The sequence below is a fragment of the Sphingobacterium prati genome, assembly GCF_013167215.1.
Lineage (GTDB): Bacteria > Bacteroidota > Bacteroidia > Sphingobacteriales > Sphingobacteriaceae > Sphingobacterium > Sphingobacterium prati.
Genome location: NZ_JABJWY010000018.1, coordinates 57672 through 115342 on the forward strand (window position 1 = coordinate 57672; position 57671 = coordinate 115342).

The following is a 57671-nucleotide window of genomic DNA, read 5'->3' on the forward strand; positions in this document are numbered from 1 at the left end:
AACACGTTTTGTTACACAAAAAGCATTATCCTTAGGTTTGAAGCCTTTGGTTGTAGTCAATAAAGTGGACAAAGAAAACTGCCGCCCTGAAGAGGTGTACGAAAATGTATTTGATCTATTCTTTAGCCTTGATGCTACAGAAGAGCAATTGGCATTTCCGGTATTATATGGTTCTTCCAAACAGGGTTGGATGTCAACAGATTGGAAAGAGAAAAAAGAAGATGTATCTGAATTATTAGATGCAATCATCGATCACTTCCCTCCTTCGCCATTTGTTGAGGGTACATTGCAGATGCAAATCACATCGTTAGATTACTCTACATTCGTAGGGCGTATTGCTATCGGTCGTGTAGCTCGTGGTACGATTAAAGAAGGGCAACCTGTCTCGTTGGTAAAACGTGACGGTAAGATCGTGAAATCACGTGTAAAAGAATTACATACATTTGAAGGTTTAGGCCGTCGCCGCGTGGAAGAAGTTAAATGTGGGGATATTTGTGCTGTAGTTGGTATCGAGGGTTTTGATATCGGTGATACAATCGCAGATTTTGACAATCCAGAACAATTGGAGGTGATTAGCATTGATGAGCCTACAATGAATATGTTGTTCACGATCAACAACTCCCCATTCTTTGGTAAAGAAGGTAAATTAGTGACTTCGAGACACATTCACGATCGTTTACAAAAAGAATTAGAGAAGAACTTAGCATTACGCGTAGTTCCTACTGAATCTCCAGATGCATGGTTGGTCTATGGACGTGGTATCCTCCACTTATCTGTATTAATTGAAACAATGCGTCGCGAAGGTTACGAATTACAAGTAGGCCAGCCTCAAGTAATCTTGAAAGAGATCGACGGTAAGAAATGTGAACCTATCGAAGTATTGGTTGTTGACGTACCTGCTGAAGTTTCTGGTAAAGTGATTGAGTTGGTAACACAACGTAAAGGAGAGCTTTTGGTTATGGAAACAAAAGGCGAAATGCAACATCTTGAGTTCGAAATTCCTTCCCGTGGTATCATCGGTCTACGTAACAACGTATTGACTGCTACTGCCGGAGAAGCTGTAATGGCACACCGTTTGAAAGGATACGAGCCTTGGAGAGGAACAATCCCTGGACGTTTGCATGGTGTATTGATCTCTTTGGACAAAGGTACAACTACTGCTTACTCTATTGATAAGTTACAAGATAGAGGTAAGTTCTTTGTTGATCCAGGTGTGGATATTTATGAAGGACAAATCTTAGGAGAGCACATCCGTGACAATGATTTAACGATCAACATCGTTAAAGGTAAACAATTGACAAATATGCGTGCATCTGGTACAGATGATAACACACGTATTGCACCGGCAATTAAATTCTCTTTAGAAGAATCTATGGAATACATCCAAGCGGACGAATACATTGAGGTTACACCACAATCTATCCGTTTGCGTAAAATCTACCTGACAGAAAATGAGCGTAAAGTAAACGCGAAAAAATTTCAATAGCAGGTAGCTAAGGATTATAAGACAAAAGCCATCGAAATTCTATTTCGATGGCTTTTTTGATAGTAGCCAAGGATATTGAATACGCATACGTCTGACAATAGCTATTTTCCTTATTGACCGAGCTGGCGTGAATGGCAAAATCCCTGGCATATACATCATCGAACTGGAAAAAAGGCAATCGTTCAATCTACAGAAAATATCGAGTATCGGGCTCGATTTTTTCGTATATGCATTTTATTCAGAGGGACTATAATCAGCCAAGATTGCGTAACTTTGTGTGAGATAAGGATTATTATGAGTAACAAAGTGGAGCATACTCCAAAAGAATATATTCAGATAAAAGGGGCTAGAGTCAATAATCTAAAGAATATTGACGTTGACATTCCCAAAAATAAATTAGTTGTCATTACCGGAATGTCGGGTTCGGGAAAATCTTCCCTTGCTTTTGATACCCTATACGCCGAGGGACAGAGAAGATATGTCGAAAGTCTTTCATCCTATGCGCGGCAGTTTATGGGGCGGATGAATAAACCCGAGGTCGATTACATCAAAGGGATCGCACCGGCGATCGCCATTGAGCAGCGTGTGATCACCAGTAACCCGCGTTCTACTGTAGGAACGTCTACCGAAATATACGACTACCTGAAGTTGCTTTATGCCAGGATTGGCAAGACGATTTCCCCTGTATCCGGCAAGGAAGTGACCAAAGATAGCGTGAGTTCAGTGGTAGATTTCACCCTAAAAATTGAATCGGGAGAGTCGATCACACTCTTGGCTCCGTTGGTGCCATCACATGGACGCAAGCTCAAGGAAGAGCTATCACTTTTATTGCAGAAAGGATTTGTTCGTGTCGTCTATCAGGATAAAATGCAAAAAATCGAAAGCATTATTGACGACAAGAACATGGCCAATGCAACGGTTCAGGATGGCACAGTATTGATCGTGGTCGACCGGGTACGTATTGAGCAGGATGATGATACTGTTAACCGGTTGTCCGATTCCATTCAGACTGGATTTTTTGAGGGAAAGGGCGAATTGTATATCGAAGAAAATGGGCACAGACATCATTTCTCGCATAAGTTTGAACTCGATGGAATTACCTTTGAAGAGCCTAGTCCAAATTTTTTCAGTTTCAATAATCCCTATGGCGCCTGTCGGCGTTGCGAAGGTTATGGGAAAATTATCGGTATAGATCCCGATCTGGTTATCCCGGACAAGACCCGTTCTGTATACGATGGAGCAATTGCTCCTTGGCGTGGGGAGAAAATGGGCGAATGGTTGCAGGTGCTGGTCAAAAATTCCTTAAAGTTTGATTTTCCTATACACCGTGCCTTTTCCGATTTGACAGCAGCCCAAAAGGAATTATTATGGACGGGGAATAGCTATTTTACAGGACTTAACCGATTCTTTGAGGAACTGGAGGAGCAGACCTACAAAATTCAATACCGTGTGATGTTATCCCGTTACCGCGGTAAGACGGACTGTCCAGACTGCCGGGGTACCAGGTTGCGCAAGGATGCGACCTATGTGAAGGTGGGGGGTAGGTCAATCACCGACATTGTATTGATGCCCTTGGAGGAAGCCTTGGCATTTTTCACAGAATTACCTTTGACGGGAAACGAGAAAGTAATCGCCAAGCGCTTGTTGGCCGAAATTAATAACCGGCTGCAGTTTTTATGTGATGTGGGTTTAAGTTACCTTACGCTAAACCGTCTATCCAATACCCTATCAGGAGGGGAATCCCAACGCATCAATTTGGCAACTTCACTCGGAAGTTCGCTCGTAGGTTCGATTTACGTATTGGATGAACCAAGCATAGGTTTACATCCGCGTGATACGCAACGTCTGATTTCGGTCCTTAAGTCCCTTCGTGATGTCGGTAATACGGTCGTTGTGGTTGAACATGAGCAGGAAATGATGGAAGCAGCAGATTACCTGATTGACATTGGTCCGGAAGCGGGAATCAATGGCGGTGAGCTAGTTTTTGCTGGAACATATAGCGAGATCCTAAAAGATAGCAGAAGTTTGACAGGGCAATACCTGAGCGGTAAAAGCCAGATAGAAGTGCCCAAGAAAAGACGTAAATGGTCGCATAGTATTACCGTAAAAGGAGCACATGAGAATAATCTTCAGGGGATCGATGTGCAGTTTCCATTAAACACATTTACCGTTGTATCTGGTGTTTCTGGCTCAGGAAAAACCTCCTTGGTAAAACGGATTCTATATCCCGCCCTGCAGAAATCAATTGGTAATTATTCTGGCGAGCAAACCGGGGTGTATGATTCCATCGAGGGGGATATTGCACAGGTGGAACAGATCGAGATGGTCGACCAGAACCCTATCGGTCGTTCTTCGCGTTCCAATCCGGTAACTTATGTGAAAGCTTGGGATGAGATCAGAGCGCTGTATGCTAATCAGGCTGCAGCCAAAGCTGCAGGACTGAAACCTGCTGCATTTTCTTTTAATGTTGAAGGCGGCCGCTGCGACGTCTGTCAGGGCGAGGGAGAAGTGAAGATCGAAATGCAATTTATGGCAGATATTGTGCTGCCCTGTGAGGCCTGCGGGGGCAAACGGTTTAAACAGTTTGTCCTTGATGTGCAATACAAAGGTAAATCCGTGGCAGATGTACTTGAATTAAGTGTGGATGAAGCCATTGTGTTCTTCGGCGATCAGCCTAAGATATTAGCCAAGCTACAACCTTTGCAAGATGTGGGTTTGGGCTATGTTAAGCTCGGCCAATCTTCCAGTACGCTCTCCGGCGGAGAAGCACAGCGGATCAAGCTAGCTTCCTTTTTGATCAAAGGCAATAACAGTAAGAAAACCCTTTTTATCTTTGACGAGCCCACCACCGGCTTACATTTTCAGGATATTAAAAAGCTGTTAAAGTCCTTTGATGCATTGATTAACCTTGGCAATAGTATCTTGGTTATCGAGCATAACATGGATATGATCAAGTCGGCAGACTGGGTGATTGACATTGGACCTGAAGGCGGAAATAAAGGCGGAAAACTGGTTTTTGCGGGACTGCCCGAAGACCTTGTACATTGTAAAGATTCTTATACAGGGCAATTTTTAAAAACACATTTAAAAGATTAAGCCTACTTTAGCATTTGTTATTGGACGCAGCTTGCATGAGGGCTACTGAGTCGAAAACAAAGATTAGTAAATCCAACGATTAATTTAATAAGTAAAAAGGAATATTTAGGTAAGTCCAAGACAGTTTAGGACAAGAGTCTTATCTCTAATAGCTCAATACTCCTATTAAAAAGTGAAAAATGGAAACAGTGTTAAGCCTCAGGCTGGTATAAGATTAAAGAACAGGGGCATAGGCCGTAGGCTTGCACAACCAAATCTCAAATCTAAAAGCTCAATACTAATATCTAACAACAATGATTAAAAGATTTTTTTTAAGTATCGTATTTGGAATAGCTGCACTCTCCACCATGGCACAACAACCAGACAGACCCAAATTGGTCGTCGGTCTGATGGTGGATCAGATGCGCTGGGATTATCTCTATCGTTTTGCGGATCGATATGGCAATGATGGTTTCAAGCGACTTTTGAAAGAAGGCTTCTCCTGTGAGAATACCCTGATCAATTATATTCCGACCTATACAGCCATTGGTCATAGTTCGGTGTACACCGGTTCTGTTCCTTCGATACATGGTATAGCAGGTAATGATTGGATTGAAGAGCTTACAGGTAAGAATATGTACTGCACACAAGATGATAATGTCGTTGGTGTGGGTACGACTGAAAAAGAAGGAAAACAATCTCCCCGCAACTTGTTGGCATCTACTGTGACGGATCAGTTGAAATTGGCTTCAAATTTTAAATCCAAAGTCATTGGTATCGCGATTAAAGATCGCGGTGGTATATTACCTGCAGGACACTTTGCCGATGCGGCCTATTGGTTTGAGGCGAAATCAGGCAATTGGATTACCTCCAATTTTTATATGGATAAACTACCAAAATGGGTGGTGGATTTCAACAAGAAAAAGTTGGCTGAAAAATATCTAAAAGGGGATTGGAAGCCCATGTACGATGTGAGTACTTATGCAGCCAACAGCATTGCTGACGATAATATTTATGAGGGAAAATACCCGGGTGAAGAAAAACCGACCTTGCCGCGTGCGACATCCAAGCTGATGAAAGATGAAGGCCTTGAGTTGATCAAAACAACACCGATGGGCAATCAGTTCACCCTAGATCTAGCCATGGAGGCGATCAAAAATGAGCAAATGGGAAATAATCCAACCAAAAATACCGATTTCCTTTGTGTCAGCCTTTCGGCGACCGATTACGTCGGACATCGCTATTCATTGACAGCGGTTGAAATTGAAGATATTTACCTGCAGTTAGACAAGCAGCTGGCCGATTTCTTCGCTTACTTGGACAATACAGTTGGAAAAGGCAATTATACCTTCTTCCTGACAGCCGACCACGGTGCTTCCTACAACTCCAGATTCTATATGGATATGAAAGGAAATGGCGGTTATTTCTATTCCCGTCAGATTATTTCGGATCTGAACAAAAAATTGAAAGAGAAATTCGGACAGGAAAAAATCGTCAAAAGCCTAATGAATTATCAAGTCCATCTGAACAATCAAATGATTGACTCGCTTCAATTAGACCGTGATAAAATAAAAGAGACCATTATTCGCGAGTTGCGCCAGACTGAAGGTGTCGCTTATGTTGCGGATATGGAAAAAGGTGAAAGTTTAATGATCCCAAAGCCTGTCCGTGAAAAAATGATCAATGGCTATAATTACAAACGGAGTGGCGTTATCCAAATTGTTTGTGAACCGCAATGGTATGACGGAACGCCACGCTCTACAGGTACGACACACGGTACCTGGTCGGGATACGATTCCCATATCCCGTTAGTATTTATGGGCTGGGGCATTAAGCCAGGAGTATCCAATACAGAGGCGCATATTGTCGATATCGCGCCGACCATTTCATCGCTGCTGCACATTAGCGAACCAAATGGAAGTATCGGTAAGCCCATTACAGCAGTTTTGGGCCAATAAACGATTTGATATTAAATAATATTTGCCCTTAGCATAGCTATCCGAGGATTAAACTGTGCTAAGGGTTCTTTTTTACCGGTTAGTTTATAGGTTTTATTCTATTGAATAAAAAACGTAAATTTGCAATTCAACAGGGGGTTAACAAACTATGCTTTCCAAAAAGACAAAATATGCAATTAAGGCACTTATGGTGCTCGGTCGTAACTACGGAAATGAACCTATGCAGATCGTTAAGATTGCACAGGAAGAAAATATTCCAAAAAAGTTTTTGGAACAGATTCTCCTAGAGATGCGAAACGCAGGGATTCTCTATAGCAAAAAAGGTGCAGGTGGTGGCTATAGTTTAAACAAAGCTCCTGAGGATATATTTTTATCGCAGGTGATGCGTCTGATCGATGGGCCTATCGCTTTACTTCCCTGTGTCAGTCTAAATTTCTACCGCTCCTGTGAAGAGTGTACGGAAGAACATGCCTGTGGCATCCGGGATACATTTGTGGAAGTGCGGAATGCGATGTTGCAAATTTTGAATGACACTAGCATCGCGCATTTAATTAGTAAAGAAAAAGAATTGAACCTAAATGTAGATTAGGTCAAATAAATTGAGTCGTCAAAAATAAAAAGGAGATGTAACAGATAAGTTGCATCTCCTTTTTATTTTAATAAAATACTGATAAACAGTATTCTGATTTCTTTGCTAGCCTATTTTTTTATTGTCTGTTATTTGTATTTTTAATTTCTTAGTTATTTAACATTATTTTACGAATTTTCCGTAGTAACATTAATATCTTTATTGCGACAATATATAAACGGAAATTATGAGACTAACCTATTCTTTAGTTTTGTTTCTTTTACTCTCAGCCATCAGCACTATTTCCTACGCCCAACAGCGGCTTATAGGAGTCGTTGTTGATGAGAAAGACCAAGCTAAACTTCATCAGGCCGCTGTTGCGCTACTTAATCCCAAGGATTCTATTTTAATAAAGTTTGACCGCACAAAAGAAAACGGAGCTTTCCAAATTCTTAACCTTGACACGGGCATGTATAAGATGGTCGTATCCTATCCGCAATATGCTGACCTTGTTAAAGATATCCATATTACCTCCCAAGGCCTGGATCTTGGAGCTATACCATTGTCAAAAGCAGCATTGCTTTTGGAAGAGGTACAGGTCAACGGAAGAATTCCCGTGGTGATCAAAGGAGATACGGTGGAATACGATGCGGGTAGTTTTAAAGTGGAGAAAGACGCCAAAGTTGATGATCTGCTCAGGGTACTGCCTGGTATTACGATTGACGGAACAGGTAAGATCACGGCGCAGGGCAAAGAAGTCAAGAAGGTGTTGCTTGATGGGGAGGAATTTTTTGGAGATGACCCCACGTTGATCACCAAAAATATCCGGTCGGATATGGTCAGCAAGGTGCAGGTGTACGAAAAGAAATCGGATCTGGCTGTGCGCACCGGCGTGGATGATGGCGAACGGACACAGACCATTGATATTAAGCTCAAGGAAGATAAAAAGAAAGGAATGTTTGGGCAAGCAATTGCAGGAGGGGGGACAGATAAATATTATGCGGGTAAAGTCATGCTCAATAAATTTAAAGGATCACAGAAAATTGCCGTTTATGGTATCCTGGCCAATGACGGCATGGTGGGATTGGGATTTGAAGACAGCCAAAAGTACGGCGTTGGCGGAAGTGGCAATGTGCAGATGATGGATGGCGGTGGTATGATGATCACCTCCAATGGAGACGAAACTGAAGGTGGATGGGATGGGCGATACCGTGGTGGTGGCGTTCCTAAAGCCTTAAATATGGGGGTAAGTTATTCTGATAAAACCAAAGACGATAAACATAAAATTAACGTCAATTACAAGCGCAGCCAGATCAATGTTGATAACACCAGTACCTATAATGCGCAGAATAACTTGCCCGAGCGAGCACAGATAGACAGCAATATTACTCGTTCGGAAAACGAGAATAAAGCAAATGTCGCCAATCTTAGATACGACTATAAATTGGATTCACTTGCTGATCTGACGGTCAATATGGGGTTCAATAAATCCAATCGGGATAATCTATCCGAGGCCGAGGCCTACCAGAAAACATTGGACGGCCAGCCTATTACCAGTACCAGGTCACGTACAGATCTAAATAGTGATCAGGACAAGTTTAATATAAATGCGATGTTAACACGCCGTTTTAAAAAAGAACGCCGCTCCATCACATTCAATATGAATGCAAATACAGACCAGAACCGTTCCGGGACAACGTATTTTTCGGAAAACTATTTTAACAATGACAGACGCACCGATACGATTGACCAATTTAAAAAAGACAAGTTCAGCAATAACACCTATGGAGGATCGGTCACCTATACCGAACCTTTGTCAAAGCGGATTACAGGTTCACTCGGATACTCCTTTTCCAGCAATCAGTCAGAGACACTCAACCAGGCGTTTAACAAAGATTCAAACAATGAATATACGGTATTAGATCCGCGTGTATTGAATGATTTTAACTTTTCCAGTTTAAAAAATAGCGTCAATACCGCGTTGAATTATAAAACGAATACCCTGACCATCAATCTAAGCAATCGCACCGATTTTGAAGCTGTAAAGCGGACTTATAACAATTTGAATACCGTCTTGCAGCGAGATCAAACGTCAATTAGACCCTCATTAAACGTGAATTATAAGATTTCGAAAACAAAGAGCCTATGGATCAATTATTATGGGCAGACTATCCAACCTTCGCTCACACAGATAGAGCCGCTTAAGCAAAATACGCAACCCCTTGTGGAATATTTGGACAATCCCGACCTGAAGGCTGGCTTTAATAACTCCTATTCCATTAACTATAATTCTTATAAACAGATCAAAGACCAGAGTTTTTACTTTTACATCAGTGCGAATCAGGGAAAACGAAATATTAACAGTAGCGTTCGTTATAATCTGGAAGACGGCACCCGGCAAATTTCTTTTGTAAATATTGATAAGGACAACTGGCGTTTCTATGGAAGTGGATCATACAATTTCATGTTAAAGAAGAAATGGGGTTTAAAAATGAACATGGGCATGAACGCAGAATACAATACCCAATATAGCTATCTATCGCTACTTAACGAAGAACCTAGACTCAACCGTAATAAGACGTGGAATATCGGGCCTGAGATTGGCTTTAATAGGTATAAAGCCAATAAAATGGATTTTTATATTAGCTTAAGCCCAGGTGTCGAACAAATGGATTCGTATCTGCAGCCAGAGTTGAACCAAACCACCTTTAAATTTAATTCATATGCGCAAACCACATACTACTTACCCAAAGACTTTAAAATTTCGTTATCCATGCAACAGAACTACCAAGCTGCGACAAAGACCTTGCAATCCATTAATATGGTGAATATGAATGGCTATATCTCCAAAAAATTCTTGAAAGACAAATCCTTGGAAGCGCAGTTATTTGTCAACGATATTTTAAATAAAAATATTGGGGTACGTCGTTATCAAGATGGAACCGCATTTGTCCAGACCAGTAACGATGTATTGCGTCGCTACGGGATGTTAAAAGTGATCTACAATTTTACAACAATGAAGGGAGGTGATAAATGATGAAGCAATTGATATTTATGCTATGGCTATTATGCTTATCCATTACGACAATACAAGCCCAGAATGCATTTTTCCCAAGCAGTGGTACGGTTACTTTTGAACGAAAATTCCATGTGCAGAATTATCTGAAACGGACCTATCTCAGCAAGCCCGACCTGGATACCTGGGATAAGCTCGGGGTAGAAAATGCGGTCAAAAATGGCCCTGTGGAAATGATTACACACCACACTTTAAAGTTCTACGACGAGGAGACGTTGTTTGAAACCGTACAGGAAGATTATCCGGCGAATTATCGAAATGTTTCCTGGTATAACCCAGCGTTGACGGATTCAAAAACCTATATGAATTTCAAGGATCAGGAGTTCATTAAACTATTGCCTTTTGGCGACGAGCATCTGCTGCTGAAAGACTCCCTCCCGGCGGTAAAATGGAAGTATACGGACGAATATCGCAACATCGCTGGTTATGATTGTCGGCGTGCAAATGGGATCATCCAAGATTCTATCTACGTCGTCGCATTTTTTGCAGGACAGATTCCCATAGCCAGTGGGCCAGAATTGATCCATGGCTTGCCGGGGTTAATCCTTGGGATCTCCGTACCCAGTATGAATCTTAATATGTTCGCAACCAAAATTGAACTTACCAATACCCCGGTTTCTAATGTGCTTACCAAAAAGAAAAAAGTTGTTGCGGAATCGAAAGCAGAAATCATAAAAAAGTTAAAAGATACAGTCTACGATTATATGGACGACAAAGATTTTAAAAAGAGGTTACAGAATGTCTTGTTCTAATCTCGCTTGGTAATAGTATCTGTAGCTAAAGCAAATCAGTAAAAGGGAATAGAAATACCGGGTGGTTTTTAAAAACAAAGAATGCCTGTCTTTTGCGACAGGCATTCTTTGTTTATGCTATATCTGACGTTAACTAGCGTACGGTGCTACCCACTTTGATCGCAGTATCCGGTTTGACGAAATCCAGTCTACCATCAGCATCTTCGGCCATCAGGATCATCCCCTGTGAGGTAATACCTTTGATCTCTCGCGGTTCAAGATTCACTAAAATAGATACCTGGCGTCCGACAATTTCCTCAGGACTAAAGAATTCGGCGATACCAGATACGACCGTGCGGTTGTCAATACCCGTATCGATTGTTAATTTTAGTAATTTCTTTGTTTTCGCAACTTTTTCAGCCGCTAAGATTGTTCCTACGCGGATATCCATTTTAACGAAGTCATCAAAACTGATATTTTCTTTTGCAGGGGCTACCTTCGTATTGTCCGCGCGATTTTTCAATTTCGCCTCAGCGAGCTTGTTCAGTTGAAAGTCAACTTGTTCATCCGTTATCTTGTCAAACAACAATTGGACTTCACCCAGTTGATGACCATCCTGAATGAGCCCTTCGTTGCCTGCATCGTTCCAGTTCCCTTGCGGGAAATTGAGCATTTCAAATAATTTGATTGCTGTTTTTGGTAAAAATGGCTGTGCCAACACGGCAAGGTTAGCAACAATCTGAGACGCTACATTCAGGATCGTTTTTACACGCTCTGTATCAGTTTTAATAATTTTCCAAGGCTCTTCATCTGCTAAGTACTTGTTGCCAAGGCGTGCTACATTCATAAATTCGGACAACGCCTCACGGAAACGAAATTGCTCCAGTGATGATTTGATGGATGCCGGGTAGCTTTTTAACTCATCCAACACCGATTGATCTACGGCTGTCAGTGGAGATCCATTTAGTACTTTACCCTCGAAATATTTATGGGAAAGTACCATCACACGGTTGACAAAGTTACCAAAGATGGCTACCAGCTCGTTGTTGATCCGTGCCTGGAAATCCTTCCAGGTAAATTCAGCATCCGAGGTCTCCGGTAATATCGAGGTCAATACATAACGTAGTTCATCCTGTTTGCCCGGGAATTCCTCTAAGTATTCATGCAACCAGACAGCATGGTTTCTAGAAGTAGATAATTTATCACCTTCCAGGTTAAGGAATTCATTCGCAGGAATATTTTCCGGCAAGATATAATCCCCATGCGCATGTAGAATTGCCGGGAATATAATACAGTGGAATACAATATTATCTTTTCCGATAAAATGGATCAATGTTGCATCATCCGCTGGGTTTTCATGGGTTTTCCAATAATCTTCCCAGTTTTTTCCATGGTCGATTGCCCACTGTTTTGTTGCAGAAATATAACCTATTGGTGCATCCAGCCATACATACAGCTTTTTTCCTTGCGCTTCTGCCAGCGGTACATCCACACCCCAATCCAAATCGCGAGTCATGGATCGGGGCTGCAGACCCGACTTTAGCCACGATTGACATTGGCCAAAAACATTGGATTTAAGCATGTTTTTCTTGCCCTCGATCAGCCATTTTTCCAACCAAGGTTGATATTTGTCCAAAGGCAAGTACCAATGCTTCGTTTCCTTCAATACCGGCGTTTTTCCGCTCAATGTCGAAATAGGGTTGATCAGGTCCGTTGGACTTAGCGAGGTCCCACATTTTTCACACTGGTCGCCATAGGCGCCTTCAGATTTACAGTTTGGACAGGTACCCGTGATGTAGCGGTCCGCCAAAAACTGATGGTATTCCTCATCATAGTATTGCTCCGAAAATTTTTCGACGAATTCACCTTTATTGTATAGGTTCAAGAAAAAATCCTGTGACAATTGGTGGTGGATCGGTTCGGAAGTACGGTGGTAGATATCGAAAGAAATGCCAAACTCCTCAAAGCTCTCTTTGATCTGTTTATTGTATTTATCAATAATCTGCTGTGGCGTAATCCCCTCTTTTTTGGCGCGGATGGTAATGGCTGCACCATGTTCATCCGAACCGCAGACATAGACCACATCCTTTTGATTTAAACGCAGATAGCGAACAAAAATATCCCCTGGAATATAAGCGCCGGCAAGGTGTCCGATATGTAAAGGACCATTGGCATACGGTAATGCCGAAGTAATTGTATAACGTTTTTTATCTAGAATACTCAATGCTTGGAAGTATATTAAAGTTTTTACTTGTTTCTTTCACAAAGATAATTCAATTTGCGGTATTATACTAAGATAAATTTGTTCTCTCCTCATGGGTTGAAAATTTCTATTAGCGGAAATCAGCATGAACTAGAACAAAGATACTTAAGGTTTAAAAGAAATACATTGCGCCGTGGTAACTTCATGGTTATAATGATATAGCTTCATTGCTATAAGAATCAAATTGTTTATCAAATAGAATGAGTATGTCTAAAATACCTGATTTTCTTAAAGGAGGCGACAAAGTCGCCATTGTTTGTCCAGCCAGCTTTATTCGGGGGAATATTGATATTGGCGTTGAAACCTTAAAGAGCTGGGGACTGGAGGTTCTGGTAGGGGAGACAGTAGGGACATCCTACCATCAATTTGCAGGAGATGACCAGTTGCGTGCTGCTGACCTGCAATGGGCCCTGGACGACCCATCCATCAAAGCCGTATTTGCCGCACGGGGAGGCTATGGCTGCGTCCGCATCGTCGATGCAATCGATTTTTCCAAGTTTGAGCAACATCCAAAATGGTTGGTCGGTTTTAGCGATATCACCGTATTGCACAGCCATATCCAACGCAAGTATAAAATAGCGACAATCCACGGGCAGATGCCAAAGTCTTTTGAATCAGCAACGAAAGCTTCACTGGAGACGCTAAAAAATGCACTTTTTGGTGAGTCTGTAGACTTTGCTTATGAGCAATCTGTGTTCCCCAATCGTCCGGGTGAGGCCGAAGGGAAGTTGATCGGCGGCAATTTGGCCATTTTATTATCCCTATTGGCTTCGGACTCAGATGTTAAGTATGCGAATAAGATCCTTTTTATCGAGGATGTGGGTGAGGCCTATTATTCTGTGGATCGGATGCTCTGGGCGTTGAAGCGAGCTGGCAAATTCAAAAAATTGAAAGGCCTTATCGTCGGCGGATTTTCAGCTATGAAAGACAATGATCCGACATTTGGACAGACTGTGGAGGAAATTATCTGGGATAAAGTCAAAGAGTACGATTTTCCCGTTGCCTTTGGCTATCCAGCGGGGCATATCGATGATAACCATGCCCTGGTATTAGGCCGGAAAGTGAAATTAGTAACGAGTGCGAATAAAACTGAACTCATCTATTTATAGCTTTTAGCAATCAAACTGTTTGGTCTCGGATGAAACAGTTTGATTACTTGAGCTCAGGCATCAGCCTGAATGTACAGGAATGACCATCATTGCGGCCTGGCTTTTCCAGGCCATTTTCTGTGCGATACTGGTATTGAAAATCCGGCTGAGCAATCCCTTGTCACGATGGAAGGTAACCATCATATCAATATGATTCTCATTGATATATTGATTAATGCCAACGGCAATATCCGAATGTAAGATATAACTGTATATTGGATGGTAAGCGGCCAGCATATTGGTCATGATATTAATTTCCGTACTTAGCGTCTTGCTGGCAGGGTCTTCCTTGGTAACATGAACGACATACACCTCACTCTTGCTCAGCACTTCTGCTGCATTGATCAATAAGCGGTCTAACTTAAGGCGTACCTCTTTGAGATTGGTTGCGATCAGCATCTTTTTGGGGATTCTGAATTCAGCTTTGGCAGGTACAACTAATAGCGGCGTGTGGCAGTTCTCAATCAATTTTAGCGTATTACTTCCTAAGAGTAGTTTTTTAAAACCGCTTTTGCCCGCTGTTCCCACGATGACAAGATCAATATCTTCTTCTGCGCAGGTTCGGTTGACACCATAGCTCAATTCATATTCCTCCAACACCACTTTCCATGCAATGCCCTGTGGAAAGAGCTGCATTAGATCCTCCTGCCAGACGTTGAGATCCTTTTGTTTTTCTTCCAGGATATCCGAATTACTGATGACAACAGGCTCAGTGCCAACTGTGGGTACGACCTCATAGGTATGGTACAGCACAACTTTTTCTATTCCCCAAAGCGGCGCTAATTTTGCTGCATATTGCGCAGCAGCATATGCATTGTCAGAGAAGTCCGTTAACAAGAGAAGATTCTTCATAGTAATTTATAATCAGGTCTATGTCCTTAAATTACGTATTTTTTGGTTATTTTAGAAATATCAATCAGTAATTAACATTTTAATACATTAATTTTCTATTTATGGCAATTTGGAATTCATTGGGGAAATATAGAGATACAGGCTTGTTGGTCCTTCGTATCGGATTAGGTGTCATGATGATTATGCATGGTTTGCCCAAGCTTCAAGGAGGGCCTGAACTCTGGGGGGGCGTCGGAAAAGCAATGGGCAATATTGGGATCAATTTTATGCCGGCATTTTGGGGTTTTATGGCCGCAGCCACAGAAACGATTGGCGGTCTTTTTTTACTATTAGGTCTCTTCTTCAGACCTTCGGCACTGTTACTTGCCTTTACCATGGTGGTTGCAGGATTGATGCACCTGTCCAAAGGAGATGGTGTCTCAGGAGCCTCACATGCCATCGAATTGTTCTTCGTGTTTTTAGGTCTGGTCTTTGTCGGGCCAGGTAAACATTCCGTAGACAAGAAATAACGGCAAGTATTTAAGCAGGCCAGCATCGCCATATACATAACTGGCGGTACCGCCAGTTATGTATATGGCAAAGGGGACTTCCATGAGCTGGATTCAATCCACGGAAGCCCCCTTGTCCTGTTGTCTACTTTGCCTTATTATTATGATTTATCCATTGGAATGACCAATAAATTGGCCGCACCATTCCATGCCATCTTTTTGGAGATGCTCGTTTTGAATAAGCTTGCCAATAAACCTTGTTTCTTATGGAAGGAGAGGATAAGGTCAATATGTTTCTCTTTCGCATATTCTGCTATCCCCATTGTGATATCGTCATGGCTGATGTAATCATAGATCGGTTTGTATTTGTCAAGGCGTTCATGCAAATGTTTTAATTCCTGGGCCAAATCTGCGGCGGAACTTTCTCTCTTGGCCACGTTCAAAACATAGAGCTGGGCAGAGAAAGCATCGAGCACCTGATCCAGGTTAAACAGACTCAATTTGCGGTCTACTTCTTTCAGGTCAGTTGTCGCTAGCACATGCTTTGGTACTGCCGGATTGACCTTATGAGAGACAATCAACATCGGCTTATTGCAGATATCCATTAAAGTAATGGCATTGCTTCCCACCAATATTTTGGCAAAGCCAGTCTGGCCTGTGATGCCCAGCGCCACCAGATCGATATGCTCAGATTTGCATAAGTCATTTACACCTATCGGAAGATCGACGTCTTCCATCCTATGGGATAAGGCCACTTGTGGTGGAAAGAGCGGTCTGATCAGCGCTAGCCATGCATTTAATTCTTCCTCTTTGGCCTCTTTTACTTCATCATTAACCACAACAATGGGTTCGTTGTTTACAATTGTTACGCTGTTGTACGTATGGTAAACAATCACTTGTTCAGTGTGCCAGGCCGTTGTACAGAGGGCTACTTGTTTTGCAGCTAGAAGTGCATTTTCTGAAAAGTCGGTTAAAAGCAGGATACGTTTCATGCTCATGTCTTTTTAGTTGTTAAATTCGGTTTCTCCGGAATCGCTGGTACAGTGCGTATTGTTGCACGGTCATTACCCTTAGCGTTTGTTTGTATTTCCGTTTTTAATATAACAACTCATCTTACGATAAGTTACAAACAAAAGGTAGAATTCCGATTTAAAGGCTTAAAGCTCCTTTTTCCAATCACTTGTACGAATAATTATTCGCCAATTGCATAATATTTAAATCCGATATCTTCTAGCTCTTTACGATTTAAGAGCTTGCGTCCGTCGAATACGAAAGCGGGCTTTTTCATTTTTTCCTTTATCTTTTGCCACTCATAGGTTTTGAATACATCCCATTCGGTGAGTATTGCGATGGCATGGGCATCATCGCAGGCATCATACGGCGTATCAACAATTTTGACTAAGCGTCTATTTTCATCTGAAGAGCGTGAGTTTAAATAGTCAAGGTCTGCATAAATTCGCTCGGCACTGACTTTTGGGTCGTAAACGGTAATTTCGGCCTGCTCGTTGAGGAGGTAGTCTGCGACATAAATAGCGGCAGATTCGCGTGTGTCGTTGGTATCTTTTTTAAAGGCCCACCCTAAAAAAGCAATTTTTTTACCAGAAACCGTATTATACAATGTTTGAATAATATGGTCTGCGAATCGATGCTTTTGATAGTCATTCATGATGATTACCTGGTCCCAATAATCGGCTACTTCGGTTAGGCCGTAGCTTCTAGCTATATAAACCAGATTGAGAATGTCTTTTTGAAAACAAGATCCACCGAAACCTACCGATGCTTTAAGAAATTTTGAACCAATACGCGTATCCATACCAATTGCTTTAGCTACTTCATCCACGTTAGCCCCGGTCTTTTCACATAATGCTGAAATGGCATTTATTGAAGACACTCGTTGCGCTAAAAATGCATTAGCCGTTAATTTAGAAAGTTCAGAAGACCATAGGTTTGTGGTTAATATCTTGCTCCGGTCTACCCAGTTTGCATAAATATCGACAAGTGCGGCAATGGCGTTTTCATCTTCACCTCCAATTAGCACTCGGTCCGGATTGATCAGATCTGTAATAGCAGTACCTTCTGCCAGAAATTCTGGATTTGATAAAATATGAAAGTCGACTCCATTTCCAGTGTTGTCAAGAATACTTTTTAGAGCTGCAGCTGTACGGACGGGAAGCGTGGATTTTTCAACAACTATTTTGCTGTTTTTGGCCACTGCAGCGATTTGGCGGGCGCACAATTCGATATACTTTAGATCTGCAGCAAGGCCCTTTCCTTTGCCGTAGTTCTTTGTTGGCGTATTAACCGAAATAAAAATCATGTCTGCTTCGTCAATAGCGCTGTCGATATCTGTTGAGAAAAACAAATTTCGGTTACGCGCCTCTGCGACGATTTCACTTAGCCCGGGTTCATACACAGGAAGGTTTTCTAAGTTTTTATCATTCCAGGCATTAATGCGGGCGGCATTTACGTCCACAATTGTCACGTCGATATGGGGACATTGTTTGGCAATTACAGACATGGTAGGGCCTCCCACATAGCCAGCTCCGATGCAGCAGATTTTCTTGATCGTTTTGCTCATTTTGCTTATCTAAATTATAATATAACAATAAATGTAAAGTGTTCAGAACAGTTTTTAGTGTTTAAATGTTGAGTAATTTGATCTAAAAAATTAAATCTTGCAAGCAAGTGTGTTCTTGTGGTTGTAGGTCAGGCGATTTTTATATAAAAAAGCGCTTTTCAAAAGACGACTTTAAGATATAAAAAAAAAGTTAAAAGCCGCAGCTTTTAACTTTTTTTTTAACTTGGAGCAAGTTTTTTCTTTTTTTGGATACTTCTCCTTGATCACTTCTATTTTTTGCCAGCAAAATTGATGATGAAATCCGTCATTACTTTGGCACTTTCATCTTTTACAAAGTCAAGATCCATTTTTGGTTGCGGTTTACCCTCTTCCCATGCTGGTTTGCCCTGTAATTTCAATAAAGCATTGATCCGTTCTCTATTTTTCTTGAGATTGTCATCTTTTTCTTTTTTGAATTTATTCAATTCCAGTGAAATTTTAACATCATCATCTTTTTGAGCCTCTTCGATATCTTCTTTTAAATACTTGTATTCAAGGGAATTTTTGATACGCGTCTCGTGCAGTGTTGCGAGCTTATTGTCCACGCCACTCATATCCGCGACTTTTTTGAAGTTGCTCGATTGAATTTGGTCCCAAGGAAGTGCAGATTTTTCCGAACTTTCACCAAATTTCTCAGCCGAGAATTGAGATGGGAATGTAATATCCGGCGTCACCCCTTTGTGTTGCGTACTGCTACCATTGACACGGTAAAATTTACCCAGGGTAATATTGATCTGTCCATATTGTGGAGCACCTTCGGGAGTATCAGGATCCTTCTCGCCCGAAGCTTTGAGTAATAGGCGGCTGGTCGGGCTGATGACACGTGACATATCGATGGCAGATTGTACAGTTCCCTTACCATAACTCTGTGAGCCTAGGATTACCCCTCTGCCGTAGTCTTGAATTGCACCCGCAAAGATTTCAGAAGCCGAGGCCGAGAAACGGTTGATCATTACCCCCAATGGGCCATCCCAAGCTACCCCTGCATTTTTGTCTTCTTCGACATCGATATTATTTTTTGTATCTCTTACTTGTACCACAGGTCCTTTGTCAATAAACAATCCAGTCAGATCAATAGCTTCCGGAAGTGAGCCCCCGCCATTGAAGCGTAGATCAATGAGTACTGCATCTACTTTGGCCTGTTTGAGCGTATCCAGGATTAACCTTACGTCTCTTGTTGTACTTTTATAGTTAGGGTCACGTCTTCTGTATGCTTCAAAGTCCATGTAAAATTTAGGGATATTGATTACCCCCACCTTATACATTTTTCCATCCGTACCTTTGATGTTCATGATCTCCTTTTTAGCAGACTCTTCTTCCACGACGATTTTTTCACGTACGAGCGATACAATACGTGGATGCGAGTTCATCGGTTGCCCTGCAGGAATGATTTTAAGTCGTACGATTGTTCCTTTGGGCCCTTTAATTTTGGCAACAGCGGCATCCAGTCTCCAGCCGATGATATCTTCAAATTCACCATCTTTGCCTTGTGCGACACCGATGATCTTGTCGTTCACCTGAATGGTCTTGTCCTTAAAGATAGGGCCACCAGGGATGATCTCATTGATGCTCACCGCCTCATTGTCGATCATAAGTCTTGCACCAATACCTTCAAAAGTATTTGCCATGCCTTCGTTAAAGGCCTGTGCATACGATGGGTTGAAATACGAAGTGTGCGGATCTACAGCATCAGTCAGCGACTGCATAATGATCTGGAATGCGTCGTTGGAATTGTATTTTTTTGTTTGCGAGATTAAATTCACATAGCGCTTTTTCAATGTCTCCACCTGTTTGGTTTTAGCGCTGTCCGTAGATTTTCCACTCGCTGTTTCCAAGTTTAACAAGTCATACTTCACACGTTTACGCCATTGGTCATTCGCCTCTGCGTCTGTTTTGAACCAGCTTAATTTTTCGCGGTTGGGTTGATAGAATTCGTCTTTGGTAAAGTCATGTGTTTTGTCTATTTCAGAAAGTGCATATTGCATTCTTTCTAAATATCTTTTTTTGTAGACATTAAAGATATGGAAGGCAGCAGAAAGATCGCCATCTTTCATATCTTGGGCAAGATTACTCTTGTAAGCTTGAAATTCATCGATATCCGACTGGAGCAAATAATTTTTGCTTTGGTCCAAACCTTTGATCAGATTATCGTAGATAATTCCAGATATCGAATCATTCATTTTGACCTTCTTGTAGCTCGCATTTTCCAATAATCCAATCACTTCTTTCGCGATGATCTGATGCTGGGTACTCGGCTTGAGGCCGCCATCATCTGGAAGCGCCACCCGTGGTTTTGATCCACAGGAGACAATAGATACCACAAAAAGTGCAAATATGAGTTTCCTAAACATATTTTCGACAGTTTTAATAATCATTTTATAAAAAAAAATTTTCAGCTCTTATTGATAAGCGTGCTAAATTTAGTGAAATTCATAGCACATTAATATAGATTCTAAAAATTTATTTGAATTAACCTTTAATATTTACAAAAAGCTTAAAATACAATTTATTCCTACTTTCGGTTCCTCGGGTGATATTTTGTATGAAAGTCCTAATTGTACAATTCGTTTTTCAGTTGTGTGTAAGCTTTGTATGTCTGGTCGGCTGAAGGATAATCTTTCAGCACCAGGTATACTTCGCCCAATTTGTCCAATATAGCCAATGAAAGCTGTTTGTTATTCTCGTTAGATGCCAATTCCGCCGCCTGGATAAATTCTTTGATGGCGATCTTGTAATTACCATCCTTTTGTTTGGAGGCAGCAAGGAGATATTCGATCTCTGCCAGTTCGCCGCTCAATTTCTTTGCATTGGCCAGGTCACGTGCCTGTAACAAAAACCACTGCGCTTCTGTGTATTTACGCTGGTTAAAATAAATCTCAGCAAGCATCTCCCAGGCGAATATTTTGCCTTCATAAGCTTTTGCTTTATTGAATAGTGGGATAGCACTACGGATAATGTTGTTCTCAGCGGCCTTAAAATTTCCCTGCCCCGCACGTGCCATCGCAATTAACAGCCAGGCATTCGCCTGTTCGACATAGCTTTTGCTTACTGTCGCATGGCTATGGTATTTTTGGGCACTCTCTTCTGCTTTGACAAAGTCACCATGATACAAAAGAAAATTGCTCAAGTTCAGACTGATCGTAGCAATATCATTGGTATTGTCTGTACGATTTGCCAAAGAGAGGGCATCATAGAGAAATTTTGACGCATTGCTGCTATCGTTATTTTTAATAGCAAATAGCGCGGCTTCATTTGCCAGGGCGTAGCCCGCGATCCAATTTTCCGATTTCTTTTGATTTTCGATGGCATTATCCCATGTTGCGGTATTGGGGGGGACAGGATTCATTAGGTACTGAAAATGCCCGATGTTATTGGTGCTTTTCAGTTGCAGCAATAAGCGTTGGAAGAGCAGCTGCCGCTCGATTTTTCTGCTAAAATCCTTTTTATCGCTATAATTCTCCTCAATAATTTCATTTTCAGTCTTTGGCGGTGGCAGGAAATACACCTCCGGACCTATTCCTCTAAAAGAAGCATCGTATTTTTTTATTGCCCCGGTATAATCCTTTGGGGTTTGCTGTGCCCGTACCTTTCCGCTCATTCCAAGGGTTGTGGTTAGGGCTGCCAAAAGCAAGGTCCAGTATTTCGTCATCCTCATGCATTATTACGTCGTAATTAACGTGTAATACAAATATGACGAAAAATTATGTGAAAAAATGTTAAAGTGTTTTTTTGCGTATTGTGTAATTAGTATTGAGCCCCTGCTGGTACAAGCCTGCAGCTTCTCAGCGATACTTAATCAGGATGACTAAAATATTTAGTTATTGTACTGTTTAATTTTTTAAATTTGCGTTATGGCAACACGTATCCCACTTGCAGAACGACTACGTCCACATCAATTGAACGATTATGTAGGGCAACAGCATATCGTCGGTCCTGATGCAGTACTCTATCATGCGATTCAACAAAAGAATATTCCTTCGATGATCTTGTGGGGCCCTCCGGGGGTGGGAAAAACGAGCTTGGCTTTATTGATTGCGAAGGAGTTGGATAGACCTTTTTTCTCTTTGAGTGCCATACAAGCTGGTGTAAAAGATATCCGGGAGGTGATTGACAAGGCCGAACGGCTGATGAATTTTAATCAGGATCAGCCCATTTTGTTTATCGACGAGATCCATCGTTTTTCCAAGTCCCAGCAGGATTCATTATTGGGGGCGGTCGAACGCGGCTTAGTCACACTGATCGGTGCCACCACCGAAAACCCCTCATTTGAGGTGATATCAGCATTGCTTTCCCGTTGCCAGGTCTATGTGCTCGAACATCTGTCCGAGGAGGATCTTATTGGCCTCGTGCAAAAGGCATTGCACGAAGATGAATATCTCCAAAAGCATGATATCGTCGTTGAAGAATATGAAGCGCTATTGCGCTTGTCCGGTGGTGATGCGCGGAAATTATTGAATGTGCTTGAGCTGGTCGTCAATGCGGCAGTACTCCACAAGGAGCCGATTACCAATGCTTTTGTTCTGCGACAAGTGCAGCAGAATATGGCAATCTATGACAAGGCGGGGGAACAGCATTATGATATTATTTCAGCATTTATAAAGTCTATTCGCGGATCCGACCCCAATGCGGCGGTGTATTGGCTAGCCCGCATGATCGAAGGTGGCGAGGATCCATCTTTTATAGCGCGGCGCTTATTGATCTTAGCTTCCGAAGACATTGGCAATTCCAATCCCAATGCGCTCCTGCTGGCCAATAACTGTTTTCAGGCGGTGAATGTAATCGGATGGCCCGAATCACGTATTATCCTATCGCAGACCGTTATTTATCTAGCCACTTCAGTCAAGAGCAATGCCTCCTACGAAGCCATTAACAAGGCACAGGCCCTGGTGAAGCAGACCGGTGATCTGTCCGTTCCCTTACATATTCGTAATGCGCCAACCAAGTTGATGAAAGATCTTAATTATGGTGCCGAATATAAATATGCACATTCCTTTCCCGGGAACTTTGTGGTACAGGAATTTCTACCCAAGGAAGTCAGTGGTGTCAAGTTATACGAACCGGGGCAAAATCCCCAGGAAGAGAAAATCCGCCAGAGCCTACGCGACAAATGGAAGGAGAAGTACAGGTATTAGATTGGAATATTGAGATTCTGGGATTGCAAGCCCGGGCTTACCAAGGATCTTCTATTTTTGACTTCTAGTTGTACGAGCCTAAGGTTCGTAAAAGCAAAGGCGAGCTGTTATAGCTCGCCTATTACAGATATGAGTAAGAAAAATTTATACTTCTGTAGTAGAATTGTTTTTTAAGGCAAAAGTCCTTTTTGGAGGCGAAGCTTTCTTGATGTCACTATCCGCTTCAGTGGATGTAACTTGTTTAGCGCTACTATTTTCTTTTTTTGCGGATTGCAGCATCTTTCTAAAGATCAACAATCCAATGATTCCTATTGAGAGCCAGAGTAAATCCACCAATAGGATATCGTTTGCTCCTGAACGGTACGAGACCCAGACCCAGTTGCCCGTTTTTACACCATTTACAATTGGTATGGCCAAGGCCAATATCGACCCAAGGAGAAGTGTTTCCCGATTCGTTTTGCCGATATTTCGACGAATAACGTAAAAGATTCCCAAAGCCAGCCAGCTGTAGAAATAAACGTGAAATACAAAAGGTTGATCTACTTTCGTAGCCAGTTTAACAGCGATAAACGCCGCTGCTGTTACCGGAAACATGGTTAGACAGGCAGCCATAAATACATTGGCCGCCCAGAAATTGAAGATGCGCTTGCGCTTGGGGATATTGTTTTTACCCCGGGCCACCAACCAGATCAAAATACCTGAAATAATTACAAAACAGCCCATAATACCCAATACAAAGTAGATGATTTTGATCGGGTAGCCCCCAAAATCGGCTAGATGCAAGCGGTAAATGAATCCTTTCACATAATCCAAGTAGGTGCCATTGTCCGCGGCTGATTTCTCAAATAATATCTTATTGTCTGCTACGCGATAGACAATCCGTCCTGAGCCAGCAAAGTTTTTATCGATATTAGCATCATATAACGCAACCACATGCATGCTCCTGTCACCATAATTTTTGATAAAGATGCGGTTCATATGACTGTTGGGCCATTTTTCTTCCAGTTTATCTAAAAAATTGCCCATCTTAAAGCCTGTTGTGAGGGGCTCGTACAAATAGGTGTATTTTGTATTGTCGTTGTATCCAAGTGCAGCATATACCTCGTCTTCCTTACCATCATAAAGGTATTTGCTGAAGGGAATGATAAGAACAGAATTAACGATGAGAACGATACCTGTCAGCGCATACATAAACTGATATGGAAAACCGATTACACCGAGCGCTGTATGCATATCTGTCCATACCGTTTTCCATTTGTTTCCTGGCCTAAACACAAAGAAATTCGATTTTATTTTGTCCCAGTGGAGCATCAGGCCAGATATCAGTGCAAAGAGAAAGATAAATGAAACCAGTCCTGCCAAGGTATAGCCAAAAGGCCGTCCGATATTGATCCCTATCTGGTTGAGCGGTGCCAGGAAATGGAGACGGTACAAAAATTCGCCCATGGTATAGCCGTCGCCATAATCCGATGGCTTTTTCGTTGCCAGGTCATAGCTAAAATACATGGAATCTTCAGCGCCACGTCGCCCCCGACCACGTTTTTTCTTTTTTTCGCCCTTCGCTTCGCTGTCTTTTGTTATACCTTTGGTCTTTTGGGCAGCAATTAATTTCGCTTTATTCGCAACTATGGTATCCTGGGAGGCTCCGATATTGACATAGCTTGCATGGCCATTATGCTGCATATAGAAGGCGATATCTCTTCCCTTAAGTTCTTTGACCTGGTTTATGGAGTCTAGGAGATGATCAAAAACCAGGTTTCGGTAAGTTCCCCCTTTGTCCGACTCATTTTTCTGCCAGGCATTGATTTCATTTTTAAAAAATGAAAAAGATCCGGCAAAGAAAATTACATACAAAATGGCGCAGATGATTATCCCTGAGATGGTATGCGTATTGAAATAGATATTATAACGTCTTAGATTCATGATAAGGGAGATTAGAGGTAAATAAAGATGCCATAGAACACAGCAATCAAAAACAGATAGATACCCCATATCAGCCAGCCGTTTTTAGAAAGAAAGGCGGCAAGCAATAATATTCCCCAGGCGATAAAACCCGTCACATAAGCTGTGATCAATATGTCCGTTTTATCAAATAGTTTCGTCAGACAGAGGTGCATGTAAAGCATCACAAAATAACCACCAAAGAATCCCGCGGTTATTTTTAGGAAGCGTTGGAATGGACTGCTTAGATATTTTTTATTGGCGGGCATGGTTCAGAAGATGATTGTTTCAAAAAAGAGAGCAATTAGAAAAACAACAGTAATTTGTTTCCACTGGAAATAGCGGTAAGGCCATAAAAGCACGATAAGGCTAAAAAATCCCATCACATAAGCGCCAAAGGCAAGTGTTCCTGAGAGGGTACCTTGTAAATACATGGTCCATAGCCACGAAATACTGAGCAGGACAATAGCTAGTATCCTTGAGCGGCTTTTGTCATTCACCAACGTTAACAGTGCTGATGAACCATGCTGTATCTTGACCTTTTCCGAGGAACCGTACCAGAAAAAGCTGCCAGCAAAAATAGCCAGGAGTAAAAATGTATACATAATGAGGTCTGTTAATTTATACATATACCCAATATGCTATGTATTGGCATATCGGGTATGTAATTGTCCGTATAAAAAAGATTAGTCTAAATGTTCGATTGCGGTAATCGAGCCACCTTCAACTTCTAGGCCTGTTGTAGCGGTAGCTGCTGTTGCATCGATCTTATATACATAGCTCTTACCTGATTTTAGGTTCACCCCGATATAGCCAATTTTGCCATCTTTCTTACTGTAATTGTTCCGTTGAGTAAATGATTTTATTTCACTCGCATTTGGTAATCCGGTGACAGTTTTAAATGTTTTATCTACCACGTTTACTGCTGCGATGGTTGTTTCGGCACTATAACTACCGTCGGATTGTTTCTTTTTGGAGCTCACAATGAAATTGTTTCCGCCGACATAGGTCCAGTTAACGATGTTGTAACCGCCAGAAATCTCAGTGACATTAAAGAAATAGTTTTTGTCAAATTCAGTTGTACCTGATGATATCTTTAAAATAGCCGAGGGATTAGTTGTTGTGATTTCAGATTTTGTAGGGTCATCTTTTCTTTTTGAAGTGGCATTGGCTGCAGAGAATGCATAAATATCACCATTCTCTACGGTTCCCAAACCATTGGTGAAGTATTGGCCGATATAGCTGGTACGCTCATCCGTAAAAACTTTTTCAAGCTTCATATCCGGATAAGAAAATACAGCAACCCAAGCTTTGTTAGGGTATTTTGTTGTAAAAGAAGAACTTTCTATACAGAAGAAAGGCGCATAGACTTTATTACCTACTTGTGTCAACCAGCTGAAATATCCTATTTCACCATTGTTGGCCAATTCGAGTGCATTCATCGAACCTTCCCCTACGATAGAGAGGCTATTGGTATTTACTCGGTACCAAGTATGGGTTGGGGTAGCTAGGTTTCTTGACATTTTGGCCATTAGCACATCATCATTAACGGCTGCAAATGCTGCTACAGTTTCCGACTGAAAATTCGTTAGTTTCTTCAGTTTACCATTTTCGAGGTTGTAGGCTGTCACAGCTCCAGGGTTACCCTGTCCGTATAAAAAGCTAAAAAACTTGTTGTTTGTCGATAAATAGTATCTCCAAGTGCCATCTTGCTCAATACCATTTCCTATGATGGAAACTTTGCCATCATCAAGCGAGTTGGATGTTACTAAATAGTCAGCTACCCCGGTGCTCGCAATAGGTGTCACGGCAACAATATATTTTCCTACACCCGGGGTAGGATCAGGGTCTACTGGATTGGGGTTTTCACTTTTGGAGCAAGATGTTATTAAGATAGCTGCTGCTAAGACTGATAATAATGATTTTGTTTTCATGTTTAAAATATTATGCGTTATTATTTATTGAAAAAGTAGCGTAAGTTAAGATAGAAACCACGGCTTGGTTTCTGTAAACTAAAGTTATCAACCAGACGGTTGTCTGTTAGGTTTTTACCTTCAAAGGCAATATTGTAGCGTCCGTTGGCGATGGAGTAGACGACATTCCCGTCCAGGGCCATTTGCATAGGAATCTGTCTTTTTGCGGACTCCTCATCAGTGCCTCCCAAAAGTGGCCAGTAAAGCCAGAAGCGATGTACATATTGTAGGCTCCCGCCGAACGTTAATTTATTGTCCTTACCACCAAAATCATAGAGAGTGACCGCAGCATTTAGGTTCCCAAAGAGGTACGGAATATTCGGCATTGTTTTTTTGTACAATGGACTTATGCCCGTATAATCGGGTTCATACTTCTGTGTATTGACAACGGACTGATAGGTCATATTAAGCCCCGCTGTAAACCAGTTGCTATGTGAATAGTGCAAGTCCATGTCACCGCCGATGGATCGGACCCCATCTCTATTGTCGGAGATATATTTGGTTTGGTTGTTATTGAGCCTTTGGTAGATAAAATTGTCCGCATTTCGATAAAATGCATTCGCCATTAAGGAAAAACGATTGGCAGCATTCAATGCAAAATCGTAATTTATGCCGAGGTTAAAATTATTGCTGTTTTCAGGTTTTAGCGCAAAATTTCCTTCATAGTTCTCCACGTCGCCAAACAGTTCATCCGGGGTAGGCATCCGCACAGTCAATTCATACGAGCCCTTCAGCTGGAAGGAGGGTGTAAAGTAATAGGCTAGCGCTGTTCCATAGCCCCATTTTGATAAGTTTTTGACAATCTCGTTAGCTCCGTTTACATTATGTTGGTGGTAATTTTTTACGAAAGCATTGACGCTATAGCGATCTCTTACATCGTATTGATAACCGAAAGTCAACACATTTTTTTGGCTAAGTTTTGCCCGCTCCAAAGAAGCATTTTGAGGGTTTACTTCATCGTTTCCCATTCGTTTAAAGCTGTTGAACACATCCGTAATGGACAAGCTATGGTTTTCGGAAAGTTTATAGTTTAAAATAGCATTGGCAACAGCGAGATTATTCTTGTATTTGTACATGGAATAGGAGCTTTCCCCGCCCTTTCCGGGGACATACTTCCGATTGCCATACCAGTCAAACCGCGCATATACGGTATCAATATTCTGTTCGGTACCGACGTTGATATTACCATTTAGTGTCAGGTCCAGACCTTTTACAAATAAATCAGACTTCTTATATTTGACCGTTGGCATTACCGTAGTGCCTCTGCGGTGCCAGCCACCAAATGGAGTTTCCATCCGGGCTCCTGTCTGAATTTCTTTGTAACTTTTACCCAATACAATTCCAAAAAGTAACTTATCCGCGTACGGCTTATTGACCACACCTATATTTGCAATCAGGGATTCGTTGTGATAGGTGTCATGGAATCTTTTTACTTTAACCCCTTCTTTATACTGCTGTGTGTTGAGGTCTGCGACATCTACTGTAACCTTATAATTATTGTCGGAATAGTTTTGAAAAGCATTCAGTTGAAAGAAAAATCCACCTTTTGTGGTATGTGCAGCATTAATTACTGTTCGGTGCGTATTGAAGGAGCCAAAGGAATAGGAGGCATCCACATAACTTTTAAACCGGTCTCCCGTTACAATATTGACGGCACCGCCCAGTGCGTCAGAACCCAGCCATACAGGTACGACACCTTTATAAACCTCTATACGTTCAGCAATATTGATGGGGATATTGTTGATCTGAAAAGCTGAACCAAAATTTTCCATTGGTATACCGTCAATAAAATATCGGACCTGGCTTCCATTGAAACCATTCAGCATTAGGTTGAAGTTGGAGCCCACGCCCCCGGACTCACGTACACGTACACCTGCCACCTGATCAAGTGCGCTTGAGATGTTCAGTGTTGTATTATAAAGCTTGGTTGCATCTACCGCAGTTACATTGAAAGCCTGCCGGTTCACTTCCTGCGCTTTTGTGCGCCCATATACTTCCACCTGATCAATTTCTTTTTGATCCGATACCAGTTCAAAGTCGAAGGTATTTTCGCCTGCTTTTAAGACAATAGTTTTCGTTGTATTTCGATAGCCTACTGCAGAAGCCGTTATTGTAACGTTTTTTTGGCTAATGTTTTTGATTTCATAATACCCTGTTTCATCTGTTGACGAGTATATGTTTCCTATGCGTATGGTTGAAGCCGCAATTCCCTGTTGGGCTGTGGTTTTGACATACCCTTTTAATGATGCTGTAAATTGTTGTGCCTGTACGGTACATGCGATAAGAAGAAGGAAAAAGACACTTTGGTATTTGATGTTTTTCATGTATAAATTGATCGTCTGATCTGATTTGTGAGTTTTAAACGTGTTAATAAATATCAATATTTATTTAGATTTATTATAAACAATGCAAATGTAAGAATAATCTCCAGACAGACAAATGGAATTGTTAAAAAATGTAATCCGAATTCCTCAATTGCACATGCCTATCCCGGAAATTTTGTGAATCAGGAATTTCTGCCCAAAGAAGTTAGTGGCGTATGCCGCTACAAAATCTCGATTCTCAATACTGACTACTCAATACTAATATTTATATTTGTTATACAAATTGCTTCAATATATGAACATAGTGCCTCTACAGCAAGTAGGACGTTGGGCAGCGATAGCGCTGATCGGACTTACTATACTCTCCTGTAAAAAGGATCATCCTGAGCCCGAACCGGAGCCCGAACCGACTGACCGTACCGAAGGTCAGCTTATTAAAGACGATATTTATAAATATTATAAGCTTTATTCTGTATGGGCGGACGGATCTATTCCAGATCATTTAAATAATCCAGCACAGTATACCGATCAATATAACTCGGCCAGTAGCGTGCTCGATGCGCTCAAGAGGCTGACACCAGTCCATGTTGCGGCAGGCTATGCCGGCGTATTCGACCGCTTTTCCTTTATGGAAGGGATCAACGGTTACAATATTGCGGGGGAGGCCAGTACAAAGATGGATAACAATGAGGGGTATGGCATTTCTGTCCAGTGGTTTTCGGTAGATAAAGGACTTACTGCCCAGCCTTATATTTCCTTTGTCGAAGGCGGATCCCCTGCGCAGGTGGCTGGATTTAAGCGAGCCGATATCATTACATCGGTCAATAATGACACGGAAAATTATTCAGTAGAAGTCAGCTGTCCAGACGAAGGCGGGACCTGCGAAGTGAAAGACCCTGCGGCGTATAGCCGATTAAGAGGTAAGATCAATTCAGCATTGGATGGGACAAGTCTTACGCTCCAGGTGAAGCGTGCGGATAATAAGGTTTTTGAAAAACCAATGAGCTATGGTAACTCCTATGTGATCAATCCGATCTACAAGGATACCATATATACCTATAGCGGCAACAACATTGGTTATTTGGCTCTTTCTTCCTTTGAAGAGATTGAAAATAACAATCAGAACCAGAAAAATATCAACGCTGCCTTTGCTGCTTATGAGACCAAACAGATCAAAAGCCTCATCGTTGATCTGCGATACAATGGTGGTGGGTATGTGGATGCTGCTATTTATGTTGCGGATAAGATCGGCGGAGCCAAGACCAAAGGGAAGCTGATGCTGACTTACGAGATGAATAAGTATATGCAATCTGATGCTGCCAAGACCTTAAGAGATCAATTGCATATGTATGACACCTACTTTGAGGGACTCAGTACGCTAAATCTCAATAAAGTTTATTTCTTGGTGAGTGAGGAGACCGCGTCTGCAGCCGAGATGCTGATCAATGTGCTTACACCACACCTTCCCGTACAGATTATCGCCACCGAATCGAGGACCTATGGCAAGCCAGTTGGTTTTTTTGAGCAGAAAGTTCAGAATAAAGTATCCTATTGGCCAGCTTCATTTATTCTGAAAAATTCACGGGGAAATCTTGGCGAAAAATATAACAAGGGTACTGACCGAGACCTGCGTGATTATTGGGACGGCCTCGTTCCGGATCAGTCTGGTATCGGTGATGATGTGTCAGCCGGTGTGGGAGATCCTAAGGAAAGCATGCTGGCAACAGCCCTAGCTGATGCTGCGCCGACAAGCGGAACGCGGGCAGCATTACGAAGTATTTCTTCCCGCACGATCCAAACAGTGGAGCAAGGAAAAATGCATACCAGGCCCGAGCGTGGTATGATCAAGACAAAGAGCAGATAAATTTATCGTTCTTTCTTTTCGTGTCCAAAACATTAAAAAAGGTCAGTAGATAACAATCTACTGACCTTTTTTAATAAAAACGCTTTATACAAACCAAGCTTGCGAGCCCGGGATGATGTTACGCGCTAGCAAATAGGAATGAATGGCACAGCTCAGCTGCGGCAGCATCCGGTAAACATTGTAAATAGCCTACTTGCACTTCGGCAACAATTTTTTCTAGGATAGTATTCATCCCAGCAAAGAGATCTTTATTCCAGCGGATGGCAGTACAGCTCGGGAGCACCGCAATAAAACCCTTGAGGTCAGGCTGCCAAGTAAATGTATTGGCCGGGGCCTGTTGTAGCCTTACAAAAGCTTTGAGGGGCAGTCGTTCATTTTTATAACAAGGTGTTTTGCCGCTCCAAGGCGTTCCATAGATAAATATACCATCACTTGTTACGCGGACAGCCGGATTATCATCATTTAACAGTACCGTGTTGGGAATATGAGTTTGCCAGAGTCTGCTGTGCGTGCTTTTTCCAGTTCCACTTTTACCTAGAAAAGCAACTCCCTTTCCCTGATGGTTGACTACAGAGGCATGGATCATAATGGTATCATGCGAAAGACTGGCCTGACCAAATATCATCATGGACATCCAGGTAATCACAGCGCTCTGTTCATCCGCTGAGCTATCCGGGACATAGATCGTAGATTCGTCAAAGTTGCGGTTGCTGTACTGGTACCATGTCCCATTGCCCTTCTCATTTACAATGGTCGTAATAAATGTATCCCTCTTTTCATAAAAGCGAAACCGATCACCCCAGGCAATAGAGTCATCCGTGCGTAATACACCCATGTCGGCTGTTGCAGGTGCCTCTTCCACACTGATATTAATGACAATGTCAGCTTTATCATCCGTCGTAGGGATCTGAAAATCCCGAAAGGAGAGGAGGATCGTATGGAGCGGGATATTCGTTGGATGGTTAAAATCCAAAATTAAGTCTGCGATACGGTAGCGGGTTTGAGCGAACTCAAGTGATTTCGTTATATTCATGTTCAGTACATATTGATTACTTCGTGAGCCCGCAAGCTCGGTTTGTTGTTTATTATTGATATGGAATATCCAGCTTAACCCTCCTTAATCGAGGTAAATGCGATGCTGGCATTTATCCGCTAAGTTTAAGTCATGCGTTACAAAAAGACATATTTTATGCTTTCCGTATTCCAGCAGGCGTTGTGTTAAGGTATCTGAAGTTGTCCGGTCCAGGGCTGAGGTAACCTCATCAAAAAGCCAGATATCACCATCGTGCATTAATGCACGCGCAATGGCGATACGTTGGGCTTGCCCCTCCGATAGGCCCATTCCCGATTCCCCCACTAACGTGTCCACGCCATCTGGAAAATCATATACAAATTCTGCACAGGCCAGCCAGAGCGCCTTATCTATCCCCATTGGTCCATCATCTTTGACATGAAGCATGAGGTTTTCGCGTATTGTTCCACTGAAGAGCGAATTGCCCTGTGGAATATACGCAAAGTTGATGCGGTGTTTTGCCTCCAATGCCCTTTCGCCATCTTTGTCGACCAGTGTAATATCCCCTTTTTCCGCTTTGAGCAAGGCCAGCAATAGACGGATCAAGGTTGTTTTTCCCTTTCCGCTGGGGCCGATAATTGCTGTTGACTCGCCGGTTTTTAGCGAAAGGTTCAGCTGCTGCAATACCCATTTATCCTCATAGCGAAAGGACAGGTCGCTGATGCGCAGCTCCTCGATGCCATTCAGTCGTTGCTGCGCTACCTGAGGTTCAATTTCACCCTCCTGGAGTTCTAAGAGGCGATCAGCAGAAACCCGAAAGCGGACGAAGCCAGGGATATAGCCGATCAAGGCAAGAATTGGACTCTGAATGCGCGCCACTAATTGCAAAAAAGCCGTCATTGTTCCGAAAGTGATCTGTCCGGATTGTAGCCGATAGACACCCCAGATAAAGGCGACCAAATAACCCGCATTCATGGCCACTTTCATCGCCCCCTGTGTATAAGTCGAAAAATTGATCTGACGCATTTTCAGCATAAGGAGCTGCTGTTGCGTTTCGGTCAACTTTGCACGCCTTTTTGGGAAAATGCCCATGGCACGGATCAGGAGACGGAAGCGGAGATTTTCCTGCAGGACCTTTGAGAAATTACTTTCCTCCTCTTTGACCTCCCTGCTGAGTTTGCGCATTTTACGGAAGTAAATCTTTGAAAAGACAAAGAGGGGCGAGATAGCCAGGATCATCAGGGCGAGCATGGGATCCATGTACCAAAGGAAACCGACGGAAGCCAGTAGTTGAATAATTGTCAATACAAAGGAGATGATCGTACTGGCGATGGTATTGGCCACTTCTTCACAGTCGGTCTGAATGCGGATCTGAATATCCCCCGTATGCCAATTTTTGATCAGCCGCCATATGGATAGCATCTGTGCATCGAGCATATGACGTTGCAACTGCAGTGTCATCATCAACTTGATCCGCTCCATTAGTCGGCCAGAGTAGCCCTTTAGGGCCACATTGAGGGTGATACTGCCTATTATGCCAATCAATAGCCATTTGAGCGGCAGTTCTCCCGCAGAGGTAGCTACGTCAACAGCCTTTTTGGACAGGTATACAAAGACGAGGGAAAGACCGATGCATATCAGCTCCAATACAAAGTAGAGGAGCAATCTGCCGCGATAGCCTTCGCTGATTGACCATGCCCAGCGCGCATGTTGTTTCAGGCTGTTATTGTTCATTCAGATAGATCGTGGAAATGTTATTTTTCCAATAGACCTTGTCTTTCAAAGTCCGCAAGTAAAACCTCGGCATCGGATTGCGCTTGCGCTGCATCGACCTCATAGTTATCACGGAGCAGTTCGACGATTGTTGTGTGATCAAACTCCTTTCCTTTTAATTCTTCCCATAGCCATGCGGCAGTACTATTCAAGGTGTACACAGTGGATAGGTCAATCATATCCTGGCTAGGATCCACAATTAAATGATCTGAACCAATTGTTCTCAATACTAAATCCGATCTCAATTTCATATGTAAATTATCTGTATAAAAGTGTATATCATCGATGGTAAAATTATATCTTGCTTGCTTATCCAGCTGATATGAAGCATTCAATAGTGCCCATGATTGCCCATGGATATAATTTCTACCGCGAAGGCCTCAGAGAGCACATAATCAGTCCAAACTTAACTAAATTGCGCTTTATATGCAAGGATATAGCGATGCCTAAAGAGAACAATTATCCTCTTTGCAAATTCATTTGGATAATTCAGGTTTGGAGAACTTCTGTCAATTTTATGGATTTTTTTAATTTAGTTTTTAGTGCCCTTGCTTAAATGATCGTATGGTTTCACGAAGGCCCTGTTTTGCCGTTTTTGGCAATCTCTGAATGGCTAATGTGAGTTTTATTTTTTTATTGGAAACGACTAGATTACTTGTTAATTTTTTAAGGCGCCAAGTGTTTAAAGGTAATGCGCGGCTGTGATCCCCTAATTTGGAAAGCCAACGGATAATATGCTTAGGTAAGGGGAAACAAGGAACTTTCAGTCCAGTCTCTTGTTTCATGACATTAACAATTTCATTCGAAGATAACGTTTCATCGTCTGCGAGATGATAAATGCCTGTACCCATCTTCTCATGCTGTAAAAGAATCTGTTCGATAAAAAAGCAAAAGTTGTCGATTGAAAGAAAAGAACGCTTATTCTTAAATCGGACCAAAGGATAAGGAATACCTTTACTGACTAATTTATATAATTGGTTTAAGTTTCCTTTATCTCCCGCACCATGCACCATTGGAGGTCGTAAGATAATTAATTTCTTATTTGGAGGTAACTGTTGTTGCATCAACCACTCTTCGGCAGCTTGCTTTGATTTTCCATAGGGAGAAACGGAATTATAATCCGCGTTCTCTGAAAGTGACATAGAAGATTCTACTTCTTCGATTGCCGCTAAGGAGCTAATGTGAATGAAAACATTGGCTTGCGAGGAAACAAATAGTTGGAACGCCTTTTTTGCAAGCTCAAAGTTGGCATAAAAGAAGTCTTCTTCTGCAGCTTTACCCGTAAAATCATGTGCTTTGCCCACTAAGTTGATGACACAATTTGCATTAAAATTGTCATTCATCCAGCTCAAATCCCGCATTGATACAAATTTACATTGAAATGGATCTTTGAGCTTCCGACTTAAATGCCCCCCTATAAAGCCACTGTCGCCTCCTAAAACTAAAACTTTCATGGTATTCCCCTTAATAACCCTTTGCTGCTTTTTTAAGCTAGCTAAAATTCTGTTATGCTCCCCTTGGTTAATGAATGGTTTCTTTTTATTTTATATTATTACTCAAAATAATTGATAATTGAATGTTTATCCTCTTCTGTTATATTCTTCTGAAGAGCTTTAATGCAGATTATCAGAAGAAAAAGACAATTAATTCAATGTGACTAAAATTACTCATAATTGTAGTTAGAATAATTACTGCAAATATACACATATTTGCATATTTTTATTTACCTAACGTTAATTTTACGTAAAACGCTACAGGTTATTATTAATGTTTTTAATGTATTGAATTTTAATAGGTTATGGTTTTATTTTTCTTAACGAAGGGAAAATATGAGATTAAATATTTTTTTTCCTGCCTATTAATGAATATTTAATAGTTTGTATCGAGTGGGTTTTAGCTGTTTTTTGACAGTAAAAGAGATAAATACATCAAACAATCGTTTAATAATATTGTTGTGTCAACCAGATAAAGAATTTCCCTGTTTAGAATATCAATTTCTCAATTTAGCCATTATTCGGCGAAATAAACGGATATGATACCATCCTAGTCCACAAATTCGATTCCACAGGCTATTGATGTTTATGGAGCGAGAAGTATCTTTTGGATAATGAATATGGGCGACAGCAAGGATATCCTTGGTAGTCACATATTCACACAACACAAGGTTACCGTCACCGGCAAGCACGATCTCTCCATTTTTTTTCTTGACATAACGGTGAAAAACATACTTCCCTTGATGTTTTGCCAATAGATTTGCTCCTAGCTGCAATGCCTCCCCTCGGTACGCCAGCAATAATACGCTGTCTCCATCCTGAATAAAAGGACGCATGCTTCCACCTTTGATGCGGATACGAACCTCTTTTCCTTCATCCAGCATCCGTTGTACTTCGGTAAAATAGAGGTCATTGGAAATAATTCGTGTCTTATTGTCTTCCGAATGTTCGGTCATATCCTATTGCTTGGGTTGAACAAAATATTGAATCACTGGTTGCAGGTAAGTGTCTTTCAATATAACCTTCTTGTTTTCATCCAAGAGATATATGGTTGGCGATGCCTTGAGATCGTATAAGTTAAATGATAAGATCTTGCTTTCGCTGTCAAAACCATTGATCCATTTTTCAGACATTTCAGGCATATAATTTTTCCATTTGCTGCGGTCGCCCCAAGGGTCGATCGCCAGTACCTGTACTTCTAATTGGGTGAAAAGTTGCATCAATTCTGGGGTATCACGGAGTTGATGAATGGTTTCTTTGCAATGTGAACAATCCGGGTCGTAAAAGATCAAGAAGGTATATTTAGCTTTTGTCTGCGATAGTTTTTGTTTTGTTCCATTGGCCAGTTCATAATTGAAGTCCTCTGCGGGCTGGCCTACCTTATTACGCATTACTAATTTATATATTGGTCTATAAGCCTCCTTCTCCAGATCCGACAATAGATCCGTTTTGATTAGATAGCGCAACACCGATTCATAGCTGATGTCATTTCGCAAAGGTGAATTGCCGTCATAAAGATAGCGTTCATATAATTTAATGAAATGGTCAAAGCTCGGTCGATTGGATTTAGCTTTGTCCAACATCAGGTCTACAGCCTTGTCGCGCATGGCCGAATCAGCTGTTTGAGACAACAGCCCAATAAAATCAGCAAGTTTTTGTTCACCCATGTCAGGGTTCTTCACTTGTGTCGTATCTTTCATGTCAAACTTATCCCAGAAATGCAGCAAACTACTATCAGCAACACTTAGATTACTTGCTTTTTGCGTTACTGTTTCGTTACTTTCTTTTTTTGATTTATTATTTCCGTTGCATGCCCATAGCAAGACTGCGATCAGGCCCATTGATAGCCAAAAACCAAGAGTTGAACTTTTCATTCTAATTTAATGCTTAACTTTGCTAAGTTAATAAAACTTTCAGGATTCCATTGACAGAATCATGTGCATGATTCGCTTGTTGTCACTTACCTGCCCTTTAGCGTTCTATTAAATCAATGATACCTAATAGAATAAAGAGTAAGACGTAGCAAAGGCACTATCTTTTACGTTAGAAGCCTGGATAGGAAAAGGTTTAAACAAGGGGTAAATAGCTCTTACTTGTCGTTTTTAAAGCCTCAGTGTAAATTTTTTAAACGATTTAATTAAATAGTTTTACTAATTTTGCGGCAAATGCCAATATATCGAATGAAAAAAGTAATTTTATGGTTTTGCATGATCGGATTTGTGGGCTCAGTGTGCGCACAGACCAATCCGGCCAACCTCAAAGTGGATAATCTGACCGATGCTCAAATCGAGCAATATATAAAACAGGCTGCTTTAATGGGCTATGGCGAAAGTCAACTGGATGGCTTTGCCCGTGCACAAGGGGTCTCCGTTGTTGAGGTGCAAAAACTAAAAGATCGTTTGGCGAAAATTAAACGTAAGAAACAACAACCCGATCAATCTCAAGGAAATAGTAATACCGCTACCACAGGTCGGACAATAGGACGTCAGGTTGGTGGAGCAAGCACTACCGATTCCTTACAAAATAAACGCAATAATAATCAAGACTCCGTTCAGCAAGACGATGGGAAATTAAAGATTTTTGGCGCTGACTTGTTTAAAAATAACAGCATTACTTTTGAGCCCAACCTTCGGATGGCGACACCAAGCTCCTATATCATCGGTCCCGATGATGAGATTTTATTGGATATCACCGGTGATAATGAGGCTTCCTACAACTTACCAGTCAGCCCAGATGGAATGATCAAAGTCGAGTATGTCGGTCAGATTAGCGTTGCAGGCTTATCCATTGCTGCGGCAAAAAGTAAAATCGAGCAACGCCTAAGCGGTACCTACCCCGCGATACGTTCGGGGAGGACTAGCGTAAGCGTTACCATCGGTAATATCCGTACGATTCGCGTTACGCTGACTGGAGCTGTTACCAAACCAGGCACCTATAGCCTTCCATCGTTGGCCACAGTGTTCAATGCGCTCTATGCGTCTGGCGGCCCCAATAAAAATGGTACCTACCGTCAGATCCAGGTAATCCGTGGCAATCGTGTCGTCAGTACAATTGATGTGTATGATTTCCTAGCCAATGGTATACAACAAGGCAATACACGCTTACAAGATCAAGATATTATTCATATCCCGGTATATGGTGCACGTGTACAGTTTGAAGGGGAAGTAAAACGACCGGCTATTTTTGAGACCGTAGCAGGCGAGTCCTTATCCGATATCTTGCGCTATGCGGGTGACTTTACAGAGAATGCTTATACGGCTAAGATTAAGGTATTACAGACGACAGGCCGTGAACGTAGTGTTCAAGATGTTTATGCTGATCAATTTGCCAATTATACACCAAAAGGCGGTGATCAATATATTGTCGAACCGATCTTAGAACGTTATGCCAATCGGGTATCCGTGCTGGGTGCAGTATTTCGTCCCGGTATATTCGGGCTGGAACCTGGTTTGACATTGAAACAAGTGCTCGAGATGGCTGATGGTGTACGTGAGGATGCTTTTTTGGAGCGCGGCATTATCAACCGTCTGAAAGCGGATAATACATCCGAGCTGATTAATTTTAATGTACGTGAAGTACTGGCCGGCACAGCTGCTGATATTCCATTGAAACGTGAAGACAAGATCGAAATTGCCTCTATCTTTGATTTACGGGATGAATATAAATTTACCGTTCAGGGTGAAGTACGTTTCCCGGGTGACCTGCCTTTTGCTAGCAATGCCACTTTGGCTGATGTAATCCAAAAAGCTGGTGGCTTTACCGAGGCAGCAAAAAATGCACGTGTCGAGATTGCCAGAAGGCTTGCTCATCGTAATGTTGGAGATCACAATTCTTCGCAGACCATCTTAGTTGATATTAAGGACGGCATGTTGAGCGATCCGACAATTGCTTTACAGCCTTATGATGTGATTTCGGTGTTAGGAGACGCCGGTTTCCGCACCCAGCGTCAGGTGACCATTGAAGGTGAAGTATTGTACCCCGGTGTTTATACCATCTCAAGGGAAGACGAACGCATTTCAGATATCATCAAGCGCGCTGGTGGTTTGACTACTTATGCTTATACAGAAGGTGCTTCGTTAAGACGTACCGGTATGTCCAAATTGAAAGCTGAAGAGAAGAAGGAAAAAGAACGTCTAAAAAAAGAATTGGAAAAAGATAGTCTAGATTTAAACGAAAACAATTCCAGTCAGGATAATGATTCCGAAGATGAGAATGTAGACAGTTCCAAAGCGAAGAATAAAACTTTGGCCAAAGTGTCACAGCAAGGGATGTCGGCCGATGATGTCGAACCAAGTGATCTTGTTGGTATTGAATTGAATAAAATTTTAGAGAAACCTTATGAAAAAGGCGATTTATTGGTTCTAGACGGTGATATTATTACTGTTCCTAAAGAACTGGAAACCGTCAAAGTAGCGGGTGAAGTATTGAACCCGAATAATGTGGTGTATATAAAAGGGAAAAACCTTAAATATTACATTAATCAAGCTGGTGGATTTACAGACAATGCACTGAAGAAACGTGTCTTTGTGCAGTATGCTAATGGTGCTGTCAAAGGCAAGGACGGTGGATATCCAGACGTTAAACCCGGAGCAGAAATTATTGTTCCCAAAAGAGCTCCTCGCGAAAGACTTAGCTCACAAGCTTGGGTGAGTATAGGGGCTGGCGTAGCATCTACTTTAGCGATTATTTTAAGTTTATTCAAATAATATATGAATAGAACGAATAATGAGGAGGTGATAAATCTTAAGGATCTGGTTCTTGGTTTTAAGGGTTGGATGAGGTATATCCTTTCGAAGTGGTATTTTTTTGTCGTAGCAGTATTATTTGGAGGAAGTATTGGGTTCTACTATGCTAAATCCCAGAAGGCGATTTATACAGCCAGTACGACATTTGTTTTGGAGTCCGGAGAAGGAGATGGTAATGCAGGAGGGCAGATTGCAGGCTTGGCAGCTTTGGCGGGCGTGAATTTAGGATCATCTGGCGGTGGTATTTTTCAGGGAGACAATCTTTTTGAACTGTATAAATCCCGTAAAATGATCGAGGCGACATTATTATTACCATCGGCTAGTGATAGTTCATTGCTTATTTGGGATCGTTATTTAATCATGACCGATGCGCATACGCGTTGGAAAGAACATCAACCAGATTTATTAAAACTTGACCTAAAAAAGCCGGTTCCGCCGAGTTTAATGCGTAGTCGCGATAGTTTATTGCAAAAGGCCGTTCTGGATATCAACAAGAATTATTTGGTCGTGGGTAAGTTAGATAAAAAGTCTTCTTTAATTAAAATCGATGTCAACTCCACAGATGAAATTTTTTCCAAAGAATTTAACGAGGCACTTGTTGCTCAAGTCAATGATTTTTATGTTAAAACCAAGACTAAAAAATCATTGGATAATATTGCGATTCTGCAACATAAAACAGATTCGGTTCGTGCTGTTATGAACGGTAATATAACTACAAATGCTGTAACAATAGACGTTACACCCAATTTAAATCCGACAAGACAAGCCCAGCGGCTGATTCCTACACAGCGGTCGCAGTTTTCTGCAGAAACAAATAAAGCGATGCTAAGCCAAATGATGCAAAATTTAGAATTGTCTAAAATGGCTTTGATGAAGGAATCACCTTTAATCCAAAAAGTAGATGAACCCGTTTTTCCTCTTTTGGTAGAACGGGCGAGTGCACTTAAAACGGCTATAGTCGTCGCCTTTATTTTTGCATTTTTAACATTTGTTGGGCTTCTTTTAAAAAAGTGGTATACCGAAATTTTGAAAAATTAATGAAAGACTAAATAATGAATTTAGATAATAAATCGATACTGATTACCGGAGGTACTGGTTCACTTGGCAAAGCATTGATAAAACATATTACGCGTAATCACCCTGAGGTAAAGCGTCTTGTAATATTTTCACGAGATGAACAAAAGCAATTTCAAATGGCACAGGAATATCCTAACAGTCAATACCCTCAGATCCGTTTTTTTATAGGGGATGTTCGCGATAAAGACCGGCTTGTAAGAGCAATGAAGGGAATCGATTATGTAATCCATGCGGCAGCAATGAAACATGTTCATATTGCCGAATATAATCCTGATGAATGTGTAAAGACAAATATCCAGGGAGCTCAGAACGTCATCGATGCTTGTTTGGAAACTGGGGTCAAACGTGTCGTGGCTTTATCAACAGATAAAGCATGTGCACCAATTAATTTGTATGGAGCTACTAAGCTGGCTTCAGACAAACTATTTGTTGCTGCAAACAATATACGGGGCAACAATCCGATCAGATTTTCCGTCGTACGTTATGGTAATGTCATGGGGTCAAATGGTTCAGTGATTCCATTTTTTATAAATAAGAAAAAAGAAGGTGTTCTCCCAATTACAGATCCAAATATGACCCGATTTAATATTTCATTACAGGGTGGTGTCGATATGGTGATGCATGCTTTATTTCATGCATGGGGCGGTGAGATATTCATACCAAAAATTCCATCCTATCGTATTATGGATGTTGCGGTTGCCATTGCTCCGGACTGCGAACATCGCGTCATCGGTATTAGGCCAGGAGAAAAGATTCACGAGGAGATGATCACGCCTTCGGATTCATTTTATACCTATGATTTAGGCAAATATTACACGATCTTGCCAGCGGTTCCAAAATGGGATTTAGTAGATTTTCTTGAAGCTTTCCAGGGTCAAAAAGTAGAAGCTGGGTTTGCCTATACTTCGGGTGCCAATACAGCTTGGGAAACTGTTGACAGTTTGCGCACTCTGATCAAAGAACATGTTGATTCATCTTTCGAGCTATAATTATGTCCAATCAAGCTATTCCTTACGGCAGACAGCATATCACAGAGGAGGATATCCAAGTTGTCATTGCTACCCTGAAGTCAGATTATTTAACACAGGGGCCTAAAATCAAAGAATTTGAAGATAATTTTGCGGCTTATGTAGGGGCCAGATATGCCGTAGCTGTATCCAATGGTACGGCAGCGTTGCATTTATGTGCACTGGCGTTAGATGTGAAAGCGGGCGATAAAGTAATTACGACACCAATTACTTTCGCCGCTTCAGCTAATTGTGTCCGTTATTGTGGGGGAGAAGTTGTTTTCGGTGATATTGATCCGAATACCTATTTACTGGATATTGCCTCGGTTAAAGCCTTATTGGAAGCTTCTCCAAAAGGCACCTATAAAGGAATCATTCCGGTTGATTTTGCTGGGCGAGCTGTGAATTTGGAGGAATATAAGAAACTGGCCAAAGAATACAATCTCTGGATCATTGAAGATGCTTGCCACGCTCCAGGTGGTTTTTTTATCGACTCTAATGGCGAAAAACAATTTTGTGGCAGTGGCCATTATGCTGAACTGGCTATATTTTCATTCCATCCAGTAAAACACATTGCGTCAGGAGAAGGTGGAATGATAACAACTAATGACGAAACGCTTTATAGGAAACTATTGATGTTACGTACACACGGTATTGTAAAGGACAACGATCTTTATGAAAATACGGTGGCATTTGCTGGTGGTGAAGAAATTTATCCTTTATGGTATATGGAGATGCAGGCACTTGGGTATAATTATCGTATTACTGATTTTCAGGCAGCATTAGGAAATAGCCAATTAAAAAGAGCGAACGAAGGCATTGCAAAAAGAAGGCAGATTGCAGACCGGTATCTAGCTGCGTTCTCAGACCTACCCTATATCAAAGGCCAGTCTGGTTCTATTGAAGGCCATGCATACCATTTGTATATTTTGGAGGTAGAAGACCGATTAGGATTATATAATTTCTTGCGAACCAAAGATATATTCGCACAGATACATTATATTCCCTGTCATTTAATGCCTTATTATCGTCAGTTTGGCTGGAAAGAAGGCGATCGTTTGCAGTCTGAACAGTATTATAAACATTGTATCAGTTTACCGATGTATCCGACCTTAACGGAAGACGAACAGCATAATGTTATAACGGCAATTAAAGAATATTACAAATGAATGTTAAGTTAGCGGTTTGGGGCGATAGAATTGGGCCTGACATTGGACTTACACATTGGATGTTACACTTTAGATCCCTAACAAACTTATTTTTATTGGGTAAATTTGGACAGGTTGGGAAAAATTTCCAGATACGGCCCTATGTAAGTATTGTGGGCGGTAAAAACATTCAAATTGGTAATAATATTACCCTACGTTCATTTACACAAATACATGCAGGAAAAACTGCACAGATAATTATAGAAGACGATGTTCTGATTGCTCCGGGTGTATTTATCACAACCAACCAACACAATTTTGAAGATATTTCGAAACCCATTCGACTTCAAGGGGGGAACTCAAATGATATTCGGATCAAGAGTGGGGCATGGATCGGTGCAAATGCGATCATTATGGATGGAGTAACAATTGGACGTAATAGCGTTGTCGCTGCCGGAGCTGTTGTGACGAAAAGTGTTCCAGATTTTTGTGTTGTCGGTGGGGTACCCGCTAAATTAATAAAAACGCTAGCATGAAAAATATTTGTATCATTCCGGCTCGTGGCGGAAGTAAACGAATCCCTAGAAAAAATATTAAGAATTTTCTGGGCAAACCGATCATTGCGTATTCCATAGAAGCAGCTTTAAAATCGGGTGTGTTTTCCGAAGTAATGGTGTCAACAGACGATTTGGAAATTGCCGCCATTGCTCAACAATATGGTGCAAAAACGCCATTTCTTAGGTCCCCTGAAAATTCAGATGACTATGCTAGTACCACATCTGTTATTAAAGAAGTACTGGCGAATTATGCTGCTACAGACGTTTTTTTTGATGGTTGTTGTTGTATTTATCCAACGGCTCCCTTTATCATTCCAGATAATTTAGTTCAGGCCAATCAATTGCTTGTTAGTGGAGCTACTGATTTGGTGATGACTGTTGTTGCTTATAGTTTTCCCATTCAAAGGAGTCTGATCATTAATTCATCCCAAACATTAGCCTATAAATATCCTGATCAACGCTTGATGCGGAGTCAAGATCTTGAACCCAGTTATCATGACGCAGGCCAATTTTATTTTTTTTTAGTAAATCAATTTAATACCAGAGATAGTATCATGAGTGATCGAGCAGTTCCACTTATACGCTCCGAATTAGATGTACAGGATATAGATAACGAATCTGATTGGATGATAGCCGAATTGAAGATGAAGTTAAGGTTAGCGCATACATAAAATGATGAATATTGGAATATATGTAGAAGGAGGGCACTACCTGGGACTGGGTAATGTATACCGTATGATTTCACTTGCGAAGTCGTTGATGAAGGAGCCTCATATTCAAGTGTATTTTATAACGACTAGTGAGGATGCCATTGCTGAGTTAATCAGGAATCATGGTTTTGATCATGTCATAACACAAGTTGATTTAAATGCTGTGCATGCATGTTTATCATCACTAAATCTAGCGACATTGATTGTTGATGTTCTAAATGTTGATGTTAATTTTATTCGAGAGGTAAAAGCTGAGTACAGTTTTCAGGTGGTCTTATTTGGTAATAATAATGAAGCAAACGAAATATCGGATCTTGTTATAAATGCGATTATTTCAACAAAACAGTTTCGCAATGAAAATTATATCGATAAGAATAATACGCACTATTTAAAAGGCCCGAAATACCTTACATTACGGGATGAATTTGAATTTCAGGGTTATCATCATTCGAATACGATGAAAAATGTTTTGCTTTTATTTGGAGGCAGTGACCAGGCAAATTTAAGTTTTAAAATTTTAAATGATTTATTGGCAGATGACCAGGTAAAGCATTTAAATTTTACGATTGTTATAGGAGCGGCATATCTTAATGAACCTAGTTTACAGCGATTTAGTTCCATGGACAATGTCAAGATATTAAAGAATATTACGCATGTAAATGAGGTGATGCTTTCGAGTGATTTTTTATTTACATCGGCAGGAACAGCTTTTTTTGAAGGATTGTATTTGGGAGTTCCTTCAGTTGCTTTTTTTCAAAATAATGCGCAGAAGGAGGTGTTCGGAGATTTTTTTAACACCTATGAATACGAACAGGTTCCTTCAATTGTCGAACTTATGAAGGAAGTATATGGTAATTATGCGCGTTTTTGTAAAGGTGTAAGTGATTTGGAAGTTGGCAGAGGGAAAAAAGAAATTATAGAGACGATATTAAATTTGAGGAAATGATTATAGTTATAGGCGGCACAGGATTTATCGGTGCTTATTTGGTTGATGAATTAGTAAAAAATGGAAAGAAGGTCTTTGTTACAGGACGAAATAAGGCTGTACTGGATCATTATAAAAGTAGCGGTATAGATTCATGCTATCTGGATTTAAGTGATCGCTCATCATTCGCTCAATTACCTAATAGCGGAATTGAGGCCGTCGTTCTTTTAGGTGCGCATTTGCCAGCAAATGTACAGGATTACAACCCGCAGGATTATCTTGATATCAATATTACTGGCACATTAAATGTGTTGGAATTTTGTCGTGCAAACCATATTGATACGGTTATTTCGACCACATCCTATTCTGATGTACGTACACTCTGGTTGAAAGATCAACCCATTGATGCAGATGCTCCACGCGAAGCTATGTTTAAAGGAGACCATGCGGTCTATTCGATTTCTAAGAATGCTGCGACGGATTTAATATTACATTATAGCGCAGAATATGGTATGAACGGCAGTGTTTTTAGACTACCACCAGTATATGGTTATGGCCCTCACTCGGTAATTTATGTGGATGGCAAATATTATAAATCTGGATTTCAAGTGTTTTTAGAGAAAGCAATAGTCGGAGAAGATATCGAAATATTTGGCGATTACACTGCTTCACGCGATGTTGTTTATGTAAAGGATGTTGTCCAGGCATTTGTGAAGGCTATTGCTACAAAAAATGCGCGTGGCGTCTATAATATTACTTCGGGAATATCTACATCACTGGCAGAACAGGTCGAAAATATCGTAGAAATATTTGGTCCAAGCGATAGAAAATCCAAAATTCATTTTAATACAGACCGACCAAATACCAGTACGAGCTACATTTTTGATATTTCAAAGGGCACGAAAGATTTTGGTTACTCACCAAAGTATGTTCCTTTTACCCGTCTTCTACAAGACTATAAAGAGGAAATGACGAGCAAAAAATTTGATTTTTTAATTAATTCTAGGGTTAAATCATGAAAAAAAAACTTCTGATACTCGGAGCCGGTATTATCCAGGTACCTATCATAGAAAAAGCCAGGAGCTTAGGCTATGTTGTTCTAGTATTGGATGGAAGTGCCGACGCACCGGGAATGAAGCTGGCAGATTACAGCTTTGTTATTTCAACATTGGATTCCGAATCGGCGCTACAGATCGCTAAGGATTATGAGGTCGACGCTGTTATTACAACTTCTGATTATCCCGTCAATGTTGTCGCACAGATATGTGAACAGTTAAATTTAATCGGAATAAGCCCATTTGCTGCTGCAGTGTGTACAAATAAATATTTGCAGCGTGAGTTGGCACTTGAATATGCAATTAAGTGTCCGAGGTTTGTTAAGTTAAATTTCAATCAATTAGCAGATTATGCTGTCCCATTCAATTATCCCATTATTGTAAAACCACTGGATTCATCCGCAAGTAGGGGTATTACGATTGTTTACAAGGAGACAGCCTTGGCACAGGCCTTTAGTGAGGCCGAACGTTATAGTAGAACAGATGAATTTTTGATAGAAGAATTCATTGGTGGAAAAGAGTATAGCCTGGAGGGTTTGGTGCAGCATGGGCAAGTACACAGCTTAGGAGTAACAGAAAAATTTTTGGAAGAGGCAGAGGGAATGCTGTTCCCCGTTGAGATAGGTCATATCTGTTCAGTCGGTTTTAATCAGACGATGGAGGAGCGAATCTTGCACTTTGCAGAATCAGTGGTACGGGCGTTTCAAATTGACAATAGTGCGCTACACCTCGAATTCAAAATATTGGATGATCAGATTTATTTAATCGAATGTGCATGTCGGCCGGGTGGAGATTTTATAGCTTCGGATCTAATCCCATTGTCGACGGGGATTGATATGTTAGCATCCCTCATTAAAATTGCCATGGGGCAAGAATTGATGATCGAAAGATCGGTTGAGACCTATGCTGGTATTAAATTTTTGGATCGAAGTAATTACAGGCGGCTGACTAGGTACTTAAGCGAATCTCCTCCTGCTTCGATTTCTAAATTTAATATTGAGGTTTACAAAGATGTACCGTTAAAAAGTTCATTGGATCGCATGGGATATTTTATCGCTTGTGATAAGAATAAAGACAGGTTAATTGAAATACTAGATGGAAAATAGAAAAAAGTTCGATTACACGCAGTTTAAAGAAAATAGAGCGTTATTCATTATTGCAGAATTATCTGCCAACCATAATAATGATTTTGATTTAGCGATCAGAACGATTGATGCTATTGCGGCTACTGGCGCAGATGCGGTTAAAGTTCAGACCTTTACGCCTGAGTCGCTTACACTGGATGTGGATAACGAATATTTTGGTCCTAGAACAGAAGGGCTATGGAAAGGCAAGCGTCCCTATGATCTATATCAAGTTGGGATGTTGCCATTCGAATGGCACGAAAAATTAAAGAAACATGCAGAATCTCTGGGTTTGTTCTTTTTTTCATCTCCCTTTGATTCGAATTGTGTCGAATTTTTGGAAAGCCTCGACGTTCCTATGTATAAAATTGCTTCTGCTGAAATTACGGATATAGCGCTTATCAGGGCTGTTGCACGTAAAGGCAAGCCGGTTATTATTTCAACAGGTATGGCCGGCCTGGAAGATGTCGAGTCAGCAATTGAAACTTGTCTATCCGTTGGTAATGATCAAGTAATTTTATTGAAGTGCACTTCAGAGTATCCAGCACCAATAGAAATGGCTAACCTATCCACTATACCGATGTTAAAGGAAAAATTTGGCGTCATTGTAGGGGTATCTGATCATACTATGGGAAGTATCGTGCCGACGGTAGCTGTTGCGTTGGGGGGACAGGTGATCGAAAAACATATTATATTATCCCGAGATTTAGGCGGCATTGATTCCCAATTTTCAATGGAACCTGCTGAATTCAAAGAAATGGTCGACTGTGCACGCATGGCCGCAAAGTCGGTTGGACAACCGGAGCTTGAATTAAGTGAAAAGAATAGGTTGAGAAGAAGATCTATATTCGTTTCCGAAGATATGGTAGCGGGAGAGGAAATAACCGTTGATAATGTGAAAGTTGTTCGGCCGGGGCATGGCCTGGCTCCTAAATTTATGAAGGATCTGATCGGACGAAAAGTAAAATATTCAGTCAAGAAGGGAACACCATTAGATTGGAACATGTTGATTGAGAATGATAAATAAGGTTAAACAAATAATTACGGCGGCATTTAGAAATAATGTTGTTTTGTATCTTTTCAGTAGATATTTTACATTTTTGCTTCAATTTCTAAATTCTTTATTTTTGGCCAGTAACTTAGGCCCCTATTACCTCGGTATATGGGGTTTTTTCAGTTTGTCATTACAATACCTGTCTTTTTTTAATTTTGGCATTCAACAGTCCAGTAATAATTATTTATCGCTCAAATTCTCGAATGAGAAATTGCGCGGAAAAATAGCGGCCAATGCATTAAATCTATTAGCAATCTTATTTGGCCTTTTGATTTTGAGTACGGTGGCATTTAGATTATTTGCGTACGATTTCGCTGAGAAATATCACTTTTCTACGCTATATATTCCATTGTTGGTTGCGGGGATCATGAATCACCTGATCGTTTTCTTTTCTAATATATACCGCATTTATGGGAAATTTTTTAAAATTTCATTAAGTCAATCTTTGTCTGTATTTTTTACATTATTGGTGGTTTGGCAATATAAAGGTGCTTATCTGTTACAAGTTTTAGTATCTATACAGGTGGTTTCGGCTATTTTTTCGGTTGTCCTATTTCTGGTCGGACTGCCTTTCAAAATTACACTGTCTTTTAATACCTACTGGTTGAAACGCATAGCTATTAAGGGACTGTATATGTTTTTTTATAATTCCTCATTTTATTTTATGATGCTTGCTACCCGATCATTTGTAAGTACGTATTATAAGGTTGAGGAGTTTGGTTATTTTACTTTTGGTTTTACTTTAGCAAACACGATATTGTTATTATTAGATTCGATAAATTACGTAATCTATCCAAAAATACTGAATCGTTTTTCAAAGATGGAGCAAAGTAAGGTTGTTACAGAATTAGGATATATCCGATCCTGTTATACCACTTGTACCCATCTTCTGGCACATACAGCTATTGTTCTTTTTCCTCTCTTTCTATATTTGTTTCCGAAATATTCGGAAAGTCAAAATGCGTTTCGTCTTATTATATTAACTATTATTTTGACCACGAATGCCTTTGGCATTTCAGGATTTATTATAGCAAAAGGCCGGGAGCGCAGCTTGGGGGGAATTGCATTTGCCTGTTTGTTATTGAATTTAGTCTGTAACTACTTTCTTGTCATTGTGTGGCATGTCGGATTCGAATTTGTGATTTTATCTACTGCAACAGCCTATCTGGTTTATATTTTCTGTATAAATTATTTTGGGTTAACCCTTATAGGCGAAAAACTTAATTTCCGGAAATTGCTTAATTTTACATTCAATACCAGGCTTCTATTACCTTATCTATTAAGTTTAGTCTTGATTTTTTTAAACGCTCCCAATTATTTCTATATATTATCCTTGGTCGTTTTTGTGGGTCTTAATATGAACAATTTTAAGCAGATCGTTAAGATCATAAAGCGTATAATTTTGGATCCGAGCATATTTTCTTTAAAATAGATGAGGAAACTATTTTTTAAGCTCATGTTATATTCTCATTAAATCGCCATGTATATATCTATGAATTGGTTTATTAGTAGTTCGCTTATTTTATTAATCTTGGTTGGGTGCAAGAAAGATAGTTACGACTTTGGAGAAATTGAAAATAATTTTACGCAGGTCACCATCATGACACAAGAGAAAGTGTTCGATAATTTTCTCCATTGTGCCTTTACAGATCTCATCCACTATAATGGAAATTACTTTTTGGCTTTTAGAAAAGGGAGTGATCATGGTGCCTCCAGGGATGGGACAGTAGTTATTTTAAAATCCGGCGATTTGAAGTCTTGGGATAAGATTAATGAATATAGGTATTTGTCTCACGATTTGAGAGATCCTAAGTTTTTTGTTGACAATAGCGGCCATTTACTGTTCAGTTGTGTAGGATTCTTATATGCTAAAAGCGATTATCTTCTGGATAGAAGCTTTTTAGTTTTTGATTTAAATAGTGAAGGAAATGGCCCCTTAATAAAGCAAAATGTGGGATTTTGGCCATGGAAAATTGAAAAAAACAATAATTCCTACTATACAATTGGTTACAGCACCTCAAAAAACATTATAAATCTGTATGAGTTCTCCTTTATGCCTTCGTTTAGAACTTTATGTAACTTTAATCCTTTAGGGACATCGTTGACAGAGGCGGTAATTAAATTTTATGATAATCATGCGTATATCGTGGTGAGGTCAAAAGAAAACTTATATATTGGAATAATAGAAGATTTAAACGATTTGTGTAAAATAAATTGGAAGTCTTTTCCTATTGAAGACTTTGGAGGTCCTAATTTTGTGAAATACAAAAATACGCTGTTGATTGCTGGTAGGGAAAATATTGGAAAAGGGAATAATGCTGCTTATAATAGAACAGTATTGTTAAAATATGATATAGTTTCGAATGAGCTAAGTAGGGCCGCAGTGTTGGACAGTCAAGGTGACACAGGGTACCCTGGAATGCTGCTAAATCGCGACACGTTAACAATGTCGTATTATAGTACTACTGGGGAGGATAAGGCAGCGATATATTTATCAAAAGTTAAGATAAATTTTTAGAAATTATGAGAACGATCATTGATAAAGCAAAGTTAAAATATAGAGGCGTAAATAAATTTAATAGTTTAATAAATTTCAGTCAGAATAGACTTGTTGAGAAGATAAGTGACGCCCGTAAGGAAGTTTCACTTTTTGATTACGAGGCTTTAATTGGTTTGATACCTATTAACAAGAGATTTCTGATTCCTGAAAATAATTTATATGGAAATGGTTATAAGCTATTAAACTATAAATCCAAAATAGATTTTAACAATTCTGGCATTGAACACGGATTTATATATGGTTCGCTGGTTCAAGATTTTCATTTGAAATCATGGACAACTCATGTAGTTACATTTTCTGATTATAGAAGGGATATCATAAATAAAAAGCTTAAAAAGGAAGTAATCTGTGTTGGCCCCTATATACACTATGCAGACTATATTCTCGACGAAGATGAGTTAATGGCATTGAAAGATAGTTTGGGAAGAGTTTTATTAGTTGTTCCGCAGCATTCCATAGCTGGAGCCGATGTAAATTATTCTGCCGATACTATTATAGATTATGTTAAATCCATCAGCTCAGGTTATGATAGCGTTATTATATGTATGTATTGGCATGATATCAGTATGAAAAAACATCTGCCCTATATAAAAAATGGTTTTAAAATAGTATCTGCAGGGCATTCAAATGATATTTTTTTCTTGGATAGATTAAAGACTATTTACTATCTATCCGATAATGTCTTGACAAATTCAGTCGGTACACACGTTGGATATTCGATTTTTATGAATAAGCCTTTAAAAATAATTAAGCAAAAAATACAGATATATATCGAAGGCAAACATATACACGAATCTACTCAACGTAACATATCGGACCGAGAGAGCCTCTTGGACGTAAAGTCGCATATAATTGATTTGTTTAGTGATCGTTCGTTTGATGTAATTACAAAAGAACAATATCAATTTATAGGAGACCTTTTTGGATTTAAATATGCAGAAAGAAGATAATCAACCCCTTGTTTCAGTGGTTATTCCATGTTATAACGCTGAAGATTTTGTCGAAGAGGCCGTGAGATCTATTATGACGCAATCCTATTCCAATTTGCAGATCATATTGCTAGATGATTGCTCAACAGATAAAACCGGCGATATTTTGATCCGTCTTGAACAAGAAGATAACCGTATCATTTATTGTAAAAACTCAACAAATCTTAAGTTAATAGAAACATTGAATAAGGGTATTACTTTAGCAACAGGAGAGTATATAGCCCGTATGGATGCTGATGATATTTCTATGCCTTTACGCTTGGCCAAACAGGTTGAATATTTGGAAGCCAACCCCGATTGCGGCGTCGTTGGTACTTCTGGGATGTATTTAGATAATGATTTAATAACAGGAAAGTTTTGTAAGCCCGTCATGGATCAGCAGATAAAAGAGGAGCTATTTTTTGATTCGCCTTTTATACATCCTTCGATTATGATGAGAAAAAGTTTAACTCCGGTTTATGATTCTCATTTTTACCAAGTGGAAGATTACGCATTGTGGGTCAAGCTGAGTAAAGTTACCAAGTTTCACAACATTCCAGAGGCATTAATAAAATATAGGATTTTAAAAAACAGTGAAACCAGGAAGTCCCAATCAGATCATTTAGGTAGACATAGTGCTTTAAAAAATGTCCACGATTATCTCTTTAAAGTTAATAATATCCTACTGAACTCAGATGAGATGGATCAATATACCTATTCAATGTATAAGTTTAATTTTTCTAAGATAGAGCCCCCTGTACTAAAGGCCGTTTATGATAAAATAGTAGCGAAGACTACGTCTGGTGTAAGGATGCGTTTAGCAGAACGGTGGTTTGCTACTTTTATATTATCTAGGCATTCAATGAGAAATTTTTTGTTTTATCTTAGTACTTACTATACATACATTGGCATGCTCAGTGTCTGTGTCAAAAGGATGAAAGATGTATTTTCTTAAAGTGTTTTTATTATTTCTGGTCGTTTTTAATTTCCCGATACCAATAGTATATAATTCGGCTATGCTGGCTTTTTTTATAGCCACTATTTTCTATCTGTCGAGTCCAAGCAAGATCAGTAATCTACTTATCACTTTCAAAAGCAAGTTTGTTGTACAGTTATTGGCTATTTTTCTAATATTGAATATTATGGGCTTTATCCCGGGATTGATACATTTGACTTTAGATTTTACTATTGCTAAAGCCTATCTTCTTGTTTTGTTTTTACTGCTCGTTTCGATGTACTTGTATCCTATATTAGTTGTCGGTGTAGTGCCTGAGAAAAGATTTTACTTTATATTAAAGTTGTTGGTGAGCGTCTTTCTTATTCAATCATGTGTGGAAATTTTTGCTTTTGTTAACCCAGTTGTAAAAGGTATCGTATCTTTTTTTCAAAAGGATTTAGTTGCGGAGAAAGATATGGGAGGGATTAGAGCTTTGGCTTTAACAGGAAATCCGTTTTTTGATTTGGCAGCAGGCTTTGGATTAATATTTATTGTATTTGTTTTTAAAATAACGATGAATGGTGAGAAAGAGGATTATTTTTCAGTTAAAAACTCGTTGTTTTTTATAGTTCTTTTTGTTGGAAGTTTTTTCGCAGGGAGAACAGCTTTTGTTGGTTTGGGAGTTGCACTGGTTTTATACTTTTTGTCTTTAGGAGCGCGATTAAAAAAGGCGATTAGCTTTATTCGGCTAGTTTTAATAGTAGCTGGCATCTCATATCTCTTATACAATATATTACTGCCTTCAGAAATAAAAGAGATAGTGGAAAATCAGCTGCTCCCATTTGTATTTGAAGCCGTTTATAATTATATCGACACTGGCGAAACCAGTACAAAGTCTGGAGAAATTCTTCAGCAAATGTATTTCCCCATTTCTTGGCAGACGTTTTTAGTAGGGGATGGTAAGTATACTGGAGATGATGGGGGATATTATATGCATTCCGATGCTGGAATAATGCGGAACATATTGTTTTATGGAATCTTTGGACTCTTGTTTATTTTATTTGGACATCTATTTTATTTCTTTAAGCCGCTGGGTCGAATTTTACCTGAAATGAAAAGAGGTATTTCTGTTGCTAACGTAAATAAGCTTTTGTTTTTTCTCAGTTTGCTTTTATATACTTTGGCCCTTCAATATAAAGGAGAGGTACTGCTCTTTATGCCTATTATCCAGGTATTGTTATTTTATATTTGCTTTTCTTTTTTAGAACGAGCTCGTGAAGTTTAATTTTTCTAGGAAATGATTTATGGTTAATATTGTTTTTGTTGTACATACATTTGATGAGAGTCAAATTGGCGGGGTTTTAAAGATAACAAGTATGCAGGCTAATGCGCTGGCTAAGAGAGGGTGGAAAGTCAGTATTTTAAGTCTTGGCCAAGTGATCACCCCTGCTTATAAGCTATGTGACGAAGTAGAATTGCATTGCCTTGACCAAAAATATTATGATACCAGACAATTGCGTAGTATTATGAAAATACTTTTCTTTTCTAAGTCCTACGCAGGGGTGTTGAATTTTATGAGAACACAGAATCGTAATACCATCTTTATTACAACCTCGCCACCTATTAGTATTCTCTTTAGTTTGTTTGACAAACGATTCAAGATAATCGGCTGCGACCATACGGCGACTACATACAGTAAAGGCGGACTCACTTTTGTCATTAATCTTTTAAAGCGAAGATTGGATTGTATGATAGGGTTGACACCAGAGGATACACTTTATTATGAAAATCAGGGCATAGTTGCAGAATATATACCGAATTTCATAGACGAGGATACATCTAAAAGTCTTATCGGCAACGATGTAGTGTTTATTGGTCGGTTTTCAAAGGAGAAAAATCCTTTGGGAGCACTCCGTATCTTTTATAAGAGTTGTCTTTATAAGAGAGGCGTTAGAATGCGAATATATGGCTATGGAGATCTGAAGCAGGATATTTTAGATCTTATTAGAGCATTTGATATACAGCAGTTTGTCTCGGTTATCGAAGGAGAGTCAGACCCTAATGTGATGTTAGACAATGTAAGATGTCTGCTGTTGACTTCCGAAATTGAAGGTTTTGGAATGGTTTTATTAGAAGCAATGAGTAAAGGGATATACTGTATTTCTTACGATGTTGGATATGGCCCTAAAAATATCTTACGAGATGGCTTAAACGGATTTTTGGTTGAGCAGGATCGCGAGCATGAGGCAGCATATAAACTTGTGGAGATATTTGACGGTTTAGTAAATTCAGATTCAAACAAAATTCGAGGATCAATCGCACAGTTTTCTACGATAAAAGTTATAAAAAAATGGGAAGTATTATTAAAAAAATTGTCTCACTAGTAGGTTTATTGTTATCCCTCTATGGTTTTAACAGTTGCGCCTCTGAGTTGAATGTAAAAAGCTTTGGAGCATCAGAGCGATCAGAGGATAATACCGAGGCTTTTCAGAAGTGTTTACGCGCGGCGACTGATAAAGGATGTAATTGTTATGTGCCGGCGGGTACTTATTATTTCACTCAGGATCTTTTCATGTCAAGCAGTAGTTCATTGATCGGTCAGGGGGAAACTTCTAAACTGATATTTAACAAAGGGGGAATTCGAGGTTATAAAAACGGAAGTGCAAACTTTTATTATACAAATAACTATAATAATGAAGTGGTGCCAAATGAGCAGCATACAAATCTTATATCTTCTGTACCTCGGGGTAGGGGGAGTATTGTAGTTCTTGATGCAGCTTCGTTTAAGGTTGGTGACCATATTGTCGTTTTTAACAATAAGTTAGATAGCTGGACAATTTTGGAAGACAAGACGCAATCAGCAAGATGGAATGGAGCACGAGGAGATTATTTCGCAAAAGGCGGGAGTTTTAAAATTAAAAGCATTAAGGGCAACACTCTTTTTTTAGAGACGAACCTTCCTTTTGATTTACCAGAGGGGAGTAAAATCGCCTTGAGATCGGGGGTTTCAAATGTCACAATTAAAAAGCTATCAATAGTAAGAAAAACAGATGGGTACGCAATACTTTTAGAGCAGCCATTTCAAGTTAAAATTAGTCAAGTTACAATAAAGGGGTTGGGAGGGATTTTACTTTCTCACTATGCCAATAAATGTTTAATTGAAGGGAATAAAATTGATGCTGAAAGAGGGTATGCTGTCTGTATTGAAAACTTCTCTTCGGAAAACGCTGTTTCAAGAAATAAGGTGATTTTTCGGCGAACTAATTCGGACAAAGGCGGAGATTGTGCAGTTATCTTATTGATGGGAGCATATAATAATCTGATTAGTTACAATAATTTGGAAAATATTGGAAACCGAGAGCGGGATTTTGGAGGCATATTTTCTCACGCCTTATCTTTCAATAATCAAATTATAAATAATCGCATAAATGGGGGGGCAGAAGGTATCGGAACTTATTATGCCTCTTTTAACAACCTTTTTAGCGGAAATGTTATTTCTAAAGTAAGAGTCGGTGTTATGTCTTATTATTCACGGTCTAATGTATATAGGGACAATAGTTTGGAGATTCATTATCAGGGCAAAGAAAATTCGTATGGGATTTTAGATTATGGAGCCCAAGCTAACGGCTATGAAGCCAACCGGATAGTAGGGCGGATGACATTTGGTCTACAGATTCAGGGTAGTACTGGACTGGAGGTAAAGAGCAATAATTTTCAGCAGGTGAACACTTCTTATTCGGTGGGCGTGAATATTTCAGATAATGATCTCTTAAAGAAATCTATTTATGACTCTAACAGTTTCACAGGGTATAAAATTAAATAAATTAAGATTTATAAATGGACAAGGATAATACTGTTTCGGTTATAATGCCTGCTTATAACGCTGAGAAATTCATTAGATATAGTATAGAGTCGGTATTGAATCAGAGTTTTGAAGATTGGGAACTGTTGATCATTGACGACCATTCTTCCGATAACAGCTATTCTATAGCTATGGATTATAGTAGTAAGGATCATCGGATTAAAGTTC

The 57671-nt window shown here is 40.2% G+C and carries 45 protein-coding genes (2 of these 45 cut by a window edge); 28 read left to right on the forward strand and 17 right to left on the reverse strand.

Annotation, left to right across the window (positions count from 1 at the left end):
* From typA to HPC41_RS05440, 6 genes are all read left to right on the forward strand, one after another.
* On the forward strand, positions 1-1486 hold the 3' portion of the coding sequence (typA, locus tag HPC41_RS05415; RefSeq protein ID WP_172393030.1) for a translational GTPase TypA. 320 nt of this gene lie to the left of the window's left edge; the window shows 1486 of its 1806 coding nt (coding positions 321-1806); its start codon lies beyond the left edge, outside the window; the stop codon is at positions 1484-1486.
* 294 nt (positions 1487-1780) lie between these two features.
* Entirely contained in the window at positions 1781-4582 is a 2802-nt protein-coding gene (gene uvrA / locus HPC41_RS05420) for an excinuclease ABC subunit UvrA (RefSeq protein ID WP_172393031.1), read from the forward strand.
* Between the two features lie 293 nt (positions 4583-4875).
* Positions 4876-6519: an alkaline phosphatase PafA gene (gene pafA, locus HPC41_RS05425; RefSeq protein ID WP_172393032.1), complete on the forward strand. Its 1644-nt coding sequence runs from the start codon at positions 4876-4878 to the stop codon at positions 6517-6519.
* Positions 6520-6667: 148 nt separating this feature from the next.
* Positions 6668-7108, forward strand: coding sequence for an RrF2 family transcriptional regulator (locus HPC41_RS05430; protein WP_172393033.1), 441 nt, complete (start codon positions 6668-6670; stop codon positions 7106-7108).
* Between the two features lie 226 nt (positions 7109-7334).
* A complete protein-coding gene (locus HPC41_RS05435) occupies positions 7335-10124 on the forward strand; it encodes an outer membrane beta-barrel family protein (protein ID WP_172393034.1) in 2790 nt (929 codons plus the stop codon).
* Positions 10125-10141: 17 nt separating this feature from the next.
* Positions 10142-10915 (forward strand): GLPGLI family protein, encoded by a 774-nt coding sequence (locus HPC41_RS05440; RefSeq protein ID WP_246250418.1) that lies wholly within the window; start codon positions 10142-10144, stop codon positions 10913-10915.
* A gap of 133 nt (positions 10916-11048) precedes the next feature.
* Here the strand turns inward: HPC41_RS05440 and metG are convergent, their stop codons facing one another.
* Positions 11049-13118, reverse strand: coding sequence for a methionine--tRNA ligase (metG, locus tag HPC41_RS05445; RefSeq protein WP_172393036.1), 2070 nt, complete (start codon positions 13116-13118; stop codon positions 11049-11051).
* A gap of 245 nt (positions 13119-13363) precedes the next feature.
* On the opposite strand from metG, the gene HPC41_RS05450 reads away from it, so the two are divergent.
* A complete protein-coding gene (locus HPC41_RS05450) occupies positions 13364-14266 on the forward strand; it encodes a S66 peptidase family protein (protein WP_172393037.1) in 903 nt (300 codons plus the stop codon).
* A gap of 60 nt (positions 14267-14326) precedes the next feature.
* On the opposite strand, the gene HPC41_RS05455 is transcribed toward HPC41_RS05450, so the two are convergent.
* Entirely contained in the window at positions 14327-15157 is an 831-nt protein-coding gene (locus HPC41_RS05455; protein WP_172393038.1) for a universal stress protein, read from the reverse strand.
* Between the two features lie 101 nt (positions 15158-15258).
* Here HPC41_RS05455 and HPC41_RS05460 point away from each other — a divergent pair, with 101 nt between their 5' ends.
* Positions 15259-15666 carry a DoxX family protein gene (locus tag HPC41_RS05460; protein WP_172393039.1) on the forward strand — a complete coding sequence of 136 codons (408 nt, stop codon included), beginning with the start codon at positions 15259-15261 and terminating at the stop codon, positions 15664-15666.
* Positions 15667-15806: 140 nt separating this feature from the next.
* On the opposite strand, the gene HPC41_RS05465 is transcribed toward HPC41_RS05460, so the two are convergent.
* The 4 genes from HPC41_RS05465 to HPC41_RS05480 all read right to left on the reverse strand — a co-directional run bounded on the left by HPC41_RS05465 (position 15807) and on the right by HPC41_RS05480 (position 21911).
* Complete coding sequence (locus tag HPC41_RS05465; RefSeq protein WP_172393040.1) at positions 15807-16637, reverse strand: universal stress protein; 831 nt, start codon at positions 16635-16637, stop codon at positions 15807-15809.
* Between the two features lie 200 nt (positions 16638-16837).
* Entirely contained in the window at positions 16838-18223 is a 1386-nt protein-coding gene (locus tag HPC41_RS05470) for a nucleotide sugar dehydrogenase (protein ID WP_172393041.1), read from the reverse strand.
* 269 nt (positions 18224-18492) lie between these two features.
* Positions 18493-20613 carry a carboxy terminal-processing peptidase gene (locus HPC41_RS05475; RefSeq protein ID WP_172393042.1) on the reverse strand — a complete coding sequence of 707 codons (2121 nt, stop codon included), beginning with the start codon at positions 20611-20613 and terminating at the stop codon, positions 18493-18495.
* A gap of 200 nt (positions 20614-20813) precedes the next feature.
* A complete protein-coding gene (locus HPC41_RS05480; RefSeq protein ID WP_172393043.1) occupies positions 20814-21911 on the reverse strand; it encodes a tetratricopeptide repeat protein in 1098 nt (365 codons plus the stop codon).
* Between the two features lie 202 nt (positions 21912-22113).
* Here HPC41_RS05480 and HPC41_RS05485 point away from each other — a divergent pair, with 202 nt between their 5' ends.
* Complete coding sequence (locus tag HPC41_RS05485; RefSeq protein WP_172393044.1) at positions 22114-23394, forward strand: replication-associated recombination protein A; 1281 nt, start codon at positions 22114-22116, stop codon at positions 23392-23394.
* 144 nt (positions 23395-23538) lie between these two features.
* Here HPC41_RS05485 and HPC41_RS05490 read toward each other — a convergent pair whose 3' ends face one another.
* From HPC41_RS05490 to HPC41_RS05510, 5 genes are all read right to left on the reverse strand, one after another.
* A complete protein-coding gene (locus tag HPC41_RS05490; protein ID WP_172393045.1) occupies positions 23539-25317 on the reverse strand; it encodes a PepSY-associated TM helix domain-containing protein in 1779 nt (592 codons plus the stop codon).
* An 11-nt stretch (positions 25318-25328) separates the two neighbouring features.
* Positions 25329-25604: a hypothetical protein gene (locus HPC41_RS05495; protein WP_172393046.1), complete on the reverse strand. Its 276-nt coding sequence runs from the start codon at positions 25602-25604 to the stop codon at positions 25329-25331.
* Between the two features lie 3 nt (positions 25605-25607).
* Complete coding sequence (locus HPC41_RS05500; protein ID WP_172393047.1) at positions 25608-25940, reverse strand: hypothetical protein; 333 nt, start codon at positions 25938-25940, stop codon at positions 25608-25610.
* 81 nt (positions 25941-26021) lie between these two features.
* On the reverse strand, positions 26022-27269 hold the full coding sequence (locus tag HPC41_RS05505) for a DUF4374 domain-containing protein (protein WP_172393048.1): 1248 nt from the start codon (positions 27267-27269) through the stop codon (positions 26022-26024).
* Between the two features lie 20 nt (positions 27270-27289).
* Positions 27290-29632, reverse strand: coding sequence for a TonB-dependent receptor (locus tag HPC41_RS05510; protein WP_172393049.1), 2343 nt, complete (start codon positions 29630-29632; stop codon positions 27290-27292).
* Between the two features lie 295 nt (positions 29633-29927).
* On the opposite strand from HPC41_RS05510, the gene HPC41_RS05515 reads away from it, so the two are divergent.
* Complete coding sequence (locus HPC41_RS05515; RefSeq protein WP_172393050.1) at positions 29928-31496, forward strand: S41 family peptidase; 1569 nt, start codon at positions 29928-29930, stop codon at positions 31494-31496.
* 118 nt (positions 31497-31614) lie between these two features.
* On the opposite strand, the gene HPC41_RS05520 is transcribed toward HPC41_RS05515, so the two are convergent.
* From HPC41_RS05520 to HPC41_RS05545, 6 genes are all read right to left on the reverse strand, one after another.
* Positions 31615-32529 carry a hypothetical protein gene (locus HPC41_RS05520; RefSeq protein ID WP_172393051.1) on the reverse strand — a complete coding sequence of 305 codons (915 nt, stop codon included), beginning with the start codon at positions 32527-32529 and terminating at the stop codon, positions 31615-31617.
* An 84-nt stretch (positions 32530-32613) separates the two neighbouring features.
* Positions 32614-34242 carry an ABC transporter ATP-binding protein gene (locus HPC41_RS05525; protein ID WP_172393052.1) on the reverse strand — a complete coding sequence of 543 codons (1629 nt, stop codon included), beginning with the start codon at positions 34240-34242 and terminating at the stop codon, positions 32614-32616.
* A 20-nt stretch (positions 34243-34262) separates the two neighbouring features.
* On the reverse strand, positions 34263-34532 hold the full coding sequence (locus tag HPC41_RS05530; protein ID WP_172393053.1) for a PqqD family protein: 270 nt from the start codon (positions 34530-34532) through the stop codon (positions 34263-34265).
* Between the two features lie 288 nt (positions 34533-34820).
* Positions 34821-35735, reverse strand: a complete 915-nt coding sequence (locus tag HPC41_RS05535) for an NAD-dependent epimerase/dehydratase family protein (RefSeq protein WP_172393054.1) — start codon at positions 35733-35735, stop codon at positions 34821-34823.
* Between the two features lie 536 nt (positions 35736-36271).
* The gene (locus HPC41_RS05540; protein WP_172393055.1) at positions 36272-36730 is read right to left on the reverse strand and encodes a S24 family peptidase; all 459 of its coding nucleotides are present in this window, start codon (positions 36728-36730) and stop codon (positions 36272-36274) included.
* Between the two features lie 3 nt (positions 36731-36733).
* Entirely contained in the window at positions 36734-37648 is a 915-nt protein-coding gene (locus HPC41_RS05545) for a DUF5106 domain-containing protein (protein WP_172393056.1), read from the reverse strand.
* A 306-nt stretch (positions 37649-37954) separates the two neighbouring features.
* Between HPC41_RS05545 and HPC41_RS05550 the strand changes: the two genes are divergently transcribed.
* The 18 genes from HPC41_RS05550 to HPC41_RS05635 all read left to right on the forward strand — a co-directional run.
* Entirely contained in the window at positions 37955-40480 is a 2526-nt protein-coding gene (locus HPC41_RS05550) for an SLBB domain-containing protein (protein ID WP_172393057.1), read from the forward strand.
* Between the two features lie 3 nt (positions 40481-40483).
* Positions 40484-41557 carry a GumC domain-containing protein gene (locus HPC41_RS05555; RefSeq protein WP_172393058.1) on the forward strand — a complete coding sequence of 358 codons (1074 nt, stop codon included), beginning with the start codon at positions 40484-40486 and terminating at the stop codon, positions 41555-41557.
* 14 nt (positions 41558-41571) lie between these two features.
* Positions 41572-42585 carry a UDP-N-acetylglucosamine 4,6-dehydratase (inverting) gene (gene pseB / locus HPC41_RS05560; RefSeq protein ID WP_172393059.1) on the forward strand — a complete coding sequence of 338 codons (1014 nt, stop codon included), beginning with the start codon at positions 41572-41574 and terminating at the stop codon, positions 42583-42585.
* Positions 42586-42587: 2 nt separating this feature from the next.
* On the forward strand, positions 42588-43772 hold the full coding sequence (gene pseC / locus HPC41_RS05565; protein ID WP_172393060.1) for a UDP-4-amino-4,6-dideoxy-N-acetyl-beta-L-altrosamine transaminase: 1185 nt from the start codon (positions 42588-42590) through the stop codon (positions 43770-43772).
* Positions 43769-44287 carry an acyltransferase gene (locus HPC41_RS05570; RefSeq protein WP_172393061.1) on the forward strand — a complete coding sequence of 173 codons (519 nt, stop codon included), beginning with the start codon at positions 43769-43771 and terminating at the stop codon, positions 44285-44287. Before pseC ends, HPC41_RS05570 begins: the two co-directional genes overlap by 4 nt.
* Positions 44284-44979 (forward strand): pseudaminic acid cytidylyltransferase, encoded by a 696-nt coding sequence (gene pseF / locus HPC41_RS05575; RefSeq protein WP_172393062.1) that lies wholly within the window; start codon positions 44284-44286, stop codon positions 44977-44979. The genes HPC41_RS05570 and pseF overlap by 4 nt, the downstream gene beginning before the upstream one ends.
* A 1-nt stretch (position 44980) precedes the next feature.
* Positions 44981-45964: a hypothetical protein gene (locus HPC41_RS05580; protein WP_216660672.1), complete on the forward strand. Its 984-nt coding sequence runs from the start codon at positions 44981-44983 to the stop codon at positions 45962-45964.
* Positions 45961-46962: an NAD-dependent epimerase/dehydratase family protein gene (locus HPC41_RS05585; protein WP_172393064.1), complete on the forward strand. Its 1002-nt coding sequence runs from the start codon at positions 45961-45963 to the stop codon at positions 46960-46962. Before HPC41_RS05580 ends, HPC41_RS05585 begins: the two co-directional genes overlap by 4 nt.
* Positions 46959-48104 carry an ATP-grasp domain-containing protein gene (locus HPC41_RS05590; RefSeq protein WP_172393065.1) on the forward strand — a complete coding sequence of 382 codons (1146 nt, stop codon included), beginning with the start codon at positions 46959-46961 and terminating at the stop codon, positions 48102-48104. The genes HPC41_RS05585 and HPC41_RS05590 overlap by 4 nt, the downstream gene beginning before the upstream one ends.
* Positions 48094-49149 carry a pseudaminic acid synthase gene (pseI, locus tag HPC41_RS05595; RefSeq protein ID WP_172393066.1) on the forward strand — a complete coding sequence of 352 codons (1056 nt, stop codon included), beginning with the start codon at positions 48094-48096 and terminating at the stop codon, positions 49147-49149. Before HPC41_RS05590 ends, pseI begins: the two co-directional genes overlap by 11 nt.
* A gap of 100 nt (positions 49150-49249) precedes the next feature.
* Positions 49250-50608, forward strand: a complete 1359-nt coding sequence (locus tag HPC41_RS05600; RefSeq protein ID WP_172393067.1) for a lipopolysaccharide biosynthesis protein — start codon at positions 49250-49252, stop codon at positions 50606-50608.
* A gap of 60 nt (positions 50609-50668) precedes the next feature.
* On the forward strand, positions 50669-51694 hold the full coding sequence (locus tag HPC41_RS05605; protein WP_172393068.1) for a hypothetical protein: 1026 nt from the start codon (positions 50669-50671) through the stop codon (positions 51692-51694).
* Between the two features lie 5 nt (positions 51695-51699).
* Positions 51700-52686: a hypothetical protein gene (locus tag HPC41_RS05610; protein ID WP_172393069.1), complete on the forward strand. Its 987-nt coding sequence runs from the start codon at positions 51700-51702 to the stop codon at positions 52684-52686.
* Complete coding sequence (locus HPC41_RS05615) at positions 52670-53659, forward strand: glycosyltransferase family 2 protein (protein ID WP_172393070.1); 990 nt, start codon at positions 52670-52672, stop codon at positions 53657-53659. Before HPC41_RS05610 ends, HPC41_RS05615 begins: the two co-directional genes overlap by 17 nt.
* On the forward strand, positions 53646-54926 hold the full coding sequence (locus HPC41_RS05620; RefSeq protein ID WP_172393071.1) for a hypothetical protein: 1281 nt from the start codon (positions 53646-53648) through the stop codon (positions 54924-54926). Before HPC41_RS05615 ends, HPC41_RS05620 begins: the two co-directional genes overlap by 14 nt.
* A 19-nt stretch (positions 54927-54945) precedes the next feature.
* Positions 54946-56025, forward strand: a complete 1080-nt coding sequence (locus HPC41_RS05625) for a glycosyltransferase (RefSeq protein WP_172393072.1) — start codon at positions 54946-54948, stop codon at positions 56023-56025.
* Positions 55992-57464, forward strand: a complete 1473-nt coding sequence (locus HPC41_RS05630) for a right-handed parallel beta-helix repeat-containing protein (protein WP_172393073.1) — start codon at positions 55992-55994, stop codon at positions 57462-57464. Before HPC41_RS05625 ends, HPC41_RS05630 begins: the two co-directional genes overlap by 34 nt.
* Before the next feature lie 14 nt (positions 57465-57478).
* Positions 57479-57671: the 5' end (the start) of a glycosyltransferase family 2 protein gene (locus tag HPC41_RS05635; protein ID WP_172393074.1), read on the forward strand. 572 nt of this gene lie beyond the right edge of the window; only the first 193 of its 765 coding nucleotides appear in the window; its start codon is at positions 57479-57481; the stop codon falls past the right edge of the window.

What these genes read in the sequence shown, in the direction of transcription:
- uvrA (WP_172393031.1), top strand. Translation starts at nt 1,781, where the DNA reads ATGAGTAACAAAGTGGAGCATACTCCAAAAGAATATATTCAGATAAAA.
- pafA (WP_172393032.1), top strand. Translation starts at nt 4,876, where the DNA reads ATGATTAAAAGATTTTTTTTAAGTATCGTATTTGGAATAGCTGCACTC.
- HPC41_RS05430 (WP_172393033.1), top strand. Translation starts at nt 6,668, where the DNA reads ATGCTTTCCAAAAAGACAAAATATGCAATTAAGGCACTTATGGTGCTC.
- HPC41_RS05435 (WP_172393034.1), top strand. Translation starts at nt 7,335, where the DNA reads ATGAGACTAACCTATTCTTTAGTTTTGTTTCTTTTACTCTCAGCCATC.
- HPC41_RS05440 (WP_246250418.1), top strand. Translation starts at nt 10,142, where the DNA reads ATGCTATGGCTATTATGCTTATCCATTACGACAATACAAGCCCAGAAT.
- HPC41_RS05450 (WP_172393037.1), top strand. Translation starts at nt 13,364, where the DNA reads ATGTCTAAAATACCTGATTTTCTTAAAGGAGGCGACAAAGTCGCCATT.
- HPC41_RS05455 (WP_172393038.1), bottom strand. Translation starts at nt 15,157, where the DNA reads ATGAAGAATCTTCTCTTGTTAACGGACTTCTCTGACAATGCATATGCT.
- HPC41_RS05460 (WP_172393039.1), top strand. Translation starts at nt 15,259, where the DNA reads ATGGCAATTTGGAATTCATTGGGGAAATATAGAGATACAGGCTTGTTG.
- HPC41_RS05465 (WP_172393040.1), bottom strand. Translation starts at nt 16,637, where the DNA reads ATGAAACGTATCCTGCTTTTAACCGACTTTTCAGAAAATGCACTTCTA.
- HPC41_RS05470 (WP_172393041.1), bottom strand. Translation starts at nt 18,223, where the DNA reads ATGAGCAAAACGATCAAGAAAATCTGCTGCATCGGAGCTGGCTATGTG.
- HPC41_RS05475 (WP_172393042.1), bottom strand. Translation starts at nt 20,613, where the DNA reads ATGTTTAGGAAACTCATATTTGCACTTTTTGTGGTATCTATTGTCTCC.
- HPC41_RS05480 (WP_172393043.1), bottom strand. Translation starts at nt 21,911, where the DNA reads ATGACGAAATACTGGACCTTGCTTTTGGCAGCCCTAACCACAACCCTT.
- HPC41_RS05485 (WP_172393044.1), top strand. Translation starts at nt 22,114, where the DNA reads ATGGCAACACGTATCCCACTTGCAGAACGACTACGTCCACATCAATTG.
- HPC41_RS05490 (WP_172393045.1), bottom strand. Translation starts at nt 25,317, where the DNA reads ATGAATCTAAGACGTTATAATATCTATTTCAATACGCATACCATCTCA.
- HPC41_RS05495 (WP_172393046.1), bottom strand. Translation starts at nt 25,604, where the DNA reads ATGCCCGCCAATAAAAAATATCTAAGCAGTCCATTCCAACGCTTCCTA.
- HPC41_RS05500 (WP_172393047.1), bottom strand. Translation starts at nt 25,940, where the DNA reads ATGTATACATTTTTACTCCTGGCTATTTTTGCTGGCAGCTTTTTCTGG.
- HPC41_RS05505 (WP_172393048.1), bottom strand. Translation starts at nt 27,269, where the DNA reads ATGAAAACAAAATCATTATTATCAGTCTTAGCAGCAGCTATCTTAATA.
- HPC41_RS05510 (WP_172393049.1), bottom strand. Translation starts at nt 29,632, where the DNA reads ATGAAAAACATCAAATACCAAAGTGTCTTTTTCCTTCTTCTTATCGCA.
- HPC41_RS05515 (WP_172393050.1), top strand. Translation starts at nt 29,928, where the DNA reads ATGAACATAGTGCCTCTACAGCAAGTAGGACGTTGGGCAGCGATAGCG.
- HPC41_RS05520 (WP_172393051.1), bottom strand. Translation starts at nt 32,529, where the DNA reads ATGAATATAACGAAATCACTTGAGTTCGCTCAAACCCGCTACCGTATC.
- HPC41_RS05525 (WP_172393052.1), bottom strand. Translation starts at nt 34,242, where the DNA reads ATGAACAATAACAGCCTGAAACAACATGCGCGCTGGGCATGGTCAATC.
- HPC41_RS05530 (WP_172393053.1), bottom strand. Translation starts at nt 34,532, where the DNA reads ATGAAATTGAGATCGGATTTAGTATTGAGAACAATTGGTTCAGATCAT.
- HPC41_RS05535 (WP_172393054.1), bottom strand. Translation starts at nt 35,735, where the DNA reads ATGAAAGTTTTAGTTTTAGGAGGCGACAGTGGCTTTATAGGGGGGCAT.
- HPC41_RS05540 (WP_172393055.1), bottom strand. Translation starts at nt 36,730, where the DNA reads ATGACCGAACATTCGGAAGACAATAAGACACGAATTATTTCCAATGAC.
- HPC41_RS05545 (WP_172393056.1), bottom strand. Translation starts at nt 37,648, where the DNA reads ATGAAAAGTTCAACTCTTGGTTTTTGGCTATCAATGGGCCTGATCGCA.
- HPC41_RS05550 (WP_172393057.1), top strand. Translation starts at nt 37,955, where the DNA reads ATGAAAAAAGTAATTTTATGGTTTTGCATGATCGGATTTGTGGGCTCA.
- HPC41_RS05555 (WP_172393058.1), top strand. Translation starts at nt 40,484, where the DNA reads ATGAATAGAACGAATAATGAGGAGGTGATAAATCTTAAGGATCTGGTT.
- pseB (WP_172393059.1), top strand. Translation starts at nt 41,572, where the DNA reads ATGAATTTAGATAATAAATCGATACTGATTACCGGAGGTACTGGTTCA.
- pseC (WP_172393060.1), top strand. Translation starts at nt 42,588, where the DNA reads ATGTCCAATCAAGCTATTCCTTACGGCAGACAGCATATCACAGAGGAG.
- HPC41_RS05570 (WP_172393061.1), top strand. Translation starts at nt 43,769, where the DNA reads ATGAATGTTAAGTTAGCGGTTTGGGGCGATAGAATTGGGCCTGACATT.
- pseF (WP_172393062.1), top strand. Translation starts at nt 44,284, where the DNA reads ATGAAAAATATTTGTATCATTCCGGCTCGTGGCGGAAGTAAACGAATC.
- HPC41_RS05580 (WP_216660672.1), top strand. Translation starts at nt 44,981, where the DNA reads ATGATGAATATTGGAATATATGTAGAAGGAGGGCACTACCTGGGACTG.
- HPC41_RS05585 (WP_172393064.1), top strand. Translation starts at nt 45,961, where the DNA reads ATGATTATAGTTATAGGCGGCACAGGATTTATCGGTGCTTATTTGGTT.
- HPC41_RS05590 (WP_172393065.1), top strand. Translation starts at nt 46,959, where the DNA reads ATGAAAAAAAAACTTCTGATACTCGGAGCCGGTATTATCCAGGTACCT.
- pseI (WP_172393066.1), top strand. Translation starts at nt 48,094, where the DNA reads ATGGAAAATAGAAAAAAGTTCGATTACACGCAGTTTAAAGAAAATAGA.
- HPC41_RS05605 (WP_172393068.1), top strand. Translation starts at nt 50,669, where the DNA reads ATGAATTGGTTTATTAGTAGTTCGCTTATTTTATTAATCTTGGTTGGG.
- HPC41_RS05610 (WP_172393069.1), top strand. Translation starts at nt 51,700, where the DNA reads ATGAGAACGATCATTGATAAAGCAAAGTTAAAATATAGAGGCGTAAAT.
- HPC41_RS05615 (WP_172393070.1), top strand. Translation starts at nt 52,670, where the DNA reads ATGCAGAAAGAAGATAATCAACCCCTTGTTTCAGTGGTTATTCCATGT.
- HPC41_RS05620 (WP_172393071.1), top strand. Translation starts at nt 53,646, where the DNA reads ATGTATTTTCTTAAAGTGTTTTTATTATTTCTGGTCGTTTTTAATTTC.
- HPC41_RS05625 (WP_172393072.1), top strand. Translation starts at nt 54,946, where the DNA reads ATGGTTAATATTGTTTTTGTTGTACATACATTTGATGAGAGTCAAATT.
- HPC41_RS05630 (WP_172393073.1), top strand. Translation starts at nt 55,992, where the DNA reads ATGGGAAGTATTATTAAAAAAATTGTCTCACTAGTAGGTTTATTGTTA.